This is a genomic window from Hanamia caeni (assembly GCF_003721595.1).
GTDB lineage: Bacteria > Bacteroidota > Bacteroidia > Chitinophagales > Chitinophagaceae > Ginsengibacter > Ginsengibacter caeni.
In genome coordinates this window covers 288,358-346,028 of record NZ_RJJR01000004.1, presented here as the reverse complement: position 1 = coordinate 346,028, position 57,671 = coordinate 288,358, and the positions used below count along the sequence as shown (strand labels likewise).

Genomic DNA, 57,671 nt, shown 5'->3' with positions numbered 1-57,671 from the left:
AAACTATTTTGCGCTTCATCTGCCAGCACAGCGGTTTTGGGAAGCGTTGTCGCATTCATTTTTTCTGCCTTCACAATGCGCACCTTTGCAATTAGGTTTTGTGGAATGTTTTGAGAAACGGGAACTTTAATCAGTACATTTTGCGTTTGAGATGCCGAATCCACGTTAGGCAGTATATTAGAAACGACACCATTTACGTGTGTTCCATCCGGCATATCTACCTGTACGCTCTTGCCGGTACTTATATAACGACGCAATTCAACAGGAAGATTCAAAATAAATCCGAAGCTTTTTGCATCGGCAAGCACAGCAAGCTGTTCGCCATCCTGAACATAATCGCCGGCCTGGTGGTCAAGGCTTTGAATATATCCACCGGCCGAAGCTTTAATTTGAATAATACCTGAAAAATGAAAGGAAGAATCGAGTTTATTAATGGTATTTCCCAGGGCATGTGCCTCTTTCGTTTGCAGCGTAAATGCCGGTTGCCCTGAATGTACCATTTCGCCAATCTTAATATGTATCGATGTGAGATAGCCATTGGCAGAGGCTTTTATAACATTGTTTTGCTGGTAGGTGGCTGTTGCATTCAGTTCTACATAGTCGTCCAAGTTTCTTGTTTCAACAGAAGTTACTGTGACCGGTGTGCCTGCTTCTTCCGTTGCAGACTGCTCTGCATCTGACGACGGCTGTTTATTTTTACAGGCAACAAGTAACAGTAAAAGAGCAAATAGTATTAAAAAATATTTTCTCATGGATAGATTTATTGATGCCAATAATTAATCTGGTTTATAATTCGCAAACGGCTGATGGTATTTTGCGTGAGCATATTTTGCGCACTCAAATAATTATTGATTGCAATTACATAATCACGCATCAGAATATCACCGGCCTGCAGCAATTTATTATTCGCTAAGATGAGCGTATGCGCGTATTCAATTTGTTTATTGATTTTGGGCACCAGCGAATCAATGCCAATCAGTTGTTGCTTTAACACTGCAATCTGTTGCGTGTACTGGTTTACAAAAAACTGCTTGTTCGTCTCACGAGTCCGCTCACGGATATTCACCTGTGTATATTTCATTTGTTTTTGATGCCCGTCATAAATCGGAATCGTCAGGCTCAGGCCGGCACTGAAACCAAAATTTTTATACGGCGTTACCTGCAGGCTGGAATTGTATCCCCCGTCCACATAAGCGCCGATCTTTGGTTTATATTGATAAGATATTAATTCCTTTTCATTGGCAAGACGAAGGCTGTCAGTTGTAAAGGCTTTTAAAAAAACAGGCTGCTCTGCATTATTTTCCAGTGCTTTCTCTATATCAGGTTTTTCTAAATGCTGAACAGTGGTATCAACAATTCCGGCGAGATAATTCAGCGTTAAATAATCTGCTGCATATTGGTTCTGAGCCTGTAGGTATGCAAGTTCCTGCTGCTGCATCGTTACATAAAAATTCAGGTAATCGGTTTGCTTAAACACGTTTTGCTCTGCCAATTTTTTAAGCAGCAACTCTTCTTCCTTCATCAGGTCAAAAACTTCTTCGGTATACTCAACACCTAATTGGTCTGCATATGCGGTAACGTATTGGTCTGTGATAGTTCTTACTAAATCTCTTTGCGATAACTGAATCGTATCAACCAAAGCTCTTCTTTGCAAGTCAAGCGTTCGCAACTGAGTCACCATATTCTTTGGCGTAATAAAATTTCTGTTGACCTGGAAGATAGCTGTAACATTAGCAAAATTGGTAATCGCAGGATCGTAGCCCCAACCATGAATAACCGGTGCATAGCTATCCGTGTTTAAAAAATTCAAGTGCGTCTTCAATGAAGCTCTCAGCATCTGGCTGTCTATCTGCGCAATCAAAATCTGATTTTGATAATCCTTTATCACAGGACTGTTTTGCGAAGCTTGCTGAAGAAAATAATCAAGCGAATGAATTTGCGCATGACCAAACAACGCAGTGAAAAAAAATAGCACACTAAGAACTATATCCTTCATCCTTTTCTGAGACTTTATTTTACCCAATCAATGTTAATTTATTTCAACTTCCTTCTTAGGTTGAAGAGGATGGCAGTTGGTATCAAATAAAACATCTTTACCTGCTACATCTGCTTCATAATTCAATTCGCCATTAGCCTTTACAATTTTTTGCCATCTCTTCTCATCGTAAAAATTTTTTAAGTAAACGTAAAAGTGAATTCTGGTGAAATTCTGAAGCGTGATATTTTTAAAATGACCAACAGTTTTTCAGACTTCAGAATTTTTACAGAATTATTCTTCAACTTTAGTGCTGCTTAAAAAATCAATTATGTGGTGGACATATGCTTTGCTTTCGGCTTTTTTCGCAGCCCTTACAGCCATTTTTGCCAAAGTAGGCGTCAAGGGTGTGGATTCTGATCTGGCTACAGCTATCAGGACTGTGGTTATCCTTATCCTCGCCTGGACGATTGCTCTTGTAAAAGGAGGTGCGGGATCTATTACCACCTTATCAAAACAAAATATTATTTTTCTTGTGTTGTCGGGTATCGCCACCGGCCTTTCATGGATATTTTATTTCAGGGCTTTGCAATTGGGAAATGTATCACAGGTAGCGCCGGTGGACAAGCTAAGCGTTGCGTTAGCCATCATCCTCTCGGCATTATTTTTAGGTGAAACGCTGACGTGGAAAACCGCTGCGGGCGCTATATTAATTATCATAGGCACCCTTATAATCATTAAGTAATTATGAAGATTTTAATTGTGGAAGATGAAAAAGAATTGTCGCAAAGCATTTGTGATTACCTGAGTAATGAACAGTTTACCTGTGAACAGGCCTTTGATTTTGACACTGCCTTAGAAAAGATTTCGTTGTATGATTATGCCTGTATCGTGCTGGATATAACGCTGCCAAACGGAAGCGGGATGGACATTTTAAAAGAACTGAAAAGAGACAATAAAATAGATGGTGTATTAATTATTTCTGCAAAAAATTCCATTGATGATAAAGTCACCGGATTAAAGGAAGGAGCAGATGATTACCTCTCAAAACCTTTTCATTTATCAGAACTGGCAGCAAGGGTGGAGGCCATCATACGCCGTAAATCTTTTGATGGCAAAAACATTATCCGGTTTGATATGATAGAATTGGACCTGAACGAAAAAACGGTAACTGTTGATGATAGCCTGGTTGAGCTAACCAAAAAAGAATACGAACTGCTGCTCTATTTTATCAGTAATAAAAACAAGGTTATCACAAAAAATGCAATCGTAATTCATCTGTGGGGCGATGATATGGACATGGCAGATAATTATGATTTTATCTACACCCATATTAAAAACCTGCGGCGAAAATTGATGAAAGCCGGAGCGGATGACTATATCAAATCGGTTTATGGAATGGGATATAAATTTTCGTTAGCATGAAGCTTTTTGCAAAATACAGCCGGATAAACGTGGTAGCCACCGTAATCATTTTTTTGATTGCCTGCATCGCGTTTTATTTTACGCTGCATTATGTATTAATGTCACAAATAGACCAGGATTTGAAAATTGAACAAAGGGAAATTGAAACTTTTGTAAAAGAACACAACCGCTTACCGGAAAATATTTCTGTAAAAGATCAACTGATCCGGTATCAGCCAATTCAGAAAAATCTTACGCCCCGGTTTACAACCCGCTTTGTCAAAGAGCACGACGGCGATGGCGGTGGTGAAAAATTCAGGCAACTTGCATTTAGCACCAAAGTTGGACAGCAATGGTACCAGGCAACAGTATCCAAATCTTTGGAGGCAACGGAAAACCTCACCCAGTCAATTTTAATCATTGCTTTTATTACTATTCTTGTGATACTGCTGGTTACTTTCCTTATTAACCGGATCGTTCTGAAACGAATCTGGAAGCCATTTTATCAGTCGCTGGATGCGGTAAAAGATTTTAAAGTAGGAGAAACAGCGGCTCTGCAATTATCGCCTTCAGCCATTAATGAGTTTCAATTGATGAACCAAACACTTGAGAAAATAACCCGGCAGGCAAAGTTGGATTACTTGTCATTAAAAACATTCAGCGAAAACGCTTCGCACGAAATTCAAACGCCATTAGCCGTCATCCGCTCCAAGCTGGACCTAATCTTACAGGACGAAAGTCTTACCCAAAAGCAGAGTGAAGCTTTGCAGGCAGCTTACAATTCGTTACAAAAACTTACCAGGCTTAACCAGTCGCTTTTGTTGCTGGCAAAAATTGAAAACAACCAGTTTGAAACACTTCAATCCGTTGATTTAAAATCGATGCTGCAAGAAAAGGTAACCGATTTTAATGAGCTTTGGCAAACAGAGAACATTTCATTGCATGCTGATTTGCTTCCTGCAGTAGTAAGCATGAACAAAGATCTTGCTGAAATTTTAATCAATAATCTGTTAAGCAACGCCACGAGGCACAATTACAACGGCGGAGAGATTTCTATCAGCCTCACCAAAAATTTTCTGGAAATTGCGAACACCAGCACACAATCGATGCTTATTGAAACAATGCTTTACCGCCGTTTTTTAAAACCGATTCATCAGAGTGATAGCAATGGCCTGGGCCTTTCCATCATCAAACAAATTTGTGATACTTCCGGCTTTTCCATCCAATATAGCTTTAACCAAAACAAACACAGGTTTGTTATTTCTTTTAATGCTGCAAAAAGTTATCGTGATGAATCAAAAGTGAATCCAATAAAATGAAGGGTGGCACCTATAATGTTACAACTGTATTGGCATCGTTGAGATCTTTTAATTAGAAATCGGATGCACACATAACCCTGAAAGTCCGGACTTAGAAGTAGAGCAATGCCAAATGCAAATAAAAATTACGATATTTCCTTATTTACTGTTTGCAACTATTATTTCCCCGATACAAAATTTGAAAAACGCAGTATATTTATTGTTTCGGACGACAGGTAACAAAATGGCAACAGGAAAAAATATTGATATAAAAGTAAAGAAGGCTTTACTTGATATCTTTTCCATTTGAAATCGAAAAAGTCTTTAAAACATAAACTTCTAATCTTTCACACAACGAAATCCCGTATGTTCCAAACCGGTATCAGGACTGCTTTTCATGCGACGGGCCACACGATAACCGCTGCAATAACTGTCATTGCATAAAAAACTCCCGCCCCGCAAACTTCTTTTAGGCGTATATGGTTCCATTGGATCATAGCTTTTTGCAGGCCCTTTTGGATATACTGCTACCTTGTTGGCAAATGTTTGATAATAATTGGCGTCGTACCAGTCGCTACACCATTCCCAAACATTTCCCGCCATATCGTAAAGTCCATAACGGTTAGGCATAAACGATTTTACAGGCGCCAGTTTTACAAATCCATCCTTATCATCATTATAGTAGGGAAATTTACCACCCCAGGAATTGGCTTTGGCTTTGCCTTCATTTATCGATTCATTTCCCCAGGGATAAATATTATTTTCAAGGCCTCCTCTTGCAGCATACTCCCATTCAGCCTCGGTCGGTAAGCGCTTTCCGGCCCATTTACAATAAGCCATCGCATCATACCAGCTCACCTGTACGACGGGATAATTTTCTTTCCCTACAATACTGCTACCGGGGCCTTCGGGATGCTGCCAATCTGCGCCTTTTACCCAACTCCACCACTGGCTGTAATCGTTTAAATCAACGGGCCCGGAAGTCTGGCGAAAGACCAGCGATGCCGCTACTAATACACTGTCGGGTGGCTTTGGCGTACCAGGAGGAAGGGTCGATTTCATCTCTTCCCAATTTGGTTTTCTTTCTGCAGTGGTAACGTAATGAGTTGCTTTTACAAATTTTGCAAACTCTGCATTGGTCACCTCATTGGCATCCATCCAAAAACTACCTACCCGAACTTTGTGTTTTGGATATTCATCCGCACTTGCCTGGGAATTATCGCCGCCCATCATGAAAGTGCCGCCTTTTATGAACACCATTCCTTTAGCAGAAGTATCACCATTAAATTTTAATGAAGAATCAACAGGAGTAGCTGAAAACCTCGCAGGTACCATCATACAGGATGTAGCAGAATCTTTTTTTGCCTCTATCGTTGTTGCGTTCCTGTTTTGATTGCATGAGAACAACAGTAAAGCAACAGATAAGAAGAAAATATTTTTTACCGATTTTGAGTTCATTGATTGTTCTTTTGTCCTAAGTCTTTTTTGAGTTTTGGAATCCCCAACGGAACTCCGGAATAAGCCGGGTAAAAATTATCCGGGTCTGTTCTGTCAAAAGTATAATAAATAGTAAGTCCGGGCATTTCGGCGGTGATTTTTTATTTCATTGAATCATGGGTACCCTTGCAGCGGTAATAATCGGGTAGTACATGCTTCCTGAATATTTTACAGTATCTGCTGTTTCGTGCAGTAACTGTAGCGAAAACAATACGGGTAAGAAAACCAGAACTATTTTTAACGTTTTTTCGTTCCTTTTAATTTTCACTATTAATTCTTTTGTTGCCCGTAACTCCTGCTTTTTATTTTTTCCAGGTCGCCTGACAATTTTTTTACTATTTCGGGATATTTTTCTGCAAGGTTATTTTTCTCTCCTATATCATTTTTCAGATTGTATAATTGCGGTCTAGGAGAATTACCGCTTTCGATTGCGGTAAGTTTATAATAAGATACCCCCTTATTGGGTTCTATATATTTCCATCCATTTTTTACGATCGAAAGCGCCCCGCCCTGCTCTACCAGTTCCGACCGGCCATTATTATTTTTACCCATCAGTGCATCCAACATATTTTCACTATCCATAGCATCGCCGGCAGGAATTTTTTGGTTAAGAAGTTTGGAAAATGAAGCCAGCAAATCCACCTGGCAAATCAAAGCGTCGGAAACTTTCGATTTGATTTTTCCGGGCCAGCTAATTATAAAAGGAATTCTTGTGCCTGCCTCGAAGGCGCTGTATTTCCCACCACGTAACGGCCCCCAGGGTGTGTGACCGTTCAATTGTGTGACGGCTCCATCCTGGTAACCGTCATCCAGCACTGGTCCGTTATCGCTGGAAAAAATGATAATAGTATTTTTTTCAATGCCTGATTCCTCTACTTCTTTCAAAATTTCTCCTACCGCCCAATCCATCTCTAAAATAGCATCGCCTCTAAATCCTAAACCACTTTTCCCTTTGAACATAGTCGCCGGCATGCGCGGTACATGTGGCTCGGTCATTGCATAATAAAGAAAGAAAGGATGTTGTTTATTTTGCTCAATAAAATTTTTAGCTTTTTGCAAGAATGTAAGCGGCATTTCTTCATCTGTCCACCTTGCCGTATGTCCCCCGCTCATGTAGCCAATACGCCCGATACCATTGACAATCGTTTGATCGTGCCCCTGCCCTGGCGATGATTTCATTTTTAAAAGTTCGGGGTGTTCTTTACCTGTTGGGTCATTGCCGACTTTATGGTCATAACTTACTTCAATAGGATCGGCGCTGTCGACTGCAATCACGCGATGGTTTTCTAAAAAAACAGTTGGCACCCTGTCTGCAGTGGCGGGAAAAATAAAAGAATAATCAAAGCCTGCTTCGTTAGGGCCTGGTTTTATTTCTCCATTCCAGTTTTTTTCAACCTGCCCACCTAAACCAAGATGCCATTTGCCTACTATGCCTGTTGTATACCCCGCATTTTTAAAAACTTTTGGCAAGGTAGTTTTATCTGTAGGAATGATCAGCGCCGCATCGCCGGGCAGAATGTGTGTTCCCTCCTGTCGCCATGGATAGCGGCCTGTCAACAGGGCATAACGGGAGGGCGTACACGTAGCTGAAGTACTGTGGGCGTCGGTAAACCGGATACCATGAGATGACAGGCGGTCCACATTCGGCGTAGCGATTTTTGTTGCTCCATAACAGCTCAAATCTCCATACCCAAGGTCATCGACATAGATGTAAATGACGTTGGGTTTTAGTGTTGTTTTCTTTTGCGCCTGTGCAGAGGGAAAAAAGAAAGAGCTTAATAAGATAAAACAGGTAATTTTTACAGCCATCGCTTTTTTACACAAATTAATAGATGCATCAAAAGCCGGAAAATATGAATTGCCATGAATTGTGCCTTTACTGTGAATTTTTGTTTGAATAAAATATTTCATCCGGGAAAGGTACCAGCTTTCCGGTTGCTCTAAAAGTAGGCATTTGGGCATGTTCATTTTTTAATTTTTCAGTTAATAATTGAGCCAGCTCTTGTGTTTTTTCCGGAAATTTATCAGCTACATTGTTCCATTCGCGGATATCTTTCGCCAGGTTATAAAGCTCGAGCCTGCTATATTTTTCAAAATAGATCAACTTCCAATCGCCTTTGCGAATAGAGCAAAGCCATGAATTGTCTTCACCTAAATCACCACCCGCCCAGTCATTGGGAAAATTCCAGACAAGCTCCCGTTCGTCATCTTTTAATGCAGGATTTTTTAAATAAGGAATGATGGATTGGCCATCCACATGCTGAACAGTTTTATAATTTTTGATTTCTGCCATTTTTAATAACGTGGGAAAAAAATCCTGGATAATAACATATTGGTTGCTCACAGTTGCTGGCCTGGTAACGCCCGGCCATCGCACCATCATGGGTTCACGAACGCCGCCCTCATATAAAGAGCCTTTGCCGCCACGCAATGGATAATTTTGTGTATTGTCTTTGCCTTCACGGGGCCGATGGGAATATCCTCCATTGTCCGACATAAATATCACGATAGTATTTTTTTCCAGATGATGTTCTTTTAAATAATCCAGCAGTTCGCCCAAACTTTTATCCATTCCTTCAAGCAGAGCGCAATAAGCTGCTTCAGGTTTTGTATAGCCTTCGTCAAGATATTTTTGGATAAATCTTTTGTCTGCGTTGTAAGGCAGATGCACTGCATAATGCGCCATGTACAGGAAGAAAGGCTTGTGCTGTATGCGCGCCGTATCCATTGCTTTTTTGGCTTCGACTGTAAGGTCTTCTGTGAGGAAAGTAGGCGTTTGCCAGTATTGCTGCATGTTAGGAATATCGGCTTGCAGTTTAAAATGTTTTGGGTCATAGCCAAAATCATCTTCAGCAAGATAGGAAGCAGGATTTCCGGCAGCACTGCCGCCAATATTTTTTACAAATCCAAGGTTCAAAGGATTTGCACCCGGCGTTTCATAAGCGCCAAAATGAGCTTTGCCACATTGTATGGTATAATACCCGTTATCTTTTAAAAGCTGAGGTAACGGTGTGGCATATACGCTTTTCGGATCTTCCTGGTACGGGGAAAGTCCATTTACATTCCAGTCAGGTATTTGAAGTACACTGTCCCTGGCATCCACGGCTTGATTTTTAAAAGCTGTCCAGTTTGTAACCCGATGGCGTCCTGCATCCATACCAGTCATAAGGCTCACTCGCGAAGGAGTGCAAATAGAATTTGCATAAGCGTTTGTAAATTTTTGAGCGGTGGCAGCAAAGCGCAACATATTTGGCGTTTGAAACTTTTTGTTTTGCGTGGTAACGCTGTCCCAGAAAGGGACTGACGTGTCCTGCCATCCCATATCATCCACGAGAAAGAAAATGATGTTAGGATGCTTTGAGGTTTTTAGCTGAGCCAATGATACATTTATTGAAGTTGACATCAGAATAACAATCATTAATAAAACTTTGTTTACTGTACGCCCTTCTCTTATTTCAAAGATCATCTTCCTCATTGCAATGTTTTTTTCAAATCTCCCAGCAAATGATTGATTTGCCTGCTGATTGCGCGTCCGTTTCTATATGCAACTACTCTTATTTCCGAAGCTCCTTTAGGAGGATCCAGCGGAGTGCCTGAATATTGCGGATAAAAGTTATCAGGATCAGTGCCATCAAAAGTATAATACAAAGTAAGGCCCGGCATTTCGGTTGTGATTTTGATTTTCATTGAATCATCGTTAACCTTTACTGCAGTAATAATCGGGTCGTACATGCTTCTTGAATATTTTACAGAATCGGCATCAAGGTATTTAAAATGCCGCTCTACACGACGGGTAAAATCATTCCAGTTGCGGCTTGTTTTGGGAGACCACAACACTTCTGCAATCGCCATTGCCCGTGGCCATGTCATGTATTCCAGGTGACGGTAATTTGGAATCTTTTCTGTCCAGGTGCTTGCCTGGCCGCCTATGATAAATGTAGAATCAACTCCATCGGGCACGGGTTCAAACTGATAACAGGTGCTTAATCTTAATATTCCCGGACCAAAAGGTTCTACAGATGGGTCGCCTTGTTTGCGGCTTAAATAAGTTTCCATTATTGGGGTCATAATCACATGATGTCCCATTTTTGCAGCTTCAATACCACCCTTCATTCCACGCCAACTCATTACCGTGGCTTCAGGCGCCAGGCCGCCTTCTACAATTTCATCCCATCCAATCATTTTCTTTCCTTTTGAAATAATTAGTTTTTCCAGTTTCTTTTCAAAATAACTCTGCAATTCTGCAGGCGTTTTAATTCCTTCTTTTTGCATCAAAACCACATCTTTTGGATCTTTTGTCCAAAATTTACGGTTGGCTTCATCGCCGCCGGTATGGATATATTCATAAGGAAACAATTGAGCCACCTGCGTAAATATTTTATCCAAAATGAACCAGGTAGAATCATTGGCTACGCAAAGTACATCATCGAGGCTATCCGGTGCATACTGCGGCGATACTGCATATTGTTTCTTCGTGCAGGAGAGATTTGGATAGGCTGCAATAAGCGCCAGGCTATGAGCTGGTACGTCAATTTCAGGAAGTATATCTATAAACCGGTTTTTAGCATATTTTATAATTTCACGGATATCGTCCTGCGTATAATAGCCGCCATCGGTAGCTTCTTCGCCGGGCTGGGCAAACGTAAATGTTCCCCATTTGCCTGTTCGCGGCACGCGCCAGGCTCCTACTTCTGTAAGCTTTGGCAATCCTTTTATTTCTATTCTCCAGCCCTGGTCATCGGTAAGGTGCCAGTGAAATACATTGAATTTATATTTCGCCATTTCATCGATGTATTTCTTGATAAATTCTTTTGAAAAAAAATGACGGCTCACATCCAGCATCATGCCGCGATAACCAAAGCGTGGATAATCCGTGATTGCAACGCACGGAATTTTTAAAGAAATATTTTTCGTTTGTGCATTACCGTTACCGGGTGGAAGAAGTTGCATCATAGTTTGAACTCCATAAAAAAGGCCTTTCGGTGTATTGGCTGAAAGCTTTACTTTTTCAGCAGTAATTTTCAAACTATAACCTTCGTCACCAATGGATTTATTAGTGTTTTTATTAATTGCCAGCGAAAAAAAAGATTTGGAAGAAATGTTGTTTCCTCCAGCATTTTTCAGCGAAAAACCATAATTTTCATGAATTAATTCGGAAAGAAATACTGCTACAGCGGCTGCTCCTTTATCAGCGGAAATAACTGTGGTCTGTGCGTTCAATAAAAAATAACCCGTATGCAATTCCAGCGAAACAGGTTGCGGGATAACAGAAACTTCAGACAAATTATCCTGACTTTGAGCCAAACACGGTTTGTAAAAAAACTGGCTGATTAAAAACACGAAAACTATTTTTTGCATATTCAGGTATTTATGTTTAAGGGTTAATAGTAATAGTAAAATGAAATGATTTATTGCTTCTCCACCTTAAACATTTCTGATGGAATGTTCTGCGGCTGGGCGTTCTTCAATGCATACAACAATCGCAATGTATATCCACCACCACCCTCGATAAAATCAAGTGAGAATTTATGCAAGCCTTTTTCCAGAGCCACTTCTCCACTGCGTTCGATAGCACTATGCAGTCCATCATTGTCGACCACTTTTTTATCATCAATATATAAAGCGCTGCCATCGTCGGAGGTAAGATAAAAACTGTAAATATCTTTTTCGGGCACATTGATATAACCACGATATTGCAATCCAAATGACGGCGCCTTTACACTACTCGGAACCTCAATATCTTTTACATAAAATGTTTGTGATGGCGGAACTGATGACATATTTTTTGTACTGTCGAAACTTCCTTTATAATAAACACATTTTAACCCATTCTCCAGTGTTCCTGTCAGCGTTACTGAAGGTGCATAACTTTCCTTTTCATATTTCAAGGTATAAATATCACCTCTGTTTCCCTCATCAGTGTAGGCTGCAAGCTTAATGGTTTGAGAATGATAAACTGTAAAAGAATCCGGCAATACAGGCGATTGAAGGTTGGGTAATTCACCATCAGTAGTATAATGTATTGTCAGATTGGGTAAAGGCTTTTCGACGTTCAATACAGCGCTGTCAATAAAAACATTATTATCGGTAAATCCCGTAAGGTCTGGCAGTCGATAATGAATATGCATTTTGTCCCACCGGCAATAATGCCCTTTCAGGCGTTCAAGAAATGATGTATAATTTCGTGAAGAATCTGTCCACGCTACTTCTGCCATTGCTGTCATACGCGGCATCGTCATGTAATCAGCTCTCTTTTCCGAAGGAACACGTTCTGTCCATAAACAAGCCTGAATGCCGATAATATTGTGGACGGCAGCTCCTGTTAGTCCTTTCGGAATGGGATTGAAATGATACACATTATACAACGAGCTTTTATCCGGAAACTGGTCGAAATATAATGGATTGCCCGGCGCCATAATTACTTTATTACCATTGTTTGCCGCTTCTACCGGCGCTTTTGGCACCCAGCCACGCCAATACATAATGATAATGTTGGAATCGATTCCACCTTCCAACACGTCGTCCCATGCAATCATTCGTTTCCCATTTTTCCTGAAAAAATTTTCCATGCGCTTATTAAAATAGCTCTGTAATTCATTTACATTTTTTACACCCTCTTTTTGCATCACCACTTTGCAATCAGCAGAATTTTCCCAGCTCGTTTTATCTACTTCATCACCACCGATATGAACATACTTTGAAGGGAAAAGCGCAAAAATTTCTTTATAAACATTTTCAGCAAATTGGTAAGTCGTTTCTTTGCAAGGACACAAGGGCACTGAAAAAATTTTACCTTGTCCTGGCTTGCCTGTACAACTCAGCCACGGAAAGATTTTGATTGCCGCCATCATATGCCCCGGCATATCCAGTTCGGGAATAATTTCTATATTCCTGGCTGCTGCATATTTTATTACATCACGCATTTGTTCCTGCGTATAAAAACCTCCATACAAGGTTTGTCCATCTCTGTGAATGATATGAGATGAATCAATATCAAAATCGGGGTTTTCTTTTGCCAGTTTCATGCAGGCCGAATCATTGCTGTCGAATGTACGCCACGCGCCTTTTTCGGTGAGTTGCGGATATTTTTTTATTTGAATTCGCCATCCCTGGTCATCTGTTAGATGAAGATGAAACTTATTGAGCTTGTATAAAGCCATACGGTCAATAAATTTCTTGAGGTAAGCAACCGAAAAGAAATGTCTGGATACATCCAGGTGCATTCCCCGCCAGGCAAATGCAGGCTGGTCTTTTATTTCTACAGCAGGAATTTTTAATTCTTTGATTATTGAATCAGAAACAGGCAAAAGCTGTCTGATGGTTTCTATTCCCCAAAATAATCCTGCCGGCGTTCTTGCAGAAAGTATCACTTTCGACGGCGTAACCAATAGATGGTATCCTTCAGATGATTTAATAGAATCATCTTGTTTTAAAATGATGTCATTGCCATTAGCAGTGTTGGATTCTCTCAATATGAAGCCTGCATTTTCCTTTATTATCTGTTTCAATGCAATTGCATCTTTCCGGAAACCCTGGTTTTGAATAACGATTGACGTGTTTTTCCTGATGACAAAATCTCCGTTTGCGGGAACCAAATGTTGCGGATAAGGAATGATAGGATAACGCTCTGATGCCACCTTTGTTTGCCCCGCAACAGAAAGTTGGCAAATAAAAAAAATGAAAGCGGCCGCTAAACCAGATTTTAATTTAAACATAGAATAATTTCTCATTTCCGTTTTTTAATTGTGATTGGACAAGGAATTCTATTGACCAATATATTATCGCATTGACGTAATATAATGTATAATTCGCAAGGGTTAAAACAGTGAATTTTTAAGAATCATTTACGGTTCTTTCCATCCTGAAGTTTTAAATTATTCACGATTTTGTACTTTGTAAAGTATAATGATAATTCCAATACACATCTGACATTTTCCAGATTCTCAATTGAAGTCCTTGTTTGGAATACTATCTTTAAACTTTTTCATTTGAATTTGCAATTCATCTTTTAATGAATCCTGTATTTTCTGATAAGATGGATTATTATACACGTTGTTGAGTTCGTGTGGGTCATTCTTCAAATCATACAATTCCCAATCTTTATTTTCATAATAATAAATCAATTTATACCGGTCGGAGCGCACACCGATATGTTTAGCCACGTTATGTTCCCCTCCTGATTCGTAATAATGATAGTACACATATTTGCGCCAGTCATCGGGTGTTTTACCTTTCCAAACGTCCAACATGCTTCTTCCCTGCATTTCAGCAGGAACTTTTACATGGGCAGCATCCAGTAAGGTTTCTGCAATATCAAGATTCATTACCATATCATTGTTCACACTTCCGGCTTTTATAAACTGTGGCCATTTTGCGATAAGTGGTGTACGAAAAGATTGCTCATACATAAACCGTTTATCAAACCATCCATGTTCACCCAGGTAAAATCCCTGGTCGGAGGTGTAAATCACAATCGTATTTTTATCAAGGCCTTTTTCTTTTAAATAATCCATCAGGCGGCCTACATTATCGTCAACAGATTGAATCGTTCTGAGATAATCTTTGATATATCTTTCGTATTTCCATATCGCTAAATCCTTTCCTTTTAGATTCGCTTTTTTGAAGGCTTCATTTTTTGCAGTATAAGCCTCAATGAATGCTTGCTTTTCACCAGGATTTAAGCGGTTGAATATGGCCATCCAGTTGGAATCCAGCCTTTCTGTTGCTTTGGTAATTCCCAGGTTTTCTTTCAAATCATAATTGGGAGCAAGCCATTTAGAAATCTCCATTTTTTGTTCTTTTACTGCACGGGTGCGTGTAGCATAATCGTCAAAAAAAGTAGCAGGAACGGGAATCTTTGCACTGTCAAATTCATGCAAATATTTTAATGCGGACATCCAATCACGATGTGGCGCTTTGTTCCATACCAAAACGCAAAATGGTTTGGTAGTATCTCTATTATTTAACCAATTTATCGCCTTATCAGTGGTCAAATCCGTCACATATCCTTCTACTCTTTTCGTACCTGTAGAATCTATAAAATCAGGATTGTAATAATCGCCCTGGCCGGGAAGTATATTCCAGAAATCAAAGCCTGTCGGATTGGAAACAAGATGCCATTTGCCAATCATTGCAGTTTGGTATCCGGCCTGGTGAAGTAATTTGGGAAACGTTTCCTGAGAACCATCAAACACTTCATCACCATTTCCTTTGATGCCATTCATGTTGCTGTATTTACCCGTGAGGATAGCAGCCCTGCTTGGTGCACAAAGAGAATTATTGACAAAAGCGCGGTTAAATAACATCCCATCTTTTGCCAAAGCATCAATATTGGGCGTATGATTTAAACTATCGCCATAAGCGCTGATGGCCTGGTAGCCGTGGTCATCGCTCATGATGAAGATGATATTGGGGCGGGTATCTGCCTGCTTTTTATCACTGTTGCAGGATGAACATACCCATACAAAAAAGAGCATCAGAAAGAAAAGAATCCTGTAATTTTTATTCACCATATTTTCTGTTTTAAAACTTCATCAATTAATCCAAACTTGGTTGCCTTGCAGCAGTAAATAGGCAACCGTTTCATTTTACTTTATCACATTTCCTTATTCATTCAATAACCTTTCTCCATCTACAACCATCGCTTCGGCTGTGTGCGTTTGCAGATTTTTTATTTCAAAATTGTTCAGCACTTTTTCCAACTCTGCTAATTTCTTTTGATTTCCTTGTTTTGTATAAACGGCTTTAAGCACACGTATTTTCTCAAAATCCTGTATACCTTCAATCAGCTTTTCAAAACGTATCGAGGTCATAGGACCGGGATATACCTGGTACGTATCGCCTGCGGGCCACGCCGTAAAACGACTATCGTGCAACGGGTCTTCAGGCCAACTATTGTAAGCCCAGCGCAGGTATCCATCCATATTCTTTGCGGCAGTGTACCAGCCTATCCAGACACTTTCTGCCGGTGGCGAAAAGGTAAATCCATTTGGATATTTTTCCGTGCAACACGTGTACCAGGTGCTCAGTTTGCCTTGCCGCTTCCGCAGTTCAAGCGTATCGGCAGGAAACTCTAATCTTGAAGCAATGCAATAATCATAAATATCATTTTCAATTTCAGGATGATAATTTCCTGCCAACGCAATTTTCCATTCAGGATCTATTTCTTTGAGCAGTTTAATAACCGACTGCATTGCCGGTAAGGGCCGTTCATCCATGGCAATAGCCGTGATATTGAACCATCCTTTCTCTTTTAGATGTTTTGTAAAATCCGTAAGCATACTTTTCCAAAATTCATTATAGGCAGGAGTGCCAATAGCACTGCTAAACACAGTATCTATTCCAATCGCTTCATCATAATATTGAAAAGCAATTTTCCAGGGCACCATACTGTAACAATTAATGCGCTTGTCGATGCCGCAGCTCATCACGAAAGAGATGTATTTATCAAACAAACTATAATCATAATGCCATGTACTGTTTTTCTTTTTTGTCCATTTTATGAGACTTGGAAAATCATCGTACGTCTGGTGGCCCCACGGCTCATTAACGATGCTGGCGGTAATATTTTTTTGCCCTGCATTGGCGAGCATGATATAATATTTCTTCATCAAGGCAAAATGTTCATTGCTCCACAAGGTTACGTTGTGCACCCGCGCAATAGCGGCTGGATGTTGCCACAGATCGAGACTAAAAGACCATTCTGACGGAGGCGGCAATGTTTTGTCCAACACATGAACTGTAAGTTTCAGGCTGTAACTCCTATCTGCTTTTATTTGAATAATTCCATTGTAAACTCCCGCTACTGTATTTGCCGGAACCTCTACACTCACCCATACCGGCTGCACTGTATTGCTTTTCATCTCAACAGATGGTGCCGACGTGCTGACAGGGTCGGCCACCAGGGAAGAATCAAAATCTTGTGGCTTTCTATATCCGCAACCTCCTCCAAATTCATCAGTCATCACATAACCGACATAACCGATGGTAACATCTTTTTTGGGGATTACCTGCCCGCTTTTGGAAGTAAGATCACTTACAACAATGCTTACCGAAGAAATGCTTTTTTTACTCCAGATGGCTAGTTGAGCATGGGTTTTCTCGCCTTTCCATGCCGTTAATGTATCACTATTTTGCGGAATGATTTGGGGAACGCGGTCCTGGCTGTAACGAATATTGCTGCTCACAAAACTCGCCTCAACAGGGCTTTTCATACTTTGCCATTGGGCTGCTTTTGCAGCATTGCTCATCGGCGGCTGCTTTTGCAGCATGAAGCTGACGTCCTGGGCTATCAATGAATTGCCAAGCACAAAAAAGAAGATGGATAAAAGATATTTCATGATTTATTTTTAGTGAAAAACTATTGGTTTCTATTTTGTCTAGAAATAGGCCAATTTACACTTAAATGTGCAACAACCTTTAAGCAATCGGTTGATTGATTTATCGGGGAAAATAGATATGCCTATCATACAGTAAACAAAGAAATAACGCGTTTTTTATTTTCAATATCTTTTATACTTATATCGATTTTATTTATTTGATAACCTCCGGATTTTGTTCAGGATAAAAGGATTAAAATAATAATACCGGAAGCTTGGCACCGCAAAAAGTGTTTTTTAAAACGAGTTAAAAAAGTTATCATAATTTCTATTATTCGAATTAATCCAGGCGGCCTCAGGCAAAGCTGAAATACGCGGAAAAAGCAGGTATTCCCCGGCATCGGCGCTGTTTCCAAAACAGAAAGATGCTTTTTTATATAAGGCTGCCCAATAACCGCTATAAAGAATCCTGAAACCCGCATATTCATCTGCAGTTTCCAATAAAGCCCTGTCGGATATATTTTCTAACATGAATGTACCAAGTTAAAACTGAAGTTTGTTGAAAACATTTAGAAGCTATAATCAAATCAAGCAACAAATCTGAAAACGAAAGTTAATCCAACATACGGATTACAAGTACAATGAACAGACGGCTTTTCAGGTGTAAGAATGCGGGCATAATTTTTTAGCATTTTTAAATCTGCTTCCGACACTTTGGATTGCGGATGTAGTAAAGTGTAGCTAAATGGTTCTTCTGAAAACCTTTCTAACTTAAAATCTAGAGAACTATTTACAATAAAATCAGATTCTGTTTCATGTCTAACCCATGCTGTGTTTCCAGTACCGTCGTCTGATTTATAAGGACAAAGAACAGCTTAGAACTCCTACTTCTTTTACAGCAAGCCAGCAAATAATTCTATTTCTGTTTTTGAAAATGTGAATAGTTCAAAAGAGTTACCACATAGCAATACCCAAAAATATCCAGTATAATTAATCGGTATCAAAGCCATATTTTTTATAAATTTCTTTAGCGGTTTCACTGCTTAAAAATTCCATAAAGTCTTTGGCTGCCTGGGGATGTGGTGCATTTTTTAATAATCCGGCCACATATTGTGCTTCTATATTTTCATTTGCAGGAATCTCAATCATCTCAACAGGATGGCCAATCATTTTTTGATACACACCCTCTGAATACCAAACTGGCGCTGCATCGGATTGGTTATACAATATTCTCATCGGGCTTTGGCGGTGATGTATATGAGTAAGGAACGTAGTACTATCTTTTACTTTTGTTACCATAATCGAGTTTTTCAATTCATCGCCACCGGCTTTTACATAAGCCTCTTCAATCCGCTTGCCGATTCCTTCCCAAGCCGGATTTGGCATACTAACCCGCACATTTTTTTCACCCAGACTTTTCAATCCTGTAATGTTTTGAGGGTTTCCCTTTTGTACGATAATAGCCAGTTTATTTGTTGCATATACTTCTGTTTTTGTAAACCATTCAGGTGTCTGGCTGATGCGGCCTTTTCCGGCAGTATATACATCCGGCTTCAACTCAATCTTTAAATTACCGATAACAAGGCTTCCTTCTTTTATTTGATCAGCCAGAATGCCAGGAGGAAGAGTTTCGACAAAGATTCTGGTATATTTTGGATACTTAGTTTTAAAAGCCGCCAGGAGGTCATCAATACACATAAACTGGTTGCCTGCAAAAAAAACAGTTAACTGGGGATCATTAATGTCGCCATACAAATCAGGTACATTATCAATTCCGTAAACTGTAAAATTTACTTCACTTTTAGGAGGTGTATTCCAGGGCGGATCGAACTGGTAATCCTGTGCACTCAATTCCGAAGATAAAAGTATCATGACAGGAATTAAAATTTTAGGAATAATCATTTGAATTGGTTTTTAAGATGGTTGAATAATCAGGGATGTACAACAACCCATCCCTGGGAACCGCGAATGATAATTTCACCATTACCACTCGGTACATAAGATATGAACGGGAATAAAGTGTTTTTATCTATATGCCTTTCCCTGATGGTGTTTTCACATTGTGCCAACAACACACCTTTTGCCTGCAGGCCTTGTAGTGATTTTTCAAAACTTCCGCTTTTTTCATACACTGCTACACCGTTTCCAAAGGCAATTAACTCGACTTCAAGTTTTCCTTTTAAACGAGGGTCATCAAGCGCATTATTTATATTTCTGAGTGTGCCGGCAATTTTCTTTGCATCATCTACATTTATTACATACAGCGCTTTATAATGTTGCAAGGTTGCTTTGGCACCGGTAAATGATTGTTGACTTGATTGGCTTTGCGCATGTTGTGCCATAAACATAGTTGCGAGTCCGAGTAATACAAACGTGATTTTTTTCATTTTGTTCATTTTATTTATTTAAATTTCTATTTTTTGTTTGAAGCCTCTTCTCTTCCAGGATGGGTTTATAAGGCCCATATTTATGTTGTTTCTCTGTAAAATTATCTGCATAAGGGCCGAAAGGGAAATCAATAGGCTTATCAGTAATGATGGAATAATCTTTTGATTGGTTTTTATGAGGTCGTGGTTTTGAATTTACAAAAGCGGCAACATCCCACGCCTGCTCATCAGTGAGGACTGGATGTCTATAAGTAGTACCGAACGGCATATTGCCTTTTACAAAACCGGCAAAATTTCCAAGACGGTAAAGTCCGGCTCCGTCATTGTAGCTATGCTTTCCCCACAAAGGTGGAAAAATGTATTCTGTACCTTGTTCGTTTAGCTGGCCCTGGCCATCTTTTCCATGGCAGGTTTGACAGGTGGTATAAACAATTTTTCCTTGTACCGGATTGGCTGGCCGGTTCAAATAATTCAATTTAAGTATTCCGGCATCTTTTGGCTTTATACCTTTCGGCACATTCTTTCCTACCCACATCATGTAAGCTATCATGGCTTTTATCTCTTTTCCGGAAGTATCCGGAGATTGTCCATTCAGGCTTCGGTGAAAACAAGAGCTGATTCTGCCTGCAATTGAAACCCACGATTCTGAACGGTTTCTAAACTGGGGAAATGAACCAGCAACAGCTGAAAAATTAAAACCATAAGGCTTTGTACCTGCCTGATTGTGACAGTTCTGACAATTCATTCCATTGGATATTTTTGCCACTTTTCCTTTTGGGCCAAAATAAATAGCTGTATGTGCAATCAATTCTTTACCATACCTGATTTCGTCCCCTGCCTGGCCGGCAGGAATATCAGTTTCTTCAGGAGCTTTCCAGGCAAGAGTATCAGCTTTCAGAATTTGATTGGTGTCTTTTTTCCCGGGCGCTACATGGCCGTTCGCATTGTTTGAAATTTGTTTTCTGGATAAATAGAAAAAACCTCCTATTACTAAAATTAAAAAAACAATGATGAATATTACAACGTATGTTTTCTTTTTAATGTATAAGTTTTGTTTCATTTACAGGTTTAATGCGATTGCAAAGTTGATGTATTGAAAACAGAAAGAATAATGATTATAAGTGATAAAGGATAACCTGAAATTATAATGAGAATAAATGAATATCAAAAACGGGTGTCATGACTACAAGACTTATTACTTTCCTTTCTTCACAAAAACCGGCAATTCATTTAAAGTCACATTTATTGTATACGCCTTCCCTCCTTTCCATTTTTTATTTTGAAAATACCAATCACCGGGCGGTAAAACTATTGTCCGTTCATCATTTTCAGTAACAACAGGCGCCACTAAAATATCATCTCCCATCATAAACTCGTCTTTAATATTTTCATAACCTTTCCCTGGGAAATTATAGGCCAGCGGACGCAATGCAGGAACTCCCGTTTTAGCCGAATGCCGCATCACTTCCATTATTTGAGGCATCATTTTCTGACGAAGCTTTATAGCGTCGTTCACAGCTTGCAGATGCGCTGAATCGAGGATGCGCCAGGGCGCAACAGAAAATTGCATCATGGGCATCAACGCATGTACCTGTGCAGAACGCACAATTAAATTCTGATCTATTTTACTGCCCGGAAGGAAGGAAATAAAATTGCCGCCACCAATCATGTCGGGGCACGTAAAAGTATAACCCAATAATTGCTGAACAATCGTGTTGGGAATAAGCGTTTGTAAATCTCCCCAGGTGTGGCTTTTATCTGCAAGGCGCTGCACCAAAGGCTGCCCTCCCATTTTCCACATGGCGCGATATTCATTCAAAGGAAACTCTAATCCAATTTTTGCCCACTCCTCACATTGATCATTGGGAGACACTTTTTTGTAAGAAAGAAGGTTTTTGTTGTCGTAAAAATAAGGGTCGCCGGCATCCAATTTAAAACCATCTACGCCATATTTTTTTTGCAGAAAATGAAGCTTGCCTGACAACCATTTTTTAGCACCGGGATTGGTTAAATCAAGACAGGCTGAATATCCATTCCACCAATGAATCAGCAAAGGATCCTTTGCATCTTTCCACTCTTTTTTTTCATCTCCGTTATTATCAAGCAACACATATTTTTTAGACAACAATTCACGAAACTCCTTGCTGTCGGGTGATATAAACGGGCAAATCCAAACCATTACTTTAAAACCCTTTTGATGCAATTCATCAATCATTTTTTTAGCATCAGGAAACTTTGCTTTGTCAAAATCAAACTCACCATAATAATTAAACCAGTTATCATCTATCATCAATACGCCTGCCGGCCAGCCCTGCACAAGAACGTTATCCGCATATTTGATTACATCTTTTTGATTAGGATTGTATTGCAGTTCAATCCACAAATTGTATTGAGGCGATGTCACCAACAACGAGTCGGGCCACTTACCCGAAGGTGGAAAGAAATGTGACGAAGCAAATTGATATGCATCCGACAAATTATTTCCTGCAGTGCCATATTTCAATGGCTTTTCTCCTTGTGAAGCAACGTGAAGCGTATCGTTTTTGAATGAAAAAAGAAATGGATCATCACACCAAATCCAACGGCCTTTGTTGGAAATCAACAACGGCGCACTTTGATTATTGGACTTATCTCCGTAAAGATTGATTGAAAAAATACTGGAATAATTAAAAGGCATCCGGTATCCATATTGAACTGCGCCACCCCACCATTGCTCATTTTTCAACAAAGCAAGCTTTAGAGATGAATCAAAAGATTGTGCAAATCCGATTTTCGCATTTGAAATAACAAACAGGATGATTAGCAAAAAATATTTTTTCATTATTATCAATATTAGCCTAAAGAAATAGGAAACTGGTTTTTTATTAAACGATTTATATCAATATACAGTAAACTGACTTTTAACCGGGATTTTTGTTTTATTAAAGTGTCCGTTCTATTTATCAATACGGACCTTGCCGATCATGCTCCCATCGCAAATAGCGGTGCAGGAAATTAGGTGTGAGGTTTTCCCAGAAATTTTTAATAAAACTGATGTAGCTTATGGTTCAAATGCACAAATGGATGTCCTCCAATTGAGCAATTATAAAAGTGCCGGTGCAGCTGTTACCCTGTCAGTCAGGAGAAACCCGCAAGGAAAAAGCAACATAGGCATCGCTTTTCTTACCGCCCCATTTAGATCCACCGCATGCAATTACGACATATTCCTTTCCATTCACCGAATAAACAGCCGGCGTAGAAGCTCCCGTAGCAGGAAGATCAGTTTCGAACAAGATCTGGCCATTTCTTTTATTAATAGCCCTGAACTTTGCATCAGCGGTGGCAGCAATAAAAAGCAGGCCACCGGCAGTAACTACTGGGCCTCCATAATTTTCCCTGCCCGTAGCAGGGATACCTTTTGCTTTTAATTCTTCGAATTCGCCAAAAGGAATTTGCCATAGCTGTTTTCCGTTGTTAAGATCAATGGCTGTCATGGTACCCCAGGGAGGACTTATGGCAGGATATCCTTCTTTTGTCAGAAATTTATTATAGCCTATAGAGGCGTACGAAGGCTTGACCATTCCAGACTTTTGTAAAGAAGGGCCTTTATAAGTTTTCTCTTTTTCAGTATCCATATTTAATATAAAAGAACCCAGGGCCGCTCTTTCCTCTTTGGTAAGTTGATTAAAGCCAGGCATCATCCGTCGTCCTGTCGAAAGCAATTCATTGAATTTTGCAAACGTATATTTTTTCTCTGCACCTGTCAGTGGGGGATAATCGCCGCCACCCTGGAGCTCAGGCCCATGGCAACTCATACAAAATGCACTGTAAAGAAGCTTGCCTGCCTGGAGATTGGTCATAACACTTTTTTCGCTGCTTGTCTTTTTTACCAGATTAAGAACCCATGCCATGTTATTGGCATTTACATAAAGAATATTGGTTTCGGGATCAATGGCTCCTCCGCCCCATTCGCCTCCTCCATCATATCCGGGGAAAATGAGGGTGCCTTTTTCAGTGGGCGGGGTGAACATCCCCTCATAGCGAAAGGAATTAAATCGCCGTTTGATATCCTGGTAAGAAGAATCATCGACCAGCTTGTTCAGGTCATTTTCTGTAAGTATTTGCCTTGAAAAGGGTTTGGGCAAAACAGGAAAAGGCTGTGTAGGGCTCAGATGTTCGCCCAAAACAGCGTCTTTTACTGACACTGCTTTTTCCTGAACGGGAAAAACGGGCTTGCCGTTAACCCTGTCAAATACAAACACAAGTCCTGTCTTAGTAGTTTGAACAGCAGCATCCACCTTTTTGCCATCGTGATCCAGGGTAATCAGGCTGGGTGGTCCAGGCACATCCATATCCCACACGTCATGATGTACTGTCTGAAAATGCCACAACAATTTGCCGGTTTCAGCATCCAGGGCAAGCAGGCAATTGCCATACAGCCCATTGCCCAGCCTGTCGCCGCCATAAAAATCATTTGTTGGATTACCTGTCGGTGCATACAAGATTCCTCTTTTTTCATCAAGGCTGAATCCCGCCCAGCTATTGGTGGATCCCATTCGTCTGTAAGCAGAGGTGTCATTCCACGTTTCATATCCCGGTTCTCCGGGGTAAGGTACTGTATGAAAAATCCATTTTTGCTGTCCGGTTATTATATCAAAAGCACGGATATGTCCCGGTGTATTTTCACCGGTAAGCCCGCTCACAAAAAATAAATTTTTATAAATCATTACGGGAGAAGTGGGCACTACAAAAAGGTCTTTAGGATCACGGTCCAGGCCTTCTCTAAGATCAATGCCTCCTTCTTTACCAAAAGAGGTTACCAGTTTGCCTGTTAAGGCATTTACTTCAAACACAACCGGGCCAACTGTATAAATGATACGTTGATCATTTCCATCGGTCCAGTAAGCAACACCCCTGTTCATATTTACACTTTCCCTATGCCATCGTTTATTGGCCACTGAATCAGAAGGGTCAAATTTCCATTTTTCTTTTCCTGTGGCCGCATTGATGGCAAACAATTTTAATTTGGGTGAAACACCATATAAGGTACTATCAATAATAATTGGATTACATTCCATCACCCCGAAAGCAGTACTGTCATTATTTTCTGAATGATAGATCCATGCGATTTCCAGTTTGTTTACATTGCCAGTATCAATTTGTTTTAAAGAGGAATAGCGCAGGTTTTCCTTGCCGCCACCTGTAACGGCCCAACCGGTATATTTTTTATTCCGGCTGCAACCGCAGAAAGAAACCATTATGCATACAACAAGGAAAATGAAAACCGGGGAAGGGGGATATTTGGATCTTAGTATTCGTTTCATTTAATTCTGTTATTGAGAGATTATTTCAAACCAATCCTTCTGAATTTATTGTTCTTCTGCAATTAATAACCATCCCTTTGTTGGTTCTACAGAAATATTATCACCTGGTGAAAAAATCGCTGCCTCCTGAAATTTGTTTATAGGCGGGGCGGTTAATTTTACTTTATCCGGGTTTAATCCTAATGCCTTCCAATCAACAAACAATTTCACATTCACCTCTGTTGGCGCCCAACTTGCGATGGAAATCATTATTTTCCTTTTTCGTACATAGGCGGTTGCCAGTACATTCGGATTGGAAGTTTTCACTACCGGATTAGTGTCCCAATAACCAATCATTTTTGCATCTGCAATGCCAAAGCTATCCCATACTTCCCATATATCTTTAGGATCGCAGACTACCCCTTCAGTTGCCCAGGGAAGACGTGCAGTCATTCCATAAACCATACCACGCCAGGGGTTGCCTCCTCCCTGAAGCATGTCTCCCATCAAGCCAAACGGAATCCCTGAACATTCCACTAACCAATTTGCAGGGGACATTTTATCATATTGAAAACTTTCTCCAAACCAGAGTTTATTGATGTAAGGAAAGAAACTGGTGTATTGAGTAGCAGGCCCTTTGGAAAAGCCCGTGTTGGAATGAAGGTCTATCAGGCAACCCGGTTTTATGCTGTCCATTACTTCCCTCATTCGTTTTATAATATGACGGTCAAACGATACGTCATCTAAATACAAGCCGTCTATATCTTCATTTTTGATGAGCCATGCTAATCCTCTGATATAAAAATTATACCATCTTGAATCTCCCGGAGCTGACTCAAGAGCTGCATCCACATTCCCTATATCATTACCAATGGGCGTGTACCATGCAGGTGTATAATCAGTCACTAAATGCTCCTGCAGCCATGGAAATCCACCTCCTTTTCCTGTAGAAAAAATCTCGTTTCCCAGGCTTCGCAACGCCCAAATCTCCGGAGTATGATTGGTGAGCTCCCTGATGGTATAATATATTTTTGTTTTTATTTCTTTCTTATGCCAATAATCCGCAAAAGATTTAATCTCTTTTTTTGCAAGAAAAGGATAATTAATATATGGATTGGTGACTGTGCCCTGGTGAATATTAATTACTTTAATACCCGCTGCAACTGCACTTGAATCAGGCCATGGCTTAGTTCCATTATGGTAATAGCGTTCCGTAAACTGTGCCTTTGTATTCAGTTTTTTAATTGGAGTAATGATGAAGTCAAACTCAAAAGTAATTTCTTCATTTGCTTTAAAATCTCTGCTACCCGAATAAACGATGGCTGTTACAGTATCTTTATTCTGCCTTACAGAGAAACCTCCCTTATCATTATTGTACCAGCTTTCAGGCGGCTTGGGATGATATAGATTCAGTAACGGGCCATGGTAAGTGCTCCCGAGTAATTCGCAATAAATCCCTCCATAGGTATTTCCCATCCAAAAGCTGTCATGAGGGCCCTTCCATTTTGCATCAAGGCTACCAGGCACTGTAGTCCCAGGCAACCCCATACCCATCATATATTGCGCTACTTCTTTTCTGAAGGGAATTTCCAGCCGGAAATCTTTTAAATTCACATCATGCAAAGCCTTCAGATGAATTGTATAATGAATATAACCGTCAAATTCTAATGACCTATCGCCCCGCATTTCAAAATCTTTCGAAAAACAACTCCAGGCATTGTCAACTCTTCCATTATTTTTTTCTGAAAAATCAGATTTTCTTTCAGTGAAATTTTGGCCTTCTGCAACGTACTTTATTGGCGCAGCCAACACCTGCATCTCCCATACTTTAATGGAGGCTGGCATTGCATTAGAAGCCATCTTTATTTGTTTACCATATAATGAAAAATCATTAGTCCCGGTATACTTTATGTTTGCAAACGGTGCAGTTGGTTTGTCGGAAATACCCATTGTTGAGTTAAGCCACCGGAGACGTGAATACCTCCACGGTTCACTGTCACCACGGTCAGCCAGATATTTTCCGGTCACGGTTATTTGTAACGGAATCCTTTTAGGCTTTGTTCCTAAAGTTGAAATCAATACAGCGCCTTTATATATGCCGGGAGCAACATTTTGTGGTATATCCACTCCCATCCATAAAGCCTGCACATTCCCTTCAGCCACATCCACACGTTTTGTAAAAGGCTTGCCATAAGAATTTATTCCGCCGGTATTAAAACAGGTGAAAGCGGATGAAGGAATCGTCTGAGTGGCGCCTTTCATATCCGAGAAATTAACCTGAACGCTATCCACATCTGACTTTACTGCAAACAACCCAATCTGAAAAGTAAAATATTCATTTTTTGCAGCTACTCCTTTAAATTCTTTCTGATGGCCTTCTTTCACCCACATCAACGGAATATTGTCTTTCATGCGTATCGGATATTTTCTATCCTGAGGAAAGAGAAGATAATTATCCGTATTCTTCAGCAGGAAATTTTTCTTTTCGGCGGTGGTAGGAATAATTTCCATTGGATAAAAAGAATCAAAGCCGGTACGTGCCTGCATTGCTGTGCAAATAGCGAGTGGAAGCTCAGGCAAAATATTTTTTTCTGATAAATGATTATGGGTAACCCAATTAATATCCGGACTATTGGGAGATAAATATCCATATCGATAATAACCGGCGTCCGGGTCCGGCTTATACGGAAGATAATAAAAATAATAAATTCCTTTGTTTGCTACCGGTCCGAATACAATATCGCATTGCTCATTATTTACTGAAACCCTATAAACATTTTGTATGGTATCTCCATTGGCAGCGTTAATAATCAGAAACCGCTTTTTATCGGGCTGCTGGTCGTGAAGCCGCCAGGTTAATTGTAATCTGACTGCATCTGATGGTTTCTCAATTTTAAGTACAGCCCGATGATTACCTAAACCTGGCGTCCAGGGCTGGGGAGATATGCTGCGCTCAGCTTCTTGTGCTTGAATAGTTGTCGTCAAACCGAACAGGACAAAAAGAAAAAAATATTTCATTTCAAATAAAGTTATTTAGTGACTACTATCCTGTTTTATTTTATAAAAAACTGCAATTATCTATTATTTTATAAATGAAGTTACCTTAATTGTCCAGGTTCTTTTCTGGCCGTTTGCAGCCGTTACTACATAGGTTTGTGGTTGTGTCAAATCCGCGGGGTCGCCTAATTTTGGTGTATTACCGGTTGGGGCAACTGTCGCCGCAGTAGAAATATCTGAATACATCCAAAGATGGCTTTGACTTACATTATTTCTTACATCCGCTGTAAATGTGCCGCTGACAGCAGGTACCGTTATTTGTATGTTAATCATATTTTTTGAAGAATCTATCTCTTCCTCTACTTGTAGTTTTTGATATGCAACAACGGGTTTTCCGTTATATAGGTTATTCAGGTCTTCCCATCTGTATTCAACAAATACATTATTAATATAATTGCCATTCCAGGCAGGATAATCAGGTAAGTCCTTTTTGAGGCAAGAAGTGAATAGTGTTATTAGCATTAAAACACTAATTGATATATAAAACGTTTTCTGCTTTTTCATAATAGTTTTCTTAAAATTTAAAATATTTTACCAGCCTGGATTTTGCGGTCCAAATTTTGGATTTCGATCAAGATAACTTTGTGCAATAGGAAACAGATAACGACGCGGCTCAAAAACCCGTACATTATTCGATCCAAAGAACGGGCCTTCAACTATAGAAAAATCTTTTCTGTCTTTGCTGACATCCAATACTTGCGGTGTTTCTGTTAATTCCGGTATTACCCCTCCAGAAACTGTATTATGATTGGCAGGTCCACCGTATCTACCCCAACGCAATAAACTCCAATAATAATCATTCTCCAAAGTTAAATCCACCCTTCGTTCACGCTTATAATCTGTCCACGCATCTACTAATGTAGCGGCCATTGAAGGCGGCAATTTGCCATGAACGGATCTGGTCTTGTTTAATGCAGCTACTGCATCCGAAATATCTCCTTTTAGTAGATAGGCTTCAGCCAAATTTAAATAAACTCTCCCCAGACGTGTTACAACATAATGGTAATCCGTTGGGATACCGACATAAATTCTTGGATTTACATTATTATAAACGCCTTTGCGCCAGTACATATTTGTCAGACTTAAATAATACGCCGCGCCTCTTATCTTCATCCACCTGGTGGCATTGCCAAGAACACTTGTCGTTAAAGTTTCGCCATAGAATTGAGTAGAATCAGTTATAAAGGTAGCAGCCCACCTGGCATCTCGTTTTTCATTTGTAAGAGTCCAAATGCTTTCATCACTACCCGGTTTTATGGAACCATGACTAACAGACACTTCTCCGCCTGCCTGAGGAATTTCTGTAGTCGGAATAGTTGCACTTACATTGATCGCACTTTTAAACTGCGATGTTTGATTCCATGGTAAAGCAATGGAGGGATCACTTTTATCTATAACCAGATAATCCTTAGCTAAATTTTCTGTGGGACCATGTTGTACCCAGGCTTCAAAAATCCTAATAGAAGAATTCAATAAGGGGCTTCCGCCATATTGAGATATAGATGCGTTACTCATATTAGGAACCATCAATTGCATAGGAGTTCCGTCACAAGTAGTGTTAATGGCTTTTCGGTAAATGCCCATTATTATCTCAGAAGACCCAGGATTGATATCATTAAACATCGATCCATAATCCTGCTCCAAAGAATAACCTCCTTCGTTAATCACCATTTGCGCGGATTGTATCGCTAAATCAACTAAAGAGTCAGATGGAGAAATATTAGGTGCATCAGGATAATTTTCATAAGCCAATGCTTCCAAACACACTTCAGAAAGCATCGCCGCTGCCACATATTTATTTGCCCGGCCTTCTATTTTAGTTGCAGGTAAGTTCCGGACTGCATCTTCCAAATCCTTAATAATAAATTTATAAGATTCTGTAGGATTACTTGTGGATGACAGAAGCAAACTGTCATCCGGAGAAAGAACTTTGTCTATCCACACCATTCTGCCGATATTACGTGCCACATTGAAATACGACATTGCCCTCAAAAATTTTCCTTCTGCTATTAACGCCTTTTTATCATCGTCGGAAATACCTGTTGATTCACCGATCTTATCTATGATCATATTACAGCGGCGAACCTGGGCCCAGTTATTGAAACCCTTATCAGTATTCCTGTCGACACTTCCAGTGAAGATAGGCGCCGAGTAGTTGTATATGTCATCAAATCCCAGTGTATTGGTTGTATACGGGTCTGTCTGAGGGCCGCTGGCAAAGGCATACATTATAGAGTTATAGGTCGAATAAATAAAAGTTTCTGCGTTAGCTTTATTATTCCAAATTACATCTTCACTTATTTTATTATATGGTTGCGTATCCAGTACTTCTTTTGTACAGGAAATAAATATGATGATAGTTGTGACGAATATTATGAGATTTATTTTTTTATGTTTAGTCATGATTATTTTTTTAATTTTTTGAACGACTTAAAATCCTACATTTAAACCCAAAGCGATGGTGCGCTGAATCGGATATCCGTAATTATTAGGATCTGATTCGGGATCAATAAAATAATTGAGACTCTTAGAAAAAGTTAGAAGATTGGTACCGGAGATAAATATCTTAAAGTCTTGAAAAGGCATATTCTTAAACACACCTGACTTCAGATCATAGCCTAATTGAACATATTTTAATCGAACATAGGAAGATCTTAGCAACCAAAAATCACTGGTTACAAAATTATTGCTGCCGTTAACTCCCGGTGAAGAGACTTGCCTAGGAAAAAGCGCGTTTGTATTTTCTGGAGTCCAATAATACTTTTGAAATCCATAGAGCAATATCCCCTGTACAGAACCACCTTGTATTACGTCACCCAAATAGCGGTCTCTTTTTCCCGATCCCATGAGCACCGTATTCAAAAAAATTCCTTTGTAATTCAAATCTATGGTGAGGCCATAATTAACCCGCGGAAAAGTATTACTTCCTATGTGCCTGAAGTCATCGGCGTCAATTTTGCCATCTCCATTAGCATCCTTATATTCCAGGTCTCCTGCTACCGCATTTGTAGAACTTATCCTTCTTGAACCATTCAACAAATCACTGTTATTTTGATAAAATCCTTGATTGATATATCCTGTTTGCAATGACGCATCACTTAACCCCGATGTCCTTGTATATGGATTTTTTAAAGCGGCTTCATCTTCCCAATAGGTAAGCTCCCATAGTTGGTTAAACCGCGTAAAATTGAACCCGATTTTATAACCAAATTTTCCCACATGGTCACTCCAGCTTGCATTAAAATCAAAGCCCTCTCTTCGTAATGCAGCATTCTTATCATTTATCGGCGGTAAGGCTACACCAAGAACGGCAGCATATCGCGTATCGGAAGCAACATAACCGGTTGTACGTTTGTAGAAATAATCAACGCTTCCTCTAAGTCGATTCTGTAAAGTCGCGAAATCAAACCCTAAATCTCTGCTATAAATACTATACCATGAAAAATTGGTACTTGGTAACGTGCCCGGTTCCGAAGTTCCTTGGACAGGTTGCCCATTAATAACCCAGGCATTTGCATTAACATTATATCCTGGCACATATTGAAAACTATTAATGCCGTCAACTGTACCCGTGAGTCCAATAGACCCACGTAGCTTCAAATACTCCAGAATATTATTACGCTTTAATGATTTCATAAAGTTTTCCTCTGACAATATCCATCCACCAGCGAATGCATAAAAAGTCCCCCATCTTTTACCTGGAGGAAACAAATCAAGCCCATCATATCGCAGAGTTGCATCCATGAAATATTTTGATTTAAAGTTGTATGACAATCGGCCTATATAACTAGCTCTTGCGCTTTCTGATTCCGAACCGTTAGCCAACTGATCAACTGTGGGTCCAGCAATAAACTGGTCAAAAAGAATTTGATACCGTTGCCGGCTAGCTGAAAGATTTTCACTTTTATCCTGGGCCTGCTCATACACGCCTGTAAAGTCAATATTATGATCGCCAAACGAACGTTCGTAAGTAATAAATCCCTGGAGCGTAAGGGTGCTCCCATCCCCTCTTACTCCAGTAAGACTTGGAGGTGATCCCGGGATTGGTTGTAGGCTATGAAGAGCATACGCTGGCGCAGTAATATTCCATAATTTATTTATAGAATTCCACATATTGTAGCTTCCATTCGCTTTTAAATGCAATCCACTAATAAATGGAGCCGCATAATCGAAATTCAAGATGCTGTTAAACACATGGGACTCCCCTCTGTTATAGCCTGACAAGCTGGATAATATACGAGCGGTATTACCCGATGTTCCCGCATACGGCAATCCATATTCATTATATGCCAACTGTTGTGGCCCATGATTTTGTATTAAACTATAAATTCCGTTATAACCTGCACCTCCGTCTATGGTTGTATTAGGTACTACGTTTTTCTCTAAAAAACCATCAAGTCCGGTAGTTACTTTTAAGTGTATTTTTTCAAAATTACTTACCGTATTTAACCTATAGGTGGTTCTATTATTATAGTTATGATCGGTTTTAAGATTTGTTCCCTGATGATAATTTGATAACGATCCATAAAAAGTAAGCTCTTTGGTACCCATTGACAATGAAAGGTCATGCCGCTGTTCAGGTGCAAAATTCTTAAGTGAAATCTTCTGCCAGTCTGTATTCGGATATTCGAATGGTTTTGTTTGATCTTTATAATATTGCAGAATAGTATCGGCCGTAGGTGGAGTTTTCCCTTCAGCTAGATAAACCGTATTAAGAGCAGCCAGATGATCATATGAACTCATCTTTTTTGGACGAATCGTAGGTTGAGAATATATCTGATTAAATGAATAATTAATGTTTATTTTTCCGGCCGCCCCTTTTTTGGTGGTTACCAGAACTACGCCATTTCCTCCTCTCGCACCATATAAAGAAGTCGAAGCAGCATCTTTTAATACAGAATATGTTTCAATATCATTTGGGTCTAAATTTTCAAAATCATTTTGAGAGCGAATTACCCCATCAATAACAAATAACGGAGTTCCTCCACCTCTAATAGATATTTGACTTTTGGACCCAGGAGCACCGCTATTTGCGGTAACAATTACCCCCGGAATTCTACCGCCTATTGCGTCATTAATGGATTGAACAGGTATGGGTGCCACATTATTCATCGGCAATGTACTGATAGCACTATTTATATTACGCTTCGTGCTTTTACCGTAACCTATAATCACAACTTCATTTCCCACCGATACTTCTATTTCCATTACTATATTTAAATTAATATCACCTTCCACTCTTACAGCCTTTTTCTGATAGCCAACATTCGTAAATTCCAGCACGTCTCCCTTATCAGCATCAATACTAAAACTTCCATCGTTAGCAGTACTCGTTCCCCTTGTCGTTCCTTTTACTACAACAGAAACACCTGCCAAAGGATTTCCTTTACTATCCTTTACTGTTCCTGTAATTATTTGAAGTGGTGTGATCGAAAACGCTTCCAACGGGGGTATGGGATTCAATGTTGGCTTTTTCGCTTTTACCACCACAATTTTGTCCAGGATAGAATAAGACAAAGGAAGACCTTTAAAGCATTGATTCAGCACTTCTTCAATCGTTGCATCAGACAAGTGAACGCTCACGTTTCCAGCCTGTTTCAGCACTTTATCTTTGTAAAAAAAATGATAGCCGCTTTGTGCTTCAATTTCTTTAAAAACTTTCTTCAGAGACACATCGTTTTGCGCCAGGCTGATCTTCTGCGAGTAGCCGGTAGCGCTTGCCTGCATGCAAGCCGCAAAAAGAAAAATGGCAAAGAATTTCATAATCAACAATGTTTTTTTCAAATACCTCCATTTTGAAAAAGGCAGATCCGATGTTAGTTTTAAAAACATAACTTTGTTTTATCCCGATACCCGGGATTGGTTTTAGGTGAAAAATTAAGCAGTTCAGAACCCGCTTTTTTATGCTTTTCAAGGCGTAATAAACCTAAGATTATAACCGGTAGTGCACCAACACTGCCGGTTTTTTAAGCCACTCTTTTATAAAATCAAAATCTTAATTATTTCTTCGTTTACTATCGGTTGTTTTTCTAAAAAATAACCGTCACATTTCTTCCATCTCTTCTCACCTTCACATCATTCATCTCAAGCACTTTTAAGAACTTTGACAAGGGAACGTTCCTCAAAATCTTTCCCGTAAATCCATCGGATGGAATTTTTCCTTCAAAACTTACATCTATATCATACCATCTGGACACCTGCCGCATAATTGATTGTATGTCGGTGTTGTTGAACAAAAAATATCCATTTTTCCACGCGGTTATCTGTGCAACATCTATATCTTTTTTTAATGTTATCTTATCTGAACTAATGATGGCCTGCTGGCCCGGTGAGAGCATTTGAATCTTATCAGATTGACTAACTTTTACAGAACCCTGCAACAACGTTGTTTTAATATTGGTTTCATCCGGATAGGCATTTACATCAAAATGAGTTCCCAACACTTCCACTTCACCTTTCTCACCTGTGGCATTACTGAATTCGACTTTAAAAGGCTTTGAGCGATCATGTGCTACTTCAAAATAAACCTCCCCGGTTATTTCCACTTTTCTTTCATTTCCGGAAAAAGCAGTTGGAAAATGGATAGAAGAAGCCGCGTTGAGCCAGGCTTTAGTACCATCAGCAAGGATTAACAGGTATTCATTCCCGCGCGTGGTAGTGATGGTATTATAAACCGGTTTTACATTTGAATTTCCTTCGTCTGCCCTGTATGCTATCCGACCATTAAACTTTAAAACCCTCATATTTCCCTGTTGCGCCAAAGCACCGTTGACGGCACTGTCCAAAAGAATTTGTGTCCCGTTTGAAAGCGTAAGTACAGCGCTATTTTTCCCTGGTTGAATATCCTTATCCTGGTGAATTTCTTCAATGTGCGCAATAACTTTATCCTGCTGCCGGTTAAAATAAAAAAAAGCAGTTCCCCCAGTCAAAAAAAGAAATACAACTACGGCTGCGGCACGGAACCAAATTTGTTTATAAAAGGGAACTACGATAGCCTGATTCTGTCTTTTATTTCTAGTAATAGCACTTTTTATTTTTTCATAAGTCTCGTTCAATAAAACGGAATGATCTGAATCATTCATTATTTCGTCATTGAAGGTTGATTCTTTTTTTATAAGGCTTTTCAACAAATCTTCATTTTCTGCATCAGAAAAATACCGTAGTAACATTTCAATTTCTACAGGCGAACATCCATTGTCGATGTATTTCTGAAATAACTTTTTAATATCCTTTTTTCCCAGGTCCAACGATTTTCTTTCAGCTATTACGTTTTAAAAGAAGCTTACATCTGCTTGAGAAAAAATTATTTTAGGAACAGGGGGATTTTTTGAAGATAATTTGGTAGCCGGAAAATATTTCAATCTTTTTAGCGGAAAAATAAATATAGCAACAATCCAAAAGATAAAATACCATGCTCAATAACATGAAAGCGCTCCAACCTTTCAAGGACAGCTTTGGTTGCTTTTACAATATGGTCGTTGATGGTGGAAGTGGAAACATTGAGCACCCGGCTTACTTCTTCATAAGACCGCTTTTCGATTTTCACCATTTGAAACACCTCGCGGCGTTTTGCAGGCAATGATTCAATGGCTTCCCGCAAAAACTTATTATTTTCCTTGATAAAAAAGCTTTCCTCTACATGCGAGTAGGCAAAGCTTTCTTTTATTAAGACGTTAGCTAATTTTTTGTTGCGAGCCGTCTTGCGGAACAAATCGTAAACAAGATTTTCTGCAATACGGAAGAGATATGACCTGAAAGAAAGTTCAGGATCCAGATTTTCACGGCAACTCCATATTTTTATGAATGTCTCCTGCAAGATTTCTGCAGCTAAAGTCTCTGATTTAACCATTTTGATCAGGTAGCGAATTAAACGATGGCTGTATAAACGGTATAGCTCTTCAAAGGCGGGCTCACTACCCGTGGCAAGTAACTTGATTAGGTCTTTCTCGTTGGTAGAATTAATCTCAGTAAAAAGCAATTTTAATTTCTTTTTGCCAAACTAAGTTTTTTCCTGGTAAAAAGTTTAAACAACCGTTTGCACAAATTTAATCGAGTCCTTTTGTTGGCATTGATAAGACGGTCACGATAATTTATGAAGGGCTATATCGACAAACTTCATTTCTTTTATGATTAGCATATCCGTTTTTCTATTTCTAAAGATTTTTCTTCCCCAGGAGTTGCGATTGATGGCCTGATTTTTCTAATCGATTTTACATGGGCAGTATGATTTCCCAATGTTGCAACACATATTAATTTAATAGTTTGCCGTTCTGGATGGTCTAAATGCGATTTCTCTGTTCTTCCTTCCTTATTAACCATGCGGTGCTCAAATTCTTATCCACCAAAAAGCCATCAGTTATTTTCAAATTAAATTTCACGTTGCGACGGGCCTTCAATTTTAAAATGAACAGATAAGTATTCCCTTCAATCGCACTCTTGTCGACAAGATTAACGCCACCGTTTGGCGTGCCACATAGTACTTTCGTCAAAATCTACTAATCGCTTGATTGCCGACTCATCCTGACTTTCAACGGTGCAGTAATGGACTGCCATTTATTTGGGTCAGTTTCCGTATATTGCATATACTGCTTTATATGGAACATAAAATCGCCACTCTCAAAGAAATTGCTAAAAAGCTGAACTTTTCAGTATCAACGGTGTCGCGTGCTTTACGGAATCATCCAAGCATCGGCCTACGTACTACAGCAGAGGTTCAGAAGCTTGCTAAAGAGTTAAATTATGAACCGAACCAAACAGCACTTTTATTTAAACAACAAAAGACACACACTATTGGCCTCATACTTCCAAATTTGAAAGAAGATTTCTTTTCGCAGGCCATAAATGGGATCGAAGATATTGCCAAACAAAAAAAATACAGTGTTCTTATAGGCCAGTCACATGACGATGTAGAACAAGAAATACAAATCGTCAACGCTATGAAAAATCACCGGGTGGATGGATTGATCGTTTCTATTTCGAAATACACGGAGAATTATGATCATTTATTGAAATTAGGGCGCTATAATATCCCCATCGTATTCTTTGACCGTGTTCCGAACCTTTCCAATGTTGATAAGGTTTCCTCAGATATTGCTTCAGGAACAAGGCAGGCGATTGAATTTTTAATAAAAAATAAACATAGAAGGATTGGATTAATCAATGGACCAAAAGAAATGAAATCATGCAAGGATAGGACCGATGCTTATTTGGAGGTTTTAAAAAGGAAGAGGATTAAAATTGATGTTTCATTGCTTGAATCAACAGATCTGACACAAGCAAAAACCTTTTTGGCGATGGAAAACCTGCTGAATTTAAAGAAGCCTCCTACTGCTATCGTAACTATTAACGATTATGTGGCCTTAGATGCTATACAGTTTGCCAGGAAAGCCAAACTTAAGATAAATAAGGACATCTGCTTTGTAAGTTATGCTAATTTACCAATTACTAGCTATCTTGAAAATCCGCCATTGGCATCAGTTGAACAGTTTCCATATGAGCAAGCAAAAAAAGCTGCTGAAATTTTATTCAACATTTTTGAAAAGCAAAAGGATTCAACTGTTTCTGAGCGTGCCTTCAGCAATATTGTTATTGAAGGACAACTGATAGTTAATAAAAAAGCAACCTGAAGAATGTAAAAGATATGAACAGTGTAAAATGGAATGATACATAAGTGCCGGTTCAGGCTTTGCCCTAAAAATAATCCGTCCTTAAACACATGCAAATTTTTAACAGGAAAGGTAGTTGTAGGAAATAGTGCAAACTGATCTTCTAATACATTGCCTGATCTCAGTAATTCCACGCAACTACAGATTTCAAACAACCGTTTGCGTTTTTGAATTTATTTCAGTTTCCTAAATATGTTTCATACACCCAATTGATGATACCGAAAGATAAAGTTCTGTGAGCCTATGATTTAATTAACACAAGGTAATGTTGAATTCGAACGAATACAAGCCGGCCTCAAAGTTCGGGTCAGGTGGTTACTTTCCGATACAGAACTTGCTAAATATATAATCCAGCCTGTCTTCATTGGTGATTTCGCCTGTTATTTCGCCGAGGTATTGCAGGCATTCATTAAGATCAACAGATAATAAATCTCCGGGCAATTTTCTTTCAATCGCCTCCTCTATTTCATGCAGGCTTTTTGAAACCTGCGAAAGCGCCGCATAATGCCTTGCATTGGTAATCACTACATCTTCCTTATTAATTTCAGCGCCGCCTGCTATGTCAAATAATTTCATTTTTAATTCCTCAATGCCTGTTTGCTGCTGTGCGGAAATAAAAACTTCGCTTTGTATATGATTGAATCCATTTTCGCGATAGAGGTCAACCTTGTTGGCCACTACCAATAAATTGGGATTTTCCATTTTGATTTCAGAAACAATGGCCTGCAGTTCATCAGTGCTCATTTTATTTACATCATACAAATACAAAACAATATCTGCCTGCTGTATTTTTTCCCTGCTTTTTATCACACCCATATTTTCAATAATGTCTTGCGAATGTTGCCGAATACCCGCAGTGTCAATAAGCCTGAACAGGATGCCATTTATGTTTATAATCTCTTCAATAGTATCGCGCGTGGTTCCTTCAATGTCGCTGACAATTGCGCGGTTCTCATTTAGTAACGCGTTTAAAAGGGTTGATTTTCCCGCATTGGGTTTTCCCACAATTGCTACACTCACGCCGTTTTTAATCACATTCCCTAATTTAAAGGAAGCCAGCAAACCATTTACCACCTTCGATATTTTTTGAATCAATAAGGAAAACTGGTGGCGATCGGCAAACTCAACATCTTCTTCACTAAAATCTAGTTCCAGCTCAATAAGGGAAGAAAATTTTATCAGCTCTTCGCGCAAACTTTTTAATTCTTTTGAAAATCCGCCGCGCATATTGTTCATGGCAGATTTTTGAGAAGCCCTGGTATTGCTGGCAATAAGATCGCCAACAGCCTCGGCCTGCGTAAGATCCATCTTCTTGTTTAGGAAAGCGCGTTGCGTAAATTCGCCGGGCCTGGCTAATCTTGCTCCGTTTCTGATAAGCGCATCAAGTACCTGCTGCTGCACAAACGGCGATCCGTGGCAACTGATCTCTATTACATCCTCGCCGGTGTAGGAGAAAGGCTTTTTAAAAAGAGAAATCACCACTTCATCCAAAATATTCTTCTTTTCTTTTAAAAATCCAACATGCAGCGTATTTGCCTGCTGCTCTTTAAGATTTCTTGACGGAAAAAGTTTTTGCACAATGTCATAAGCCTGCTCACCACTGATTCTTATAACTCCTATGGCTCCTATTCCAGGTGGCGTGGCGATGGCCACAATAGTATCAGTCCATCCAGATAACTTATTGTTCATGCTACAAAGGTAATTTCTTTGCCACTGCCTGCAATTACTGAAACATAAAAGAACAGTAAAGCAAGAAATACGATAATTTTTTATTCTGCCTGCTGCGTACCGGAAACTTACAAAAAAGAAAATTTTAATTCTGGGGAAAAAAAAATTGATTTTTTAAATCTGATTACCCTACCTTCGCGGTAGACTATTCAAAAAAACATGATAACATCACCTACGTTTTTAATGGCCAAACGCAATTTCTGCGGCAGTATGCGGGTCTGTTGAATTTTTGGTTTTTACGAAATGAGCTTTGCTCCCCTTTTTTCCAATCCAATCCCAATTTTTTAAACAATATTTTATATAAATGGCACAATCTTTAAAAGATCAAACCACTGAAATAGCGGCTCTTGCAGAAGTTCTGGCCATCCCTGACGCAATAAGAGAACTTTCTGATAAATTTCCAAACCAGGTGACTTTATCATCAAGCTTTAGCTATGAAGACCAGGTGATTACCGATCTTATTTTTAAAAATACTCTTCCGGTAAAAATTTTTACGCTCGACACCGGAAGATTATTTGAAGAAACCTATTCAGTCTGGAGCGCCACAAATGAAAGGTATAATACGAAAATCAAGGCTTATTATCCTGATCATAAAATTCTGGAACCCTTTGTTGCAAAGCATGGGCCCAATTCATTTTATGAATCGGTAGACCAGCGCAAAGCCTGCTGTTTCGTAAGAAAGGTAGAACCACTTAAAAGGGCTTTAAAAGGGAATTCCATCTGGATTACGGGAATTCGCGCCGAACATTCTGCCAATCGCCATGATATGCAGCAGGTGGAATGGGATGAAGAAAATCAAATTATAAAATACCACCCTCTTTTACACTGGACTACCCAGCAAGTAAAAGATTACATTAATGAACACAATGTGCCTTACAATATTCTGCACGACCGTGGATTCGTAAGCATTGGCTGCGCTCCCTGCACAAGAGCCATCCGACCGGGGGAAGATTTCAGGGCGGGCCGCTGGTGGTGGGAAGATAATACGAAGAAAGAGTGCGGGCTTCATATCCATCATCAACAACAATCTTAAAGAAATATAATTACTTAAAAGATGAGCAAATATTATCTTGATTATTTAGGACAATTAGAATCTGAGGCTATCCATATTATGCGCGAAGTTGCGGGCCAGTTTGAAAAACCAGGCTTATTATTTTCAGGCGGTAAAGATTCTATTACGCTGGTACATCTCGCTTTAAAAGCTTTCCGCCCGGGAAAATTTCCCTTCCCGCTGGTGCATATTGATACGGGCCATAATTTTCCCGAAGCCCTGGAATTCAGGGATAATCTCGTGAAAAAAATTGGTGAAAAGCTGGTAGTTGCCAAAGTAGAAGATACCATCAAACAAAAAAACCTGACAGAGCAAAAAGGAAAATTCGCGAGCAGAAATGCTCTGCAAACCTTTACGCTGCTTGATGTAATTGAAGAATATAAATTTGATGCTTTAATCGGCGGCGCCCGGCGTGATGAAGAAAAAGCCAGGGCGAAGGAAAGAATCTTTTCTGTAAGAGACGAATTCGGCCAGTGGAATCCAAAATTGCAACGCCCTGAATTGTGGAACATTTATAACGGCAAAATTCATAAAGGCGAAAACGTACGAGCCTTTCCTATAAGCAACTGGACAGAGCTTGACATCTGGAATTATATAAAAAGAGAACAAATTGAATTGCCCCCGATTTATTTTGCGCACGAAAGAAACGTGATAGAGCATGAAGGCCAGTTAGTAGCCGTTTCCGACTTTATAAAATTAGATGCTACTGACATTATTAAAAAGAAAAGAGTGCGCTACCGAACTGTTGGCGACATGACGTGTACCGCTGCGGTGGAATCAAATGCTACAGATGTAGATGGAATTATTTCAGAAATCATAGCTACCAAAACCAGCGAAAGAGGCGAAACAAGAATTGACGACAAAGTATCTGAAGCCGCAATGGAAGACAGAAAGAAGGGAGGGTATTTTTAGTGATTGGTGATTCGTGAATGGTGATTCGTGAATGGTGATTCGTGAAATGAAGGAATGAAGAATGAAATTTCACAACTTTAATTCACAACTCGCAACTCACAACTAACAACTCACAACTCTCAACTAATAACTAATAACTAATAACTAATAACTGAACTAATGGACATTCTAAGATTTATAACCGCCGGAAGCGTGGACGATGGCAAAAGCACATTAATCGGAAGGCTGCTATACGACAGCAAATCCATATTAATCGACCAGCTCGCCGCTATCGAAAAGCAAACAAAAAATAAGGAAAACGGAGAAATAGATTTGGCGCTGCTGACAGATGGCTTAAGGGCAGAGCGCGAACAGGGCATCACTATCGATGTAGCTTATAAATATTTTTCAACTCCCAAGCGTAAGTTCATTATTGCAGATGCCCCGGGTCATATTCAATATACCAGGAACATGGTTACCGGAGCTTCAAACGCGCAACTGATAATTATTTTAGTTGATGCACGTAACGGCGTAGTGGAGCAAACCCGCCGCCATTCGATTATTGCATCCTTATTAAATATTCCACATGTAGTAGTAGCGATTAACAAAATGGATCTTGTAAACTATAGCGAAGATCATTACAACAATATTGTAATTGATTATGAGCAAGTGGCTAAATCACTCGGATTAAAAGACGTGAAATATATCCCAATCAGTGCTTTAAACGGAGATAACCTTGTAGAAAGATCCGTTAAGCTGGCCTGGTATGAAGGCGAACCTTTGCTCAGTCACCTGGAAAATGTGCAACTACATTCAGATGTAAATCTTGATGACGCTAGATTTTCAGTTCAATATGTAATTCGTCCGCAGGCCCCGGAATTGCACGATTACAGGGGATATGCCGGCAAAATTATCAGTGGTGTTTATAAAAAAGGCGACCAGGTGACTATTCTTCCCTCAGGTACTCAAAGCAAAATTACAGTCATTGAAACCGGTGGCGAAGAAGTAGAGGAAGCGTACGCTTTGCAAAGTGTGGTGCTTCACCTTGAAGATGATATAGACATCAGCCGCGGCGATATGATAGTTCCCACGGGCAATCAGCCAAGAACCGACCAGGAATTTGAAGTCCTGCTTTGCTGGATGGATAATAAACCATTAATTCCGGGAAATAAATATTTACTACAAATAAACAGCAATCGCGTAAGAGCGGTTATAAAAGAAATAGAATACCAGTTAGACGTGAATACGTTTGATAAAAACTATTCACCCGAAAAAGCGGTATTGAATGATATCATAAAGGCAAAAATAAAAACAGCCTCTCCTGTAAGTTTCGATTCTTATGAAAAATTAAGGCAAAACGGGGGAGCAATTTTAATCGACGAAACGAGCTTTGTAACCGTCGGTGCCTGCATGATTCAGTAACCCCCAATAATTTTTTTGCCTTTAAATCCTACCAATTTAGTAGAGTAAAATATGTCAATTCTTTCAACAGTTAAAACAGGTAAAGTGATAATTGCCGGCGCCGGGCCCGGAGACCCGGAATTGCTTACTATTAAGGCGGCACGTTCGCTTCAACAGGCAGAGGTGATATTGGCAGATCGCTTAGTAAGCGAACAAATAATCGAGGATTTTATTTCGCCCGGGGCAGAAATAATTTATGTGGGAAAACAATGCCGGCGTGGTATTTCAACTCCTCAACAAACCATCAATGAATTAATGGTGCATCACGCGATGCTTGGCAAGCTGGTGGTAAGATTAAAAGGTGGCGACGTTTCGGTTTTTTCAAACATACTTGATGAACTGGAAACGCTTTCAAAAAATAATATTCCTTATGAAATCATACCAGGAATTACAGCAGCGTCAGGCGCAGCGGCCTTTGCAGCAATCCCGCTCACAGCAAGGGGTTATGCTAATGCAGTACGCTTTCTTACCTATTATAAATCCGAAGCAATAACAGAAAATTATTGGAAAGAATTAGCTGATACTGATGATACATTAGTGTTTTACATGTCGTCTGAAACTCTTTCCCAGGTGGTGGAAAAGCTTACCCGTCATCACATTCATGAGGACAAATTAATGGCAATTATTGAACAGGCCACTACGCCTTTTCAACATGTGCAGATAAAAAATTTATATGACTTTAAAAGAAACAGTTCACAGCATTCATTTATTTCACCAACACTCGTCATCATCGGCCGTGTAGTTGCTCTGCACGAACCGTATAAATGGATGGAGAATTCAGGCATTAGAGAAAATTACTTTAAACCGGTTACCAATCAATATATCCCTAACAATCAATCTGAAAATATAACCCATGTTAGTTGAGCAAAAATTAAACAGTTTACTTGAGTTAATCAATACCTCCACCAACGATGAACTCATCTGGATTAATGGATACCTGAATGGAATTCTTTCAAAAAGCACGCCCGCAACAAAGGTTGAAACGAAAACATCAACCAAAAAAATTACGATTGTTTACGGAACGGAAACGGGCAATTCAAAAAGGCTTGCCACCGACTTTGCAGGCAAAGCAAAGAAACGCGGGCATAATGCAAAAATCCAGGGGCTCGATCAATACCGTCTCACTGATCTTTCCAAAGAAGAATACTTTTTAGCAATTATGAGCACACATGGTGATGGAGAGCCGCCCGTTGCCGCACAAAAATTTTACGATTTTGTTCATCAGAATGAATTGAAATTATCCAAACTAAAATACAGTGTTCTTGCTCTTGGGGATTCAGGATACCCGCTATTTTGCAAAGCAGGAGAAGATTTGGATATACGATTAAACACGCTCGGTGGTACAAGGCTTGCTCCGTTGCAAAAATGCGATATTGATTATGATGTGGAAGCCGAAGACTGGTTTTCCAAAGTAATGAATTCTTTGAATGACAGCCCATCTGCAAGTTCTACAACATCGGCCCCGGTGGTTAAAAAAACTTCCGGTAAAAAAATATATACCGGCAGGTTGTTATCCCACATCAACTTGAATGATTGGGGCAGCAACAAAGAAACTTTCCATATTGAAATAGAAGCAGAAGGCGTTCAATATCAGCCTGGCGATTCCATCGGAATTGTGCCTGAAAATAACAAGGAAATTGTTGAAAAAATATTGCTGATTACCGGCACAGACGGTTCTTCCAACATTGATTACAAGGACCAATTGATTTCCATTTTTGATCTTTTAAAGAAAAAACTGAACATCCTCAATTTGCCCGAACGCGTGGTAAAAAAATATGCAGCAGTTGTTCAGCAGGAAATCCCCTCCACAAAAATTGACCTCCTGGATTTGTTGAAAATTTATTCGGTAAAAGATTCAAACCAGTTTATCGAAGTTTTAAAAATATTGGAACCCATTACGCCAAGGCAATATTCGATTGCCTCATCGCCTGAAGCGCATGAAGGTGAAGTGCATATCACTGTGGCTAAAAATTGCTTCACCATAAACGATGAAATAAGACACGGGCTTGCCTCCGAATTTTTATCCTTGTTGAATGAAGAAAACGAACTTCAGTTTTACGTGTGCCCGAATAACAAATTTCGTTTGCCTGAAGAGGATAAAAATATCATTATGATTGGGCCTGGCACCGGCATCGCACCATTTCGTTCTTTTTTATGGGAAAGAGATTCCAACGGAGCCTCAGGAAAAAACTGGCTCTTCTTTGGCGAACAACATTTCTTAACTGATTTTCTGTACCAAACCGAAATTCAAAATTGGGTAGAAACCAGCTTGCTTACCAAAGTGGATATCGCTTTTTCAAGAGACCAGCAGGAAAAAATTTATGTGCAGCACAAAATCAAAAAGCATGCGTCTGAATTTTTTGAATGGTTGCAGGCTGGCAGCTATGTGTATGTGTGTGGCTCTAAAGACCCTATGAGCAATGATGTAGAAGAAACTATATTGGATGTTATCCAATCAGCCGGCGAGCGTTCACCCGAAGATGCAAAACAATATTTAGAAAATTTAAAAGAAGAAGGAAGATATGTAACTGATGTGTATTAAGGCTAAAAGCTAAAAGCCAAACGCTAAAAGCTAAAAGCTGAATGCTAAAGGGCAAAGGCTAAAAGCTATAGCTAAAATTCAACAATCACGATTCACCATTCACTATCAACAAACAATGCCAGATACAAAAAACCTACCATTATTAGAAAGAGTAAAAGTTGAAGGAGATGCGCTTCGCGGCACAATTGCGGAAAGCATCAAAGACGAGCTTACAGGCGCCATGCGCGAAGAAGATACATTGTTAATGAAATTTCATGGCATGTATCAGCAGGACGACCGCGATCGTCGTGAAGAGAGGGCTCAAAAAAAACTTGAGCGATTGTATAGCTTCATGATTCGCCTTCGCATGCCGGGCGGCATTTTAACTTCGGAACAATGGATTGCCCTGAATAATATTGCCGGCACAGATTCAACAGATGAATTAAAAATTACAACCCGGCAAACTATCCAGTTGCACGGCGTTTTGAAATCAAGATTAAAGCCGACTCACCAGGTTTTTAACAGCGTTCATTTAGATACGATTGCTGCGTGTGGCGATGATAACCGCAATGTTACCTGCAGCCCCAATCCGGTGCAATCTCCACTGCATGAAGAAATTTTTAGCTATGCTTCTAAAATAAGCGCCATGCTGAAACCAAAGACCAGGGCCTATTACGAAATATTTCTTGATGAAGAAAAAATAGCAGATAAAAAGTTAGAAGAAGATCCTCTTTACCGCGATTCTTATTTGCCGCGCAAATTTAAAGTTGGCATTTGCATTCCGCCAAATAATGATATCGATGTTTTTGGAAATGATTTGGGATTAATTGCCATCATTGAAAATGATAAATTAACCGGTTTCAATTTTGCCATAGGCGGCGGCCTTGCTTTCACCATTGGCAATCCTGATACTTATGCAAGATTAGCAACCGAAATTGGTTTTGTGGAAGCGGGGGAAAAAACTTTTAAAGCGATTTATGAAGTAGTAACCGTTCAACGTGATAACGGCGACCGTGTTGACAGAAAGCAGGCCCGCCTGAAATATACAGTCGACAAAATGGGGGTAGAAAAATTTAAGGAAGAAGTTGAAAAGCGCATGGGATTTAAGTTTCAGAAGGCAAAGCCTTACGCATTTACAAAGCGGGAAGAATATTACGGCTGGCAGCAGGACGTAAAAGGAAATTGGTTTTATACTTTATTTGTTGAAAATGGCCGTGTGATGGACACTGAGCAAATTGCCATAAAGTCTGCGCTTTATAAAATTGCAAAAACAGGCAAAGTAAATTTCAGGTGTACTGTAAATCAGAAAGCAATAGTAAGTGATGTAAAGCCCGAAGACAAAGAAGAAATTAACGACATCCTTGAAGAATTTAACATCATACAGCACACTCAGAATGCTTCTGTAATCAGAAAAAATGCTATGGCGTGTGTTGCATTACCAACGTGCCCGCTGGCACTTGCAGAGTCGCAACGTTATTTTCCTTCATTGCTTACCAAAATTGAAACCCTGCTTTCAAAACATCACCTCGAAAATGAAAATATCATAACAAGAATGACCGGATGCCCGAATGGCTGCGGCCGATCATCTGTTTCAGAAATTGGTTTTATTGGGACAGGCCCTGGAAAATATAATTTGAATTTAGGTGGCGATCATCTGGGATACAGGCTAAATAAACTATATAAAGAAAGCCTTGATGAAGTTTCCATTTTATCTGAACTCGATTCGCTTTTTGGACAGTTCAAAACAAACAGGATAAATGCAGAATCATTCGGTGATTTTACATTCCGCACTTTATTTAATTAAGGAAAAATGAATCCGCAAAAATATATATGGCGCAAATCACACGTTAAAAAATCGTGTAACCATAACCGTTAGATTCGGCCAAAAAAAAAGAAAAATATAATACTTTGTGGTAGCAGAAAAAGAAAATATTATCATTGAGGAAGGCAATAAACTGTTTCCGATTTTTCTGAAGCTCGAAACACTCCGCCTGCTCATTATTGGCGGCGGAAACGTAGCTGTCGAAAAATTGCAAGCTATTGCGCAAAACTCTCCGGCTACCAACATTCATTTAGTTAGCACAAGTATCCAGGATGAAATTTATGAAATCGCAGAGAAGCTCTCCAATATAGTAATTGAAGAAAGGCCTTATTCAATTTCTGATATGGAACAGTCAGATATCGTGATAGCAGCAGTCAACAACCTTATTACGAGCGAGGTAATTCGAAATGATGCGCGCATCGCAGGAAAGCTGATAAATGTAGCGGACAAGCCTGAATTATGCGATTTCTATTTAGGCTCTATTGTCAAAAAAGGAAACCTGAAAATTGCCATTTCAACGAATGGTAAATCACCAACGATTGCTAAAAGATTGAAAGAGATAATTAACGATTTCATTCCGGATGAGATGGAAAACGTTATTGAAAACATGGGAATTATCCGCGCTTCAATGAACGGTGATTTTGATGAAAAAGTAAAAAACCTCAATGACATTACGAAGGTGCTTGTAGCAAAGAAAGCGACGCTTAATAAAAGCGCGAAGCAGGCCACAAAAAAATGGCAGAAAATTGTAACGTGGTGCCTTCTTGCTTTTTTCTTTATGATTTTGGGGCACACGATATTATCTTTTATCCCTTTTGAAGATATCGTAGCGGCCACTAAAAAAGTCACTTCCATTGTTGATAGAAAAGCTTTTCTAATGATGGTACTTTGTGGTTTTTTAGCGCAAATGGCAGATGGTTCTTTAGGTATGGGATACGGAACCATTTCTACCACATTTTTACTCGCGAATGGCGTGAATCCTGCTATTGTGAGCAGCCGGGTACATTCGGCAAGAGTTTTTTCAAGTGGCGTATCGGGCTACAGCCATCACCGGTTCGGAAATTTTAATAAAAAACTTTTTAAAGCGTTGGTTGTTCCGGGTGTTATCGGCGCTATTGTGGGCGCAGCGCTCGCTTTCTACGCCCAAAAATATGCTGTATATGTGCGTATCCCTGTTTCCCTTTATACTATTTACCTCGGTTTTTTTATTATTCGTAAAGCTTTTAAAAAACGTAACGCTCAGGAGAAAGTAAAAAGAGTCGGCTGGCTGGCCACAGCCGGCGGTTTTCTAGATGCCTTCGCCGGAGGGGGATGGGGTTCGCTGGTCACCAGCACGTTAATTTCAAAAAGAAAAAGCCCGCGTTATGTGGTAGGCTCAGTGTGCCTTGCTGAATTTTTTGTGGTACTTGCAAGTTCTATCACTTTCTTTATTTTTTTGAAAAGCATTCCTTTATTTGATGTAGCCGGGTTAATTATCGGCGGACTTATTGCAGCGCCAATTGCAGCAAGATTTGTCGGGAAGGTTCCACTTAAAACTATGTTTATTCTCGTAGGTTCCCTTGTGATGCTTACAAGCTTTTCTACCGTCTGGAGAGTGGTGGCAGCGTTGTTGCATTGAGTACTCAATCCACAAAAACCTCCGTATAATACACGTCCGTTCGATTTCTCAGTATTTTTCCGGAATAGAAAGCGTAAGATTCAGGAATATCTTCCAGCAGATAAAACGATTTGCATAATTTGCTTAGTCCCTCAAAAACCAAAGTAAACCTCACAAAATCATTTACAACAAAATGCTGCGTCCAATGAGGCATTAACGCAATATTAAAGGGTTCTATCAATTTGCTTTTTTTGCCCGTATCCTGGATTAAAAAAGTAGAAGGCCAGATTCTTATGGCGCTTAACTCTTTAGAAAAAAAGCGGCAATGCACTATCACGCAACGCTCGGTTTGGCGCTTCACTAATTTCTTAATGGCTTCATCTATTTCAACCTGTGGCTTAGCAATGACAGTACTCATAGTATGTTGATTCCTTGTACAAAATTATAAAAGGATTGATAGATTTTATAGAATAAGAATATCAGCCATTTGTTGCTTTACTATTAAGAAAAAATATAAAGAGAAGCTATCAATTAAAAAGAATACATCGCCTGCAATTTGATTTCTGATTTTTTATTTCCTTTAATAACATCGAGGCCGCTTCCTATCTCTTTTTTCTCATCATAAATGGTTTGAGCAAACCGGCAAAACAAGGAGAGTTTTTTGTTCACCTTGTACCGAAGATTGAAATAATATCGACAGCCTTTTCCGGAAAACACCGGTATTGAATAGGCATACAAAACATCGTTTTCAAAAGCGTAAATTCTGCTGTCGTAACCGTCAGTTTCAAAATAACAAAACCGTGCATTCATTGAAAATGGTTGTAAAGAAGGTTTATAAAAAATCTCTGAATAAAATAAAAATCCGTTTTCCGGCGCTGCGCCATTTTTATCTACCCAGGTAAGTTCAAGCCTTGAGCCGAAAGAGATTTCTTTGTTTAATGCAAATTTCAATTGGGACCTCCAATTCTTTTTAGGCCTTCCTGTCACAGGATTCATATATAAGTTTTCAGGATTAAAATTGATGGGTTTGTTTTGAAATTGAAATCTCGAATGAATCACGATATTTTTTTTAGGCTGAAACGTAATTTGAGCCATATAGTCATTTCCCGACGTGGGCGCATCGGTGCGGTATTTCAACCAGGGAAAATGATAAAAATCTGCATTGGCATCTATCCTGAAAAATTCGTTTACAGTAATGGTAATGCCTGAATAAAAACCACTTTCATTGGTAGCCTTACTGTTTTCAGTGAAGGCGCTGGCATATAAGGCCTGGTATCCTTTGGATAAATTCCGGTAAAGCATGCTCATCGAAATTTTTGAATCTGTGTTAAGCACCACACCTGAAATCAGCGCTTTATTACAATTTTTATCTGCCGCCAATTCACCAAAGAAGTAAGCATTCTTAACGGTAATTGAATAATCGATGCTATAATTAGTTAGGCTGTTTCCTGCAAGAGCATATTTGTTATACCAATAATCGGGTTTGGAAACAGCATGTGTAAAATCGTAATGCACAGCGTTCATCCCGAGATGAAAATTTTCATGAGAATAGGAAACGTTACCTCCGAATCCAAACGCGCCGAGGCTTCCCTTTGTTTTGATTTCATTGGCCGTACGATGATAACCGGAGGCTTGCAATGACGACACATTTATATCATCAGCCAACGTATCGGCATCAAAACCCGCATCAAGATTTCTGTAACTTATAAAGCCTGTTGATTGCCAGTTTTTCTTTTGCAAAGTGATTCCTATTCCACGATTGAAGTTGATTTCGCCTGCTGAACTATAAGGTTGCAGTACATCGCCCTGCCTTAAAACATTTATAATAGCAGGTCCTTTATTAAACGCCAGGCTTTGCCACTGTGTCAATCCCTGGCCAAGATTTACCGCATAATCGCCAATCGCAACACATTTTATAATTCCCAAATTCCGGGCAAAAAAATGAGCCGAATAAAAGTCGAATCCATTTTTTTGAGCGCCCCTGAAAAACTGTTCACCGGCGTCTTTTTCAGCAGTAAATCCATATTGCAAATAATTGCCTGACCGGTATTTATAGCGTAATAATAATTTCTGCGGCGAACCCGGATAAAAATTTTTTACTGAATCGTTCTTCACTAAAAAGCCTTTGGATTTTTCCAACACTTGTTGTGTTCTTACCATCAAAGATTGTTCTCCATCGAACAATCTTTTTCGGATAGATTGAATAACATCCGCTTTTGGCGCTACAGTTACATAAGGGCTGATACGGTTTATCAAATTTAAATCCCATGTGGGAACGGCTTGCAATTCATAAACAGATAAAAAATTTCCCAGCAATTTTCTGTAAGAGAGAAGGCTTTCAATTTGAACCGGGCTCAATATTTTCAATTGCTGCAACGCATTTGCATCCGCATCATTCAAATTAAGAGGATGCCTTACGTAATACTGTAACTCTTGTAAATACGAATCATCCTCTGTTTCTGCATCTTCATTTTGCGCAGTTAAATCTTCCAGCTCCTGTTGAATATAAGCAGGCGGTTCTGTTGAAATTTCCTGGCATAAGGCAGCAGTTGAAATTCCCATTGTGAAAATGGAAAAGAAAACCGGAATAATTTTTTTATAATTTTTTTTCTGCCTCAATCTTTTGCTTTTTTATATCGACGATAAACATTAAACCGGGGCTGATTCCGAACTGGGGATGGTATGACGCGCAAATGTCCAAACGGAAATTATCCCACGAAACGCCCGCTCCGCCAAAGGGCGAACTGTTTTGCGTAGCAATACCAAACTGGGCAAAAAATTGCCGGGCAAAGTTGTATTGCATCGCTACATTTACATTCACCGGAGCATCTTCCTCCTTAATTATTTCACCGCTGATATTAAAGATTTCAGAAACATCATATCCCAAACCAAAGGAATAAATTGAACCCAGTTTATCATTTTCAGTTTTTGAAAATTTGCCGCCTACCGGATTGTAAATATGAATACCCGCATTTAGCTTTTCAGTTACATGTGCTATGGCACCAATCTCAAAAGTTACAGTCGAAGGATTTTCATAGCGTGGAATGCGGAAAGCATAATAATTAAACTTTATGCCGAGGTCAAAATTCTTTCCAACGCTTCTTGCATAAGCAATTCCCAGTTGCGATTCATTATAATTTTTGAAACCAAAATAGTCTGCCTGGAAAGCAAAATTTCCATCCTTTGTAGGCACAGCAATTATGGCTGAATACATACTTGTTTCGGCCATTAAAAATCGATTTTCTCCAAAAACACCCGCAGATGGGGTTTTTATTTGCGCCAGGGAAGCCTGGTTAGAAGTAACGGAAAAAGTATTTGCATGTTTAATACTATAAGCGCCCAAGCCAATATAAGGTGCGGATATTTTTGTTTTAACGGCCTGTGAAAAACCAGCAGTTGAAACAAGCAGAATACAATAGATGAAATAAAATTTTCTCACAGCAATGCAGTTAGGTGTAGTATGAAAAATAAATTTAAATACTTTCAGGCAATAGTGAAAATTCTTTTTTTTGCCCAAATAATTAAGCTGATTATTGACTATTGAATTTGTTTCAAATCCTAAACGTAATCTCTAAAACATAAGAATAATCCGCCAACCTGCTTTACTTTTGCGCCATGAAATTATTAGAAGGAAAAGTGGCCTCAGCAGCCATCAAAGAAAATTTAAAAAATAAAATTGCTGCTTTACAATCCGCGAATAAAAAAGTGCCTCATCTGGCGGCCATTTTAGTGGGCAACGACCCCGCAAGCGAAACCTACGTGAATTCTAAAGTTAAGAATTGCCATGAAATAGGTATGTTATCTACGCTGGTGCGATATGAATCAACGATAACTGAAGCAGAGCTATTAAACAAAATAGATGAACTGAATGAGGATGAAAATATTGACGGCATTTTGGTTCAGGTGCCACTGCCACCCCACATATCAGAAAAAAAAGTAACGCTGCGCATTCGTCCTGAAAAAGATGTGGATGGCTTCCATCCTGTTAATGTAGGCAACATGGTTTTGGATTATCCTTCGTTTATTTCTGCTACACCTTACGGCATTCTTTTGATGCTACAACATTATGGAATAGAAACTTCAGGGAAAAATGTAGTAGTGATCGGAAGAAGCCATACCGTAGGAACGCCCATCAGTATTTTATTAAGCAGGAACAATGCAACAGGAAATGCCACCGTAACGCTTTGCCATTCACGAACCAAAGATTTGCCTTCTGTTTGCCGGCAGGCAGATATTATTATAGCTGCTATAGGGAAACCGAAATTCGTAACGGCAGATATGGTAAAGGAAAATGCCGTAGTAATTGATGTAGGAATCAACCGCGTAAAAGATGCCTCAAAAAAAAGTGGCTTTGCTTTAAAAGGTGATGTAGATTTTGAAAATGTGGCGCCCAAATGCAGCTATATCAGCCCCGTGCCTGGAGGCGTAGGACTCATGACCATCGCGGCTTTGTTGATGAATACATTTAAAGCAGCAACGCTGAAAGTTGAGGGTTGAGAATTTTGGCTTTTAGCTTTTGGCTTTCAGCATTTACCTTTTAGCCTGCTGCATTAAGCATTGCATTTAGCAGAAAATAAAAAATCATCTTATTTGTTTGCTCACTGCGCTAACTTTGAATATTTCACCAACAAAACAAATAAAACAATCGAACAATAAAATAATTCAATAATTTAATAATTATAATAATTTAATGCCTCCACTCACCAACTTACCCATAATGGAATCCTTCTACACCCTGCAGGGCGAAGGCTTTCACCAGGGGAAAGCAGCCTATTTCATCAGGCTGGCAGGATGCGATGTGGGTTGCGTTTGGTGTGATGTAAAAGAAAGTTGGGATGAAGAAAAATATCCTTTGCAAAGCATTGAAGAAATTGTTGCCAAAGCAAAACAGTATCCCGCGAAATTGGCGGTTATTACTGGTGGAGAGCCGACTCTTTATAATCTGGAATATCTGACATCTGCCTTACAAGCAGAGGGCTTTGCAACCAACATTGAAACTTCGGGTTCTTCTCCATTAACCGGGACCTGGGATTGGATATGTCTTTCTCCAAAAAAATTTAAACCGCCATTACCGGGCATTTTAGAAAAAGCAAACGAATTAAAAATTATTGTTTTTAATAAATCAGATTTCGACTGGGCGGAAAAATATGGAGCAGAAGTTTCTGATTCCTGCAAGCTATATCTCCAACCGGAATGGGGAAAATCAGAAAAGGTAACGCCCATGATTATTGATTACATCAAACAAAATCCACGGTGGAGATTTTCGTTGCAGATGCATAAATACATCAATGTGCCGTAGAGATGCGATGTGTGTTGCTACTCTGCGACGATTAACAACATCTTAAATAAATGCGGGTTAAATTCGTTAAACTAATAAACCCCGAATGCATAAATTTTCCATCATTATCATTTTTTGCTTTTTGTCTTTTGTTTCAAATTCACAGGGATATGACCCGATGAAAATAAATAAAAAGGCAATCACTATCTACACTTTGGCAATCAATAAAGCGCAAAACGGCGACTACACTTCTGCGATTAAAATGATAGGTGAATCTTTAAAAATTTCTCCGAACTATCTTGATGCGTATTTATCACTGGGAGGGATATATGCTGATATGAATGATTATCAGCAATCCGTTTCCAACTTTGAAAAAGCATTTGCTATTGATTCTGCATTCGCGCGGGATTATTATCTCCCCTACTCTATTTCACTTGCAGGCTGCGGCCGGTTTGAAGATGCTTTAAAAGCAGTAACTACTTTTTTATCTTCTCCAAAATTGAATGACAGAAGCATCAGGGCAGGCGAATTCAGAAAAAAAACGTATGAATTTGCCATCAATTATGCAAACACCCATCCCGAAAAAAATTATGTATTTGCTCCTCAAAACCTTGGAGACAGCATTAATACTTCAGACCTGGAATATTTTCCGTCGTTAACTATTGATGGTAAGAAATTTATTTTTACAAGAAGGATTCAAAACAAGGAAACATTTTACGAAAGCGACCGTGTAAATGGTGTTTGGGGAAAAGCTTTTCCGCTGCAGGGAAAAATAAATTCCAATGAATATAATGTAGGCGCACAAAACATTTCGCAGGATGGCGAATGGCTGGTTTTTACCGGTTGTAATTTTCCACAGGGAAATGGAAGCTGCGATATTTATATTTCATTTCTTACCAAAAACGGGTGGAGCGAACCGCAAAATTTAGGAAGAAATATCAACACGGAATTTTGGGAATCTACGCCGTCGCTTTCTCCTGATAAAAGAGATTTGTATTTCAGCAGCAGCAGGCCAGGCGGCTTTGGCGGAAGGGATATTTGGGTAAGCCACCGAACTGAAACAGGATGGACTGTGCCTGAAAATTTAGGCGCCGAAATTAATACGGCAGGCGATGAAAGCACACCGTTTATCCATGCCGACAATCAAACCTTGTATTTCAATTCATCAGGATTGCCCGGCTACAGCGAAAAGCCGGATCTTTTTGTAACAAGAAAACAGGCCGATGGCAAATGGAGCAAACCGGAAAATTTAGGTTATCCCATCAATACCATTGGCGACGAAGGATCGATGATAGTTGCCGCCGATGGCAAAACCGCCTACTATTCCAGCGATAAGACGGATTCAAAAGGCGGCCTCGACATTTATACTTTTGAGCTGAGAAAAGATTTGCGCCCTTTAAAAACTTTGTGGGCAGAAGGAAAAGTATATGACAATAAAACCAAAGCGGGCCTGCCTTCTACAGTAGTACTAACGGATGTGGATACACGACAAACGATTAGCAAACTACAGACTGATGAAGAGGGAAATTATTTGGTAACAATCCCTGTCGGGAAAAATTATGCATTTAATGTTCACCGGAAAGGTTATTTATTTTATTCGCAGAATTATGACATGAGCAACATTTCTTCGGATTCAGTTTACCATGTAGACATTCCTTTGGAACCCATTGAAGCCAATGCAAAAGTGATTTTGAAAAATGTGTTTTTCGATACTAAAAAAACTGATCTAAAACCGGAATCAATCAGCGAATTGGATAATGTAGTCAGATTGATGAATGAAAATCCAAACATGAAAATCCAAATAAACGGTTATACGGACAATGTTGGAACTGCGGCTGATAATATAAAACTTTCAACAGGCCGTGCGCTCGCTGTGGTGAACTATCTTTTGTACAAGGGAGTTCGAAAAGAACGCCTGTCTTACAAAGGCTTTGGAGAAGCAGATCCTATCGCCACTAATGAAACAGACGAAGGCCGCGCGATGAACAGGAGAACTGAATTGAGAGTGGTAAGTAATTAGGAATTTTTAGTAATTTTAAGAATGAATAAAAAGAACATGAAACTTACTATAGTAATAAGCAAAGGGGAGGAATTTTTTATCGGAACAATAAAAGAAATTCCTGCTGTTTTAACACAGGGAGAAACCGTTGAAGAGGCCAGACAAAATGTATTGGATGCTCTTGAGCTATATTTGGAAGATATGCAAAGTGAAGAAGATAACATTACCAAAATTCTTGAAGAAGATTTAATTATTTCCTGATGTCTGTAAAAAGAAATTTATTTCTCAGCCATCTACAAAAAAATAATTGCTACCTGCACCGAAATGGCGCCAAACATGACATCTATCAAAATAGCATTACTAAGAAAAAGACTTCAGTTCCACGACATCCACATCTTGACAAAAACCTTTGCAGTTTAATTTGCAAACAATTAGAAATTCCTAAATTCTAAAAGGAAAATTAATTATTTTACAGCAGTTAAATTCTATCATGCAAAACGAACTGCTTTATCAAATCGCATTAACGCTTGTTCCCAATATTGGCGATGTAAGAGCAAAAGCATTAATCAATCACTTTGGTGAAGCTTCATCCATTTTCCACGCATCCAAAAAAGCATTTGAATCCATCGAAGGCTTTAGCCCAAAAGCAGTGAATTCTATTTTGCAGTTCAAAGATTTTAGCCGCGCACAAGAAGAAATCGAATTTATAAAAAAATATAAAATCACTCCGCTTTTTCTAACTGACAAAAACTATCCGCAAAGATTATTAAATAGCTATGACAGCCCGGCATTACTGTATTATAAAGGAAACGCTGATTTAAACTGTTCAAAAATTGTCGCTATTGTAGGAACAAGAAATCATAATGATTATGGAAAAGTTAGTACTGAAAAATTAGTTGGCGATCTCGCAAATGAAGATGTATTAATCGTGAGCGGACTCGCATTTGGAATTGATAGTATCGCTCATAAAAGCGCTCTAAAAAATAATATAAAAACTGTAGGTGTGTTGGCGCATGGATTAGACAGAGTATATCCTCCACAAAACACCACGCTGGCCAAACAAATGATTTCGGCAGGAGGCTTGCTTACTGAGTTTAAAAATAATACCAATCCCGACAAACAAAACTTTCCCGGAAGGAACAGGATTGTGGCTGGAATTAGCGACGCCATTGTAGTGATAGAATCGGGCATAAAAGGGGGTTCGCTTATTACCGCTGAATTAGCAAATGGTTATAATAAGGACGTATTTGCTTTTCCGGGAAGGGCCGGCGACACAAAAAGTGAAGGCTGCAATTATCTTATCAGAAATAATAAGGCTACCCTAATCATATCTGCAGAAGAATTAATAGAAAGCATGGGATGGAAGAAAGTGCAAAAGCCTGCTCTCAAAAAACAAAGAGAATTATTTATTGAGCTTTCTCCGGAGGAAAAAATTGTAGT

At 39.4% G+C, this 57,671-nt stretch carries 44 protein-coding genes (2 of these 44 only partly in view); 17 read left to right on the top strand and 27 right to left on the bottom strand.

Annotated elements, in window-relative coordinates:
- Both EFY79_RS07430 and EFY79_RS07425 read right to left on the bottom strand, forming a co-directional pair.
- Nucleotides 1–752, bottom strand: the 5' portion of a protein-coding gene (locus tag EFY79_RS07430) for an efflux RND transporter periplasmic adaptor subunit (RefSeq protein ID WP_123120035.1). Its footprint begins 184 nt before the window's first position; the window shows 752 of its 936 coding nt (coding positions 1–752); the start codon lies at nucleotides 750–752; its stop codon lies off the left edge, out of view.
- Nucleotides 753–760: 8 nt separating this feature from the next.
- Complete coding sequence (locus tag EFY79_RS07425; RefSeq protein ID WP_233577945.1) at nucleotides 761–2,023, bottom strand: TolC family protein; 1,263 nt, start codon at nucleotides 2,021–2,023, stop codon at nucleotides 761–763.
- A gap of 283 nt (nucleotides 2,024–2,306) precedes the next feature.
- On the opposite strand from EFY79_RS07425, the gene EFY79_RS07420 reads away from it, so the two are divergent.
- Genes EFY79_RS07420 through EFY79_RS07410 form a run of 3 tightly spaced genes read left to right on the top strand, consistent with a single transcriptional unit; the run spans nucleotide 2,307 to nucleotide 4,698 of the window.
- Nucleotides 2,307–2,720 (top strand): EamA family transporter, encoded by a 414-nt coding sequence (locus EFY79_RS07420; protein ID WP_123120074.1) that lies wholly within the window; start codon nucleotides 2,307–2,309, stop codon nucleotides 2,718–2,720.
- A 2-nt stretch (nucleotides 2,721–2,722) separates the two neighbouring features.
- Nucleotides 2,723–3,400 (top strand): response regulator transcription factor, encoded by a 678-nt coding sequence (locus EFY79_RS07415; protein WP_123120033.1) that lies wholly within the window; start codon nucleotides 2,723–2,725, stop codon nucleotides 3,398–3,400.
- Complete coding sequence (locus EFY79_RS07410; RefSeq protein ID WP_123120032.1) at nucleotides 3,397–4,698, top strand: sensor histidine kinase; 1,302 nt, start codon at nucleotides 3,397–3,399, stop codon at nucleotides 4,696–4,698. Before EFY79_RS07415 ends, EFY79_RS07410 begins: the two co-directional genes overlap by 4 nt.
- Before the next feature lie 318 nt (nucleotides 4,699–5,016).
- Here EFY79_RS07410 and EFY79_RS07405 read toward each other — a convergent pair whose 3' ends face one another.
- The 21 genes from EFY79_RS07405 to EFY79_RS21405 all read right to left on the bottom strand — a co-directional run bounded on the left by EFY79_RS07405 (nucleotide 5,017) and on the right by EFY79_RS21405 (nucleotide 36,707).
- On the bottom strand, nucleotides 5,017–6,135 hold the full coding sequence (locus EFY79_RS07405) for a formylglycine-generating enzyme family protein (protein WP_123120031.1): 1,119 nt from the start codon (nucleotides 6,133–6,135) through the stop codon (nucleotides 5,017–5,019).
- Nucleotides 6,132–6,260 carry a hypothetical protein gene (locus EFY79_RS21880; protein ID WP_123120030.1) on the bottom strand — a complete coding sequence of 43 codons (129 nt, stop codon included), beginning with the start codon at nucleotides 6,258–6,260 and terminating at the stop codon, nucleotides 6,132–6,134. Before EFY79_RS21880 ends, EFY79_RS07405 begins: the two co-directional genes overlap by 4 nt.
- 184 nt (nucleotides 6,261–6,444) lie before the next feature.
- On the bottom strand, nucleotides 6,445–8,136 hold the full coding sequence (locus EFY79_RS07395) for a sulfatase family protein (RefSeq protein WP_233577944.1): 1,692 nt from the start codon (nucleotides 8,134–8,136) through the stop codon (nucleotides 6,445–6,447).
- Complete coding sequence (locus EFY79_RS07390; RefSeq protein ID WP_199727479.1) at nucleotides 8,051–9,649, bottom strand: sulfatase; 1,599 nt, start codon at nucleotides 9,647–9,649, stop codon at nucleotides 8,051–8,053. The genes EFY79_RS07395 and EFY79_RS07390 overlap by 86 nt, the downstream gene beginning before the upstream one ends.
- Complete coding sequence (locus EFY79_RS07385) at nucleotides 9,646–11,532, bottom strand: beta-N-acetylhexosaminidase (RefSeq protein ID WP_123120029.1); 1,887 nt, start codon at nucleotides 11,530–11,532, stop codon at nucleotides 9,646–9,648. Before EFY79_RS07385 ends, EFY79_RS07390 begins: the two co-directional genes overlap by 4 nt.
- Before the next feature lie 50 nt (nucleotides 11,533–11,582).
- Nucleotides 11,583–13,904 (bottom strand): family 20 glycosylhydrolase, encoded by a 2,322-nt coding sequence (locus tag EFY79_RS07380; RefSeq protein WP_199727478.1) that lies wholly within the window; start codon nucleotides 13,902–13,904, stop codon nucleotides 11,583–11,585.
- A 213-nt stretch (nucleotides 13,905–14,117) separates the two neighbouring features.
- A complete protein-coding gene (locus EFY79_RS07375) occupies nucleotides 14,118–15,686 on the bottom strand; it encodes a sulfatase family protein (protein ID WP_199727477.1) in 1,569 nt (522 codons plus the stop codon).
- Nucleotides 15,687–15,779: 93 nt separating this feature from the next.
- A complete protein-coding gene (locus EFY79_RS07370; protein ID WP_233577943.1) occupies nucleotides 15,780–17,513 on the bottom strand; it encodes a DUF4091 domain-containing protein in 1,734 nt (577 codons plus the stop codon).
- Between the two features lie 276 nt (nucleotides 17,514–17,789).
- On the bottom strand, nucleotides 17,790–18,023 hold the full coding sequence (locus tag EFY79_RS07365; RefSeq protein WP_123120027.1) for a hypothetical protein: 234 nt from the start codon (nucleotides 18,021–18,023) through the stop codon (nucleotides 17,790–17,792).
- Between the two features lie 459 nt (nucleotides 18,024–18,482).
- Entirely contained in the window at nucleotides 18,483–19,394 is a 912-nt protein-coding gene (locus tag EFY79_RS07360; RefSeq protein WP_233577942.1) for a molybdate ABC transporter substrate-binding protein, read from the bottom strand.
- A gap of 29 nt (nucleotides 19,395–19,423) precedes the next feature.
- Nucleotides 19,424–19,879, bottom strand: a complete 456-nt coding sequence (locus tag EFY79_RS07355) for a DsrE family protein (RefSeq protein WP_123120068.1) — start codon at nucleotides 19,877–19,879, stop codon at nucleotides 19,424–19,426.
- 10 nt (nucleotides 19,880–19,889) lie between these two features.
- On the bottom strand, nucleotides 19,890–20,939 hold the full coding sequence (locus tag EFY79_RS07350; RefSeq protein ID WP_123120026.1) for a c-type cytochrome: 1,050 nt from the start codon (nucleotides 20,937–20,939) through the stop codon (nucleotides 19,890–19,892).
- Nucleotides 20,940–21,074: 135 nt separating this feature from the next.
- Nucleotides 21,075–22,700, bottom strand: coding sequence for a glycoside hydrolase family 31 protein (locus tag EFY79_RS07345; protein ID WP_123120025.1), 1,626 nt, complete (start codon nucleotides 22,698–22,700; stop codon nucleotides 21,075–21,077).
- Nucleotides 22,701–22,992: 292 nt separating this feature from the next.
- Nucleotides 22,993–25,182, bottom strand: coding sequence for an outer membrane protein assembly factor BamB family protein (locus EFY79_RS07340; RefSeq protein WP_123120024.1), 2,190 nt, complete (start codon nucleotides 25,180–25,182; stop codon nucleotides 22,993–22,995).
- Between the two features lie 45 nt (nucleotides 25,183–25,227).
- On the bottom strand, nucleotides 25,228–28,179 hold the full coding sequence (locus EFY79_RS07335) for a glycoside hydrolase domain-containing protein (RefSeq protein ID WP_123120023.1): 2,952 nt from the start codon (nucleotides 28,177–28,179) through the stop codon (nucleotides 25,228–25,230).
- 63 nt (nucleotides 28,180–28,242) lie between these two features.
- Nucleotides 28,243–28,680 (bottom strand): DUF5018-related domain-containing protein, encoded by a 438-nt coding sequence (locus tag EFY79_RS07330; protein ID WP_158605174.1) that lies wholly within the window; start codon nucleotides 28,678–28,680, stop codon nucleotides 28,243–28,245.
- Between the two features lie 69 nt (nucleotides 28,681–28,749).
- Entirely contained in the window at nucleotides 28,750–30,621 is a 1,872-nt protein-coding gene (locus tag EFY79_RS07325) for a RagB/SusD family nutrient uptake outer membrane protein (RefSeq protein WP_123120021.1), read from the bottom strand.
- Between the two features lie 27 nt (nucleotides 30,622–30,648).
- Nucleotides 30,649–33,981: a TonB-dependent receptor gene (locus EFY79_RS07320; protein WP_158605173.1), complete on the bottom strand. Its 3,333-nt coding sequence runs from the start codon at nucleotides 33,979–33,981 to the stop codon at nucleotides 30,649–30,651.
- Nucleotides 33,982–34,247: 266 nt separating this feature from the next.
- Nucleotides 34,248–35,465 carry a FecR family protein gene (locus EFY79_RS07315; protein WP_123120019.1) on the bottom strand — a complete coding sequence of 406 codons (1,218 nt, stop codon included), beginning with the start codon at nucleotides 35,463–35,465 and terminating at the stop codon, nucleotides 34,248–34,250.
- A 119-nt stretch (nucleotides 35,466–35,584) separates the two neighbouring features.
- Nucleotides 35,585–36,196, bottom strand: a complete 612-nt coding sequence (locus tag EFY79_RS07310) for an RNA polymerase sigma factor (RefSeq protein ID WP_123120018.1) — start codon at nucleotides 36,194–36,196, stop codon at nucleotides 35,585–35,587.
- A 301-nt stretch (nucleotides 36,197–36,497) separates the two neighbouring features.
- Nucleotides 36,498–36,707, bottom strand: coding sequence for a hypothetical protein (locus EFY79_RS21405; protein ID WP_158605172.1), 210 nt, complete (start codon nucleotides 36,705–36,707; stop codon nucleotides 36,498–36,500).
- 105 nt (nucleotides 36,708–36,812) lie between these two features.
- Here EFY79_RS21405 and EFY79_RS07300 point away from each other — a divergent pair, with 105 nt between their 5' ends.
- Nucleotides 36,813–37,844, top strand: a complete 1,032-nt coding sequence (locus EFY79_RS07300) for a LacI family DNA-binding transcriptional regulator (RefSeq protein WP_123120016.1) — start codon at nucleotides 36,813–36,815, stop codon at nucleotides 37,842–37,844.
- 354 nt (nucleotides 37,845–38,198) lie between these two features.
- Here EFY79_RS07300 and mnmE read toward each other — a convergent pair whose 3' ends face one another.
- A complete protein-coding gene (mnmE, locus tag EFY79_RS07295; protein WP_123120015.1) occupies nucleotides 38,199–39,572 on the bottom strand; it encodes a tRNA uridine-5-carboxymethylaminomethyl(34) synthesis GTPase MnmE in 1,374 nt (457 codons plus the stop codon).
- Between the two features lie 343 nt (nucleotides 39,573–39,915).
- On the opposite strand from mnmE, the gene EFY79_RS07290 reads away from it, so the two are divergent.
- The 7 genes from EFY79_RS07290 (at nucleotide 39,916) to EFY79_RS07260 (ending at nucleotide 48,975) form a co-directional block, all read left to right on the top strand.
- Nucleotides 39,916–40,644 (top strand): phosphoadenylyl-sulfate reductase, encoded by a 729-nt coding sequence (locus EFY79_RS07290; protein ID WP_123120014.1) that lies wholly within the window; start codon nucleotides 39,916–39,918, stop codon nucleotides 40,642–40,644.
- 21 nt (nucleotides 40,645–40,665) lie between these two features.
- Nucleotides 40,666–41,574: a sulfate adenylyltransferase subunit CysD gene (gene cysD, locus EFY79_RS07285; RefSeq protein WP_123120013.1), complete on the top strand. Its 909-nt coding sequence runs from the start codon at nucleotides 40,666–40,668 to the stop codon at nucleotides 41,572–41,574.
- Between the two features lie 159 nt (nucleotides 41,575–41,733).
- Nucleotides 41,734–42,975, top strand: coding sequence for a sulfate adenylyltransferase subunit 1 (locus tag EFY79_RS07280; RefSeq protein ID WP_123120012.1), 1,242 nt, complete (start codon nucleotides 41,734–41,736; stop codon nucleotides 42,973–42,975).
- A 51-nt stretch (nucleotides 42,976–43,026) separates the two neighbouring features.
- The gene (gene cobA / locus EFY79_RS07275) at nucleotides 43,027–43,878 is read left to right on the top strand and encodes a uroporphyrinogen-III C-methyltransferase (protein ID WP_199727476.1); all 852 of its coding nucleotides are present in this window, start codon (nucleotides 43,027–43,029) and stop codon (nucleotides 43,876–43,878) included.
- Complete coding sequence (locus EFY79_RS07270; RefSeq protein ID WP_123120011.1) at nucleotides 43,868–45,556, top strand: diflavin oxidoreductase; 1,689 nt, start codon at nucleotides 43,868–43,870, stop codon at nucleotides 45,554–45,556. Before cobA ends, EFY79_RS07270 begins: the two co-directional genes overlap by 11 nt.
- A gap of 115 nt (nucleotides 45,557–45,671) precedes the next feature.
- Nucleotides 45,672–47,339, top strand: coding sequence for an NADPH-dependent assimilatory sulfite reductase hemoprotein subunit (locus tag EFY79_RS07265; protein ID WP_123120010.1), 1,668 nt, complete (start codon nucleotides 45,672–45,674; stop codon nucleotides 47,337–47,339).
- A 106-nt stretch (nucleotides 47,340–47,445) separates the two neighbouring features.
- The gene (locus EFY79_RS07260; protein ID WP_123120009.1) at nucleotides 47,446–48,975 is read left to right on the top strand and encodes a TSUP family transporter; all 1,530 of its coding nucleotides are present in this window, start codon (nucleotides 47,446–47,448) and stop codon (nucleotides 48,973–48,975) included.
- A gap of 4 nt (nucleotides 48,976–48,979) precedes the next feature.
- Here the strand turns inward: EFY79_RS07260 and EFY79_RS07255 are convergent, their stop codons facing one another.
- The 3 genes from EFY79_RS07255 to EFY79_RS07245 form a co-directional block, all read right to left on the bottom strand.
- Nucleotides 48,980–49,372: a hypothetical protein gene (locus EFY79_RS07255; protein ID WP_123120008.1), complete on the bottom strand. Its 393-nt coding sequence runs from the start codon at nucleotides 49,370–49,372 to the stop codon at nucleotides 48,980–48,982.
- A gap of 113 nt (nucleotides 49,373–49,485) precedes the next feature.
- Entirely contained in the window at nucleotides 49,486–51,573 is a 2,088-nt protein-coding gene (locus tag EFY79_RS07250; protein ID WP_123120007.1) for a ComEA family DNA-binding protein, read from the bottom strand.
- Nucleotides 51,551–52,393 (bottom strand): hypothetical protein, encoded by an 843-nt coding sequence (locus EFY79_RS07245; protein ID WP_148041872.1) that lies wholly within the window; start codon nucleotides 52,391–52,393, stop codon nucleotides 51,551–51,553. Before EFY79_RS07245 ends, EFY79_RS07250 begins: the two co-directional genes overlap by 23 nt.
- Before the next feature lie 176 nt (nucleotides 52,394–52,569).
- On the opposite strand from EFY79_RS07245, the gene EFY79_RS07240 reads away from it, so the two are divergent.
- The 6 genes from EFY79_RS07240 to dprA all read left to right on the top strand — a co-directional run.
- Nucleotides 52,570–53,451, top strand: a complete 882-nt coding sequence (locus tag EFY79_RS07240; protein WP_123120005.1) for a bifunctional 5,10-methylenetetrahydrofolate dehydrogenase/5,10-methenyltetrahydrofolate cyclohydrolase — start codon at nucleotides 52,570–52,572, stop codon at nucleotides 53,449–53,451.
- Between the two features lie 220 nt (nucleotides 53,452–53,671).
- A complete protein-coding gene (locus EFY79_RS07235; protein ID WP_123120004.1) occupies nucleotides 53,672–54,253 on the top strand; it encodes a 7-carboxy-7-deazaguanine synthase QueE in 582 nt (193 codons plus the stop codon).
- An 85-nt stretch (nucleotides 54,254–54,338) separates the two neighbouring features.
- Complete coding sequence (locus EFY79_RS07230) at nucleotides 54,339–56,252, top strand: OmpA family protein (RefSeq protein WP_123120003.1); 1,914 nt, start codon at nucleotides 54,339–54,341, stop codon at nucleotides 56,250–56,252.
- A gap of 36 nt (nucleotides 56,253–56,288) precedes the next feature.
- Nucleotides 56,289–56,492 (top strand): type II toxin-antitoxin system HicB family antitoxin, encoded by a 204-nt coding sequence (locus EFY79_RS07225; protein ID WP_148041871.1) that lies wholly within the window; start codon nucleotides 56,289–56,291, stop codon nucleotides 56,490–56,492.
- Nucleotides 56,492–56,683, top strand: a complete 192-nt coding sequence (locus EFY79_RS22015) for a type II toxin-antitoxin system HicA family toxin (RefSeq protein WP_123120001.1) — start codon at nucleotides 56,492–56,494, stop codon at nucleotides 56,681–56,683. The genes EFY79_RS07225 and EFY79_RS22015 overlap by 1 nt, the downstream gene beginning before the upstream one ends.
- Before the next feature lie 38 nt (nucleotides 56,684–56,721).
- Nucleotides 56,722–57,671, top strand: partial view of a DNA-processing protein DprA gene (dprA, locus tag EFY79_RS07215; protein ID WP_123120000.1) — the 5' portion only. The gene runs 151 nt beyond the window's last position; 950 of the gene's 1,101 nt are visible here — the first part of the coding sequence; its start codon is at nucleotides 56,722–56,724; the stop codon falls past the right edge of the window.

Bases quoted from the DNA above. Each gene is read 5' to 3' on its own strand.
- EFY79_RS07420 (WP_123120074.1), top strand. From the start codon at position 2,307: ATGTGGTGGACATATGCTTTGCTTTCGGCTTTTTTCGCAGCCCTTACA.
- EFY79_RS07415 (WP_123120033.1), top strand. From the start codon at position 2,723: ATGAAGATTTTAATTGTGGAAGATGAAAAAGAATTGTCGCAAAGCATT.
- EFY79_RS07410 (WP_123120032.1), top strand. From the start codon at position 3,397: ATGAAGCTTTTTGCAAAATACAGCCGGATAAACGTGGTAGCCACCGTA.
- EFY79_RS07405 (WP_123120031.1), bottom strand. From the start codon at position 6,135: ATGAACTCAAAATCGGTAAAAAATATTTTCTTCTTATCTGTTGCTTTA.
- EFY79_RS21880 (WP_123120030.1), bottom strand. From the start codon at position 6,260: ATGCCCGGACTTACTATTTATTATACTTTTGACAGAACAGACCCGGAT.
- EFY79_RS07395 (WP_233577944.1), bottom strand. From the start codon at position 8,136: ATGCCCAAATGCCTACTTTTAGAGCAACCGGAAAGCTGGTACCTTTCC.
- EFY79_RS07390 (WP_199727479.1), bottom strand. From the start codon at position 9,649: ATGAGGAAGATGATCTTTGAAATAAGAGAAGGGCGTACAGTAAACAAA.
- EFY79_RS07385 (WP_123120029.1), bottom strand. From the start codon at position 11,532: ATGCAAAAAATAGTTTTCGTGTTTTTAATCAGCCAGTTTTTTTACAAA.
- EFY79_RS07380 (WP_199727478.1), bottom strand. From the start codon at position 13,904: ATGAGAAATTATTCTATGTTTAAATTAAAATCTGGTTTAGCGGCCGCT.
- EFY79_RS07375 (WP_199727477.1), bottom strand. From the start codon at position 15,686: ATGGTGAATAAAAATTACAGGATTCTTTTCTTTCTGATGCTCTTTTTT.
- EFY79_RS07370 (WP_233577943.1), bottom strand. From the start codon at position 17,513: ATGAAATATCTTTTATCCATCTTCTTTTTTGTGCTTGGCAATTCATTG.
- EFY79_RS07365 (WP_123120027.1), bottom strand. From the start codon at position 18,023: ATGTTAGAAAATATATCCGACAGGGCTTTATTGGAAACTGCAGATGAA.
- EFY79_RS07360 (WP_233577942.1), bottom strand. From the start codon at position 19,394: ATGATTATTCCTAAAATTTTAATTCCTGTCATGATACTTTTATCTTCG.
- EFY79_RS07355 (WP_123120068.1), bottom strand. From the start codon at position 19,879: ATGAAAAAAATCACGTTTGTATTACTCGGACTCGCAACTATGTTTATG.
- EFY79_RS07350 (WP_123120026.1), bottom strand. From the start codon at position 20,939: ATGAAACAAAACTTATACATTAAAAAGAAAACATACGTTGTAATATTC.
- EFY79_RS07345 (WP_123120025.1), bottom strand. From the start codon at position 22,700: ATGAAAAAATATTTTTTGCTAATCATCCTGTTTGTTATTTCAAATGCG.
- EFY79_RS07340 (WP_123120024.1), bottom strand. From the start codon at position 25,182: ATGAAACGAATACTAAGATCCAAATATCCCCCTTCCCCGGTTTTCATT.
- EFY79_RS07335 (WP_123120023.1), bottom strand. From the start codon at position 28,179: ATGAAATATTTTTTTCTTTTTGTCCTGTTCGGTTTGACGACAACTATT.
- EFY79_RS07330 (WP_158605174.1), bottom strand. From the start codon at position 28,680: ATGCTAATAACACTATTCACTTCTTGCCTCAAAAAGGACTTACCTGAT.
- EFY79_RS07325 (WP_123120021.1), bottom strand. From the start codon at position 30,621: ATGACTAAACATAAAAAAATAAATCTCATAATATTCGTCACAACTATC.
- EFY79_RS07320 (WP_158605173.1), bottom strand. From the start codon at position 33,981: ATGAAATTCTTTGCCATTTTTCTTTTTGCGGCTTGCATGCAGGCAAGC.
- EFY79_RS07300 (WP_123120016.1), top strand. From the start codon at position 36,813: ATGGAACATAAAATCGCCACTCTCAAAGAAATTGCTAAAAAGCTGAAC.
- mnmE (WP_123120015.1), bottom strand. From the start codon at position 39,572: ATGAACAATAAGTTATCTGGATGGACTGATACTATTGTGGCCATCGCC.
- EFY79_RS07290 (WP_123120014.1), top strand. From the start codon at position 39,916: ATGGCACAATCTTTAAAAGATCAAACCACTGAAATAGCGGCTCTTGCA.
- cysD (WP_123120013.1), top strand. From the start codon at position 40,666: ATGAGCAAATATTATCTTGATTATTTAGGACAATTAGAATCTGAGGCT.
- EFY79_RS07280 (WP_123120012.1), top strand. From the start codon at position 41,734: ATGGACATTCTAAGATTTATAACCGCCGGAAGCGTGGACGATGGCAAA.
- cobA (WP_199727476.1), top strand. From the start codon at position 43,027: ATGTCAATTCTTTCAACAGTTAAAACAGGTAAAGTGATAATTGCCGGC.
- EFY79_RS07270 (WP_123120011.1), top strand. From the start codon at position 43,868: ATGTTAGTTGAGCAAAAATTAAACAGTTTACTTGAGTTAATCAATACC.
- EFY79_RS07265 (WP_123120010.1), top strand. From the start codon at position 45,672: ATGCCAGATACAAAAAACCTACCATTATTAGAAAGAGTAAAAGTTGAA.
- EFY79_RS07255 (WP_123120008.1), bottom strand. From the start codon at position 49,372: ATGAGTACTGTCATTGCTAAGCCACAGGTTGAAATAGATGAAGCCATT.
- EFY79_RS07240 (WP_123120005.1), top strand. From the start codon at position 52,570: ATGAAATTATTAGAAGGAAAAGTGGCCTCAGCAGCCATCAAAGAAAAT.
- EFY79_RS07235 (WP_123120004.1), top strand. From the start codon at position 53,672: ATGGAATCCTTCTACACCCTGCAGGGCGAAGGCTTTCACCAGGGGAAA.
- EFY79_RS07230 (WP_123120003.1), top strand. From the start codon at position 54,339: ATGCATAAATTTTCCATCATTATCATTTTTTGCTTTTTGTCTTTTGTT.
- EFY79_RS07225 (WP_148041871.1), top strand. From the start codon at position 56,289: ATGAAACTTACTATAGTAATAAGCAAAGGGGAGGAATTTTTTATCGGA.
- EFY79_RS22015 (WP_123120001.1), top strand. From the start codon at position 56,492: ATGTCTGTAAAAAGAAATTTATTTCTCAGCCATCTACAAAAAAATAAT.